Origin of the sequence: Pseudomonas sp. TE3-3-F2023 (assembly GCF_036784815.1) — a bacterium.
Taxonomy (GTDB): Bacteria; Pseudomonadota; Gammaproteobacteria; order Pseudomonadales; family Pseudomonadaceae; genus Aquipseudomonas; species Aquipseudomonas pudica.
Window position 1 is genome coordinate 4775535 of the sequence record NZ_CP145113.1, and the last position, 57671, is coordinate 4833205.

Consider the following 57671-nt stretch of genomic DNA (forward strand, 5'->3'; position numbering starts at 1 on the left):
TGGATACTGCCTACCTGTGCGAGTACCGTGACTAAGCGGTAGCCTGTACCGGCCTCTTCGCGGGCATGCCCGCTCCTACAGGTTCACTACAAGCTGCGGGCCTGTGCAGTACCTGTGGGAGCGGGCAAGCCCGCGAAGAATCCAGCACTAGTCTTTTAGGAAAGCTGCAACCTTCTCAGCCGCGGCCTGCAAGTGCTGCTCATGGCTGAACCCCGAGGCCTTCAGCGGCTTCAGGTCATGGTCCCCTGCCAACAGCCAGCTCACTTCGATCGCCGGCGATAACGCATACCCTGCCACCGCCTCGCGGTTACCCAGCGCATCTCGCTCACCCTGCACGATCAACGTCGGCGTCTTCAATTCGGCCAGGTGCTCGACCCGTGGCTTCTCCGGCTTGCCCACCGCATAGAACGGATAGCCCAGGCACACCAATGCATCCGCCCCCAGCTCATCGGCCAGCAGGCTGGCCATGCGCCCGCCCATGGACTTGCCACCCACCGCCAGCTTGCCCGCGACCAAAGGTCGCACCTGCCGGTACACCTCGCGCCAGCATTCCAGCAATACCTTCTGCGGGTTCGGCGGCCGCTTGCCGCCGGTAACCCTGCGTTCGGCCATGTACGGGAATTCGAAGCGCACTACCGCCACCCCAAGCGCCGCAAGCCTTTGCGCCATTTCGTCCATGAACCCGCTGTCCATCGGCGCACCTGCGCCATGCGCCAGGATCAGGCAGCCCCTGTAGCCGTCCTTGCCCCGAACGTGCGGGGGATTGCAGCGCAAGCCTGGGACATTTCCGACCTTCGCCCATTGATCCCCGTCAATACCGGCACATTGCCCATTAATCATGCTTGCCTCGCTGTAAAGCCTGCCAAATAACCGTGGATGGGAACCCATACATGAACACAACCAGCAGTACCGCCTATAACTACAAGGTGGTCCGCCAATTCACCATCATGACGGTGGTGTGGGGAATCGTCGGGATGGGGCTCGGCGTCTTCATCGCCGCCCAGCTCGCCTGGCCTTCCCTCAACTTCGACCTCCCCTGGACCAGCTTCGGCCGCCTGCGCCCCCTGCATACCAATGCGGTGATCTTCGCCTTCGGCGGCTGTGCGCTGTTCGCCACCTCCTATTATTCGGTGCAACGCACCTGCCAGACCACCCTGTTCGCACCGGGCCTGGCCGCGTTCACCTTCTGGGGCTGGCAACTGGTGATCCTGCTGGCGGCCATCAGCCTGCCGCTGGGCTACACCAGCTCCAAGGAATACGCCGAACTGGAATGGCCGATCGACATCCTTATCACCATCGTCTGGGTGAGCTACGCCATCGTGTTCTTCGGCACGCTGATGAAGCGCAACACCAAGCACATCTACGTCGGTAACTGGTTCTTCGGCGGCTTCATCCTCACCGTGGCGATGCTGCACGTCGTCAACAACCTGGAACTGCCGGTCAGCCTGACCAAGTCCTACTCGGTCTATGCCGGCGCCACCGATGCCATGGTGCAGTGGTGGTACGGCCACAACGCCGTGGGCTTCTTCCTGACCGCGGGCTTCCTGGGGATGATGTACTACTACGTGCCCAAGCAGGCCGAACGCCCGGTGTATTCCTATCGCCTGTCGATCGTGCACTTCTGGGCGCTGATCACCCTGTACATCTGGGCCGGCCCGCACCACCTGCACTACACCGCGCTGCCCGACTGGGCGCAGTCGCTGGGCATGGTGATGTCGCTGATCCTGCTGGCACCAAGCTGGGGCGGCATGATCAACGGCATGATGACCCTGTCCGGCGCCTGGCACAAACTGCGCAGCGACCCGATCCTGCGCTTCCTGGTGGTGTCACTGGCGTTCTACGGCATGTCCACCTTCGAAGGCCCGATGATGGCCATCAAGACGGTCAACGCCCTGTCCCACTACACCGACTGGACCATCGGCCACGTGCACGCCGGCGCTCTCGGCTGGGTGGCGATGATTTCGATTGGTGCGTTGTACCACACCATCCCGAAAGTGTTCGGCAAGGAGCGCATGTACAGCATCGGCCTGATCAACGCCCACTTCTGGCTGGCCACCATCGGCACCGTACTTTACATCGCCTCGATGTGGGTCAATGGCATCGCCCAGGGCCTAATGTGGCGCGCGGTCAACAGCGACGGCACGCTCACTTACTCATTCGTGGAAACCCTGGTGGCCAGCCACCCAGGCTTCATCGTGCGCTTCGTCGGCGGTGCGATCTTCCTCAGCGGCATGTTCCTGATGGCCTGGAACACCTGGCGCACCGTGCGTTCGCCGGCGCTCGATGTCGCCCCTGCGAACGCCCAGCTGGCTTGAGGAGACCTGCCTGATGAAACATGAAGTCATCGAGAAAAACGTCGGCCTGCTGGCCCTGCTGATGGTATTTGCCGTCAGTATCGGCGGCCTGACACAGATCGTCCCGCTGTTCTTCCAGGACGTCACCAACAAGCCGGTGGAGGGCATGAAGCCCTACACCGCGCTGCAACTGGAAGGCCGCGATATCTACATCCGCGAAGGCTGCGTGGGCTGCCATTCGCAGATGATCCGCCCGTTCCGTGCCGAAACCGAGCGCTATGGCCACTACTCGGTGGCAGGTGAAAGCGTATGGGACCACCCGTTCCTGTGGGGCTCCAAGCGCACCGGACCGGACCTGGCCCGGGTCGGTGGCCGCTACTCGGACGACTGGCACCGTGCGCACCTGTACAACCCGCGCAACGTGGTACCGGAGTCGAAGATGCCGTCGTACCCATGGCTGGTCGCCCAGCAGGTCGACAACAGCCATACCGACACCAAGATGCGCACCCTGCGCACCTTGGGCGTGCCGTACACCGACGATGACATCGCCGGCGCCCGCGACGCGGTCAAGGGCAAGACCGAAATGGACGCCCTGGTCGCCTACCTGCAGGTGCTCGGCACCGCGATCAAGAACAAGAGGTGAATGCGATGGGAATGGACATCGGCATGATCCGCGGCCTGGGCACCCTGGTTGTGATGATCGCCTTCATCGGCCTCACCCTGTGGGTATTCAATCGCCGCCGCGACCGTGATTTCGCCGAAGCGCGCCTGCTGCCCTTCGTCGACGACCGCCTGCCCTCTGCCGGACAGGAACCTGCTGCAAAAAGGAGTAACGGGCAATGACCACCTTCTGGAGTACGTACATCTGCGTACTGACCATCGGTAGCCTGATTGGCCTGACCTGGCTGCTGCTCGCCACCCGCAAGGGCCAGAGCAACAACACCACCGACCAGACCATGGGCCACAGCTTCGACGGCATCGAGGAATACGACAACCCGCTGCCCAAGTGGTGGTTCTGGCTGTTCGTCGGCACCCTGGTGTTCTCGGTCGGCTACCTGATCCTCTACCCCGGCCTGGGCAACTGGAAGGGCATCCTGCCGGGCTATGAAAATGGCTGGACCGGTGCCAATGAATGGCAGAAAGAGATGGAAAAGGCCGACGCAAGATTCGGCCCGATCTTCGCCAAGTATGCTGCCATGCCCGTGGAAGAAGTGGCCAAGGACCCGCAGGCGCTGAAAATGGGCAGCCGCCTGTTCGCCTCCAACTGCTCGGTTTGCCATGGCTCGGATGCCAAGGGTGCCTATGGCTTCCCCAACCTCACCGACAAGGACTGGCGCTGGGGCGGCGAGGCGGAAACCATCAAGGCGTCGATCATGAACGGTCGTCACGGCGTGATGCCAGCCTGGGCCGAAGTGATCGGCGAGCAGGGTGTAGCGGATGTGGCCGCGTTCGTGCTCACCAACCTCGATGGCCGCCCCCTGCCGGAAGGGGTCAAGGCCGACGCCGCCAAGGGCAAGGAAATCTTCGCCGGCAATTGCGTGGCCTGCCACGGGCCTGAAGGCAAGGGCACCCCGGCCATGGGCGCGCCAGACCTGACCCACCCGCAGGCGTTCATCTATGGTTCGAGCTTTGCCCAGCTGCAGCAGACCATTCGCTATGGTCGCCAGGGTCAGATGCCGGCGCAGGCGGAGATCCAGGGCAACGACAAGGTGCACCTGCTGGCGGCGTATGTGTATAGCCTGTCGCAGGATGGTGCTGCTGAAACCGTGACTGCCAAGTAATACCGCCCAGGGGCCGCTTTGCGGCCCTATCGCGACACAAGGCCGCTCCTACAAGGGACCGCGTACTCCCTGTAGGAGCGGCCTTGTGTCGCGACGGGCTGCAAAGCAGCCCCAATCCCACCTTGCCCCCGCTCTACCCTCCCTTGCACCCCCTCCGAACACAACTAAGCTTGTTGCCTCAGTGGGCCTCGCTCCGAAAGGACCGAAGCAGACGCGGCGCGTAGCCTGTCGCCGTCCCGATTAATAGCTTGACCGATCGATCAGAAAAAGGCGAAAAACGGTACACATTACAAATATTTATTTGTGTACAATCGCCAAGACCCGATTACTGCGGGACATCAGTGAACGGGCTCGGGCACGGGTCGGCGTACCAAAGTTGCGTTGCGGTAACCTCGGTGGTTATCAATACTGGCGCCGATTTTTCGACCAACAAGAACATCAAAACCGTGGAACCTTAGCAATGAGCACAGCAATCAGTCCGACTGCTTATAACTATAAGGTCGTCCGCCAGTTCGCCATCATGACGGTGGTCTGGGGGATCCTTGGCATGGGCCTCGGCGTCTTCATCGCCTCGCAGCTGGTATGGCCGCAACTGAACCTGGACCTGCCCTGGACCAGCTTCGGCCGCCTGCGCCCGCTGCACACCAACCTGGTGATCTTCGCCTTCGGGGGCTGTGCGCTGTTCGGCACCAGCTACTACGTGGTGCAACGCACCTGCCAGACCCGGCTGATTTCCGACAGCATGGCCGCCTTCACCTTCTGGGGTTGGCAGGCGGTGATCGTCGGGGCGCTGATCACCCTGCCGATGGGCTATACCACCACCAAGGAATACGCCGAGCTCGAGTGGCCGCTGGCGATCCTGCTGGCCATCGTCTGGGTCACCTACGGGCTGGTGTTCTTCGGCACCATCGTCAAGCGCAAGACCAAGCACATCTATGTCGGCAACTGGTTCTACGGCGCCTTCATCGTGGTTACGGCGATGCTGCACATCGTCAACCACATCTCGCTGCCGGTAAGCCTGTTCAAGTCGTACTCGGCCTACTCCGGCGCCACCGACGCTATGATCCAGTGGTGGTACGGCCACAACGCCGTGGGCTTCTTCCTCACCACCGGTTTTCTGGGGATGATGTACTACTTCGTACCCAAGCAGGCCGAACGCCCGATCTACTCGTATCGCCTGTCGATCGTGCACTTCTGGGCACTGATCACCCTGTACATCTGGGCCGGCCCGCACCACCTGCACTACACCGCCCTGCCTGACTGGGCACAGTCGCTGGGCATGGTCATGTCGATCATCCTGCTGGCGCCAAGCTGGGGCGGCATGATCAACGGCATGATGACCCTGTCCGGTGCCTGGCACAAACTGCGCACCGACCCGATCCTGCGCTTCCTGGTGGTATCGCTGGCGTTCTACGGCATGTCCACCTTCGAAGGCCCGATGATGGCCATCAAGACCGTGAACTCGCTGTCTCACTACACCGACTGGACCATCGGCCACGTCCACGCCGGCGCCCTCGGCTGGGTGGCGATGATCTCGATCGGCGCCGTGTACCACATGATCCCGCGCCTGTATGGCCGCGAGCAGATGCACAGCGTAGGCCTGATCAACGCGCACTTCTGGCTGGCTACCATCGGCACAGTGCTGTACATCGCCTCGATGTGGGTAAACGGCATCACCCAGGGCCTGATGTGGCGCGCCATCAACGATGACGGCACCCTCACCTACTCCTTCGTCGAAGCCCTGCAGGCCAGCCATCCTGGCTATATCGTCCGCGCCCTGGGCGGTGCGTTCTTCGCCACCGGCATGCTGCTGATGGCCTACAACGTGTTCCGTACCGTACGTGCCGCCAACCCGGCACAGGCCGAGGAAGCCGCCAAGATCGTCGTAGTGGGAGCGCACTGATGAAGCATGAAGCCGTCGAGAAGAACATAGGCCTGCTGGCCTTCTTCATGGTCATCGCCGTGAGCGTCGGTGGCCTGACCCAGATCGTCCCGCTGTTTTTCCAGGACGTCACCAACAAACCCGTGGAAGGCATGAAGCCGCGCACCGCGCTGGAACTTGAAGGCCGCGATATCTACATCCGCGAAGGCTGCGTGGGCTGCCACTCGCAGATGATCCGCCCGTTCCGTGCCGAAACCGAACGCTACGGCCATTACTCGGTGGCCGGCGAGAGCGTGTGGGACCACCCCTTCCTGTGGGGTTCCAAGCGCACCGGGCCGGACCTGGCGCGGGTCGGTGGCCGCTACTCCGATGACTGGCACCGTGCGCACCTGTACAACCCGCGCAACGTCGTACCGGAATCGAAGATGCCGTCGTACCCGTGGCTGGTCGAGAACAAGCTCGACGGCAAGGACACCGCGAAGAAGATGGAAGTGCTGCGCACCCTCGGCGTGCCGTACACCGACGCCGACATCGCCGGGGCCCGCGAGGCGGTCAAGGGCAAGACCGAAATGGACGCCATCGTCGCGTACCTGCAGGGTCTTGGCACCATCATCAAGAGCAAACGGTGACGCTGATGGATATCGGGATGATTCGCGGCCTGGGCACCGTCGTGGTGATGGTGGCCTTCGTGGGCCTGGCGCTGTGGGTATTCAACCCCCGGCGCAAGAAGGACTTCGACGAAGCGACCCAACTGCCCTTCGCGGATGACCCCGAAGCCAGCCGGCACGTCGAGCAAGCAAAAGCTTCTGGGAGCAAAAAACAATGACAACCTTCTGGAGTCTGTACGTTACCGTCCTGACCCTGGGCACCATCTTCTCGTTGACCTGGCTGCTGCTGTCGACCCGCAAGGGCCAGCGCGAAGAGGTCACCGACGAAACCGTCGGGCATGCCTTCGATGGCATCGAGGAGTACGACAACCCGCTGCCGAAATGGTGGTTCTGGCTGTTCGTCGGCACCATCGTCTTCGCCCTCGGCTACCTGGTGCTGTACCCAGGCCTAGGCAACTGGAAAGGCGTCCTGCCGGGCTACTCGTACCTGGATAACGACAAGCAGACAGAGTTTTCCAACGGCCAGCCGGGCTGGACCGGCGTGCACGAATGGGAAAAGGAAATGGCCAAGGCCGACGCCCGCTTCGGGCCGATCTTCGCCAAGTTCGCCGCCATGCCCATCACCGAGGTGGCCAAGGACCCACAGGCACTGAAGATGGGCGCGCGGCTGTTCGCTTCCAACTGCTCGGTGTGCCACGGCTCCGACGCCAAGGGTGCCTTCGGCTTCCCCAACCTCACCGACAACGACTGGCGCTGGGGCGGCGAGCCAGACACCATCAAGACCACCATCATGGGCGGTCGCCACGGCGTGATGCCGGCCTGGGCCGAAGTGATCGGTGACCAGGGCGTGGCCGATGTGGCCGCATTCGTGGTCAGCAAGCTCGATGGCCGCACCCTGCCAGAGGGCGTGAAGGCCGATGCCGAGAACGGGCAAAAGATCTTCGCCGCCAACTGCGTGGCCTGCCACGGGCCAGAGGGCAAGGGTACGCCAGCCATGGGCGCGCCGAACCTGACCCATCCGCAGGCGTTCATCTACGGTTCGAGCTTTGCCCAGTTGCAGCAGACCATCCGCTACGGTCGCCAGGGGCAGATGCCGGCCCAGGAGCAGTTGCAGGGGAATGACAAGGTGCACTTGCTGGCGGCGTATGTTTACAGCCTGTCGCAGCAGGCCGAACCGGCCAAGGCCGAGTAAGGCAGGCCCGGCCTCTTCGCGGGTGAACCCGCGAAGAGGCCGGTACTGAAAACACATTTGTTGCAGGCTCCATGACCTGGATCAATTGACACCCGCCATAACACGATTCGTGCCACGAACCCAACGCGACTAAAGGTCGCAGTGCAGCCCCATACTGCCATCAGCGGCGTATCATGGGCCGCAGAGCGCTAGCAGATTGCGCGAGACTGCGGCCGGCACGCACTGGCTGCGGCGTTTCTCCACTGCCGTGGGACTTGATGATGAGCAAGCAAATTCCGGTACATGACGTGACCCCGCCTGCCAACAAAGGGAAGGATTCCGTCGACCTCTACGCCTCCCGGGAAAAGATCTACACCCGTGCCTTCACCGGCCTGTTCCGACGCCTGCGCATGGTCGGTGGGGCTGTGTTGTTTTTGTTGTACTTCGGCACCGTGTGGTTGAACTGGGGTGGCCACCAGGCCGTGTGGTGGAACCTGCCCGAGCGCAAGTTCTACATCTTCGGCGCTACCATCTGGCCGCAAGACTTCATCCTGCTTTCGGGCATTCTCATCGTGGCCGCATTCGGCCTGTTCTTCATCACCGTGTTCGCCGGCCGGGTGTGGTGCGGCTACACCTGCCCGCAAAGCGTGTGGACCTGGATTTTCATGTGGTGCGAAAAGGTCACCGAAGGCGACCGCAACCAGCGCATGAAGCTCGACAAGGCCCCCATGAGCGGCAACAAGTTCCTGCGCAAGTTCGCCAAGCACAGCCTGTGGCTGCTGATTGGTTTCGTCACTGGCATGACCTTCGTCGGCTACTTCTCGCCGATCCGTGAACTGGCCACCGAATTCTTTACCGGCCAGGCCGACGGCTGGGCCTACTTCTGGGTCGGCTTCTTCACGCTCGCCACCTACGGCAACGCCGGCTGGCTGCGCGAGCAGGTGTGCGTGTACATGTGCCCCTACGCGCGCTTCCAGAGCGTGATGTTCGACAAGGACACGCTGATCGTTTCCTACGACCCGCGCCGTGGCGAAACCCGCGGCCCGCGCAAAAAGGACCTGGACTACAAGGCCGCGGGCCTGGGCGACTGCATCGACTGCACCATGTGCGTGCAGGTCTGCCCCACCGGCATCGACATCCGTGACGGCCTGCAGATCGAGTGCATCGGCTGCGCTGCGTGCATCGACGCCTGCGACAACATCATGGACAAGATGAACTACCCCAGGGGGCTGATCAGCTACACCACCGAACACAACCTTTCCGGGCAGAAGACCCACCTGCTGCGCCCGCGCCTGATCGGCTATGCCGTGGTACTGCTGGTGATGATGGTCGGCTTGGCCACCGCTTTTGCCACCCGCTCGCTGGTCGGTTTCGATGTGAGCAAGGACCGCGTGCTGTACCGCGAGAACGCCCAGGGCCGGATCGAGAACGTGTACAGCCTGAAGGTGATGAACAAGGACCAGCGTGACCACGTCTATGTGCTGGACGCCACCGGCCTGCCGGACCTGAAGCTTGAAGGCCAGCGCGAAATCCGCGTGGACGCTGGTGACATCGTCAGCCTGCCGGTGCAACTGTCGATCGCGCCCGAGAAACTGCCGTCGACCACCAACGAAATCACCTTCATCCTCAAGAGCGCCGATGACAGCGACGCCCAGGTTGAAGCCAAGAGCCGCTTCATCGGCCCACAGATCCGCTGAGAGAGATAACCCACAATGCCTGCCACCGCCGCCAGCCCCTGGTACAAGCACCTCTGGCCCTGGATCATCATCGGCATCCTCGCCACCTCGGTGTGCCTGAGCCTGACCATGGTCAGCATCGCCGTGCACAACCCGGACAACCTGGTGAACGACAACTACTACGAAGCTGGCAAGGGCATCAACCGCTCGCTGGACCGGGAACTGCTGGCGCAGACGCTGGGCCTGAAGGCCGGCGTGCACCTGGACGAACTGACCGGCGAAGTGGATGTGCGCCTGGCCGGCGACAGCGACCCGCAGAGCCTGGAGCTGAACCTGATCTCGCCAACCCAGCCGGAGAAAGACCGCAAGGTGCTGCTGAGCCGGGTCGAGGCTGGCCGCTATGTGGGGCAGCTGGAGGACAAGGTTGACGGGCGGCGCTTCGTCGAGCTGCTGGGTAGCGAAGGCGGCCAGGTTTGGCGCCTGTTCGAGGAAGAAAAGGTGGAGCATGGTGTGACCTTGCAGCTGGGTGATGAAGCGCTCCAGGGGGCCGAGCACCAATAAACGCACCTCCGCCGCTTCTTGTGGGAGCGGGTTTGCCCGCGAAGGCGTCAGGCCTGAAAACATCATCGCCGGATCTGACGCGTTCGCCGGTGAACCCGCTCCCACAGGCCCCGTGCCCAACCAGCCGATTTGTGTAAGGCAAATGATGTGATGACCCAGCCCACCCCCTGCTACCACTGCGCCCTGCCCGTCCCCGCCGGCAGCCGCTTCACCGCCGTGGTCCTCGGCCAGCCCCGGCAGTTCTGCTGCCCCGGCTGCCAGGCGGTAGCCGAGTCGATCGTCGCCGGGGGCCTGGAGCACTACTACCAGCACCGCAGCGACAACAGCGCCAACCCCGAGGCCCTGCCCAGGCAGCTACAGGACGAACTGGCCCTCTACGACCGCAGCGACGTACAGCAAACCTTCGTCCGCCATGCTGGCGACCTGGCCGAAACCACCCTGCTGGTCGAAGGCATCAGCTGCGCCGCCTGCGGCTGGCTGATCGAAAAGCACCTGCGCAACCTGCCCGGCGTCGCCGAGGCGCGCCTGAACCTGTCCAACCACCGCCTGCTGCTGAACTGGCACGACAAGCAACTGCCGCTCTCGCGCCTGCTCGCCGAGCTGCGCCAGATCGGCTACGCCGCCCACCCTTATCAGCCCGATCAGGCCGCCGAGCAGCTGGCCAGCGAGAACCGCAGCGCCCTGCGCCGCCTGGGCGTGGCCGGGCTGCTGTGGTTCCAGGCGATGATGGCAACCATGGCCACCTGGCCGGAATTCAATATCGACCTGTCGCCCGAACTGCACACCATCCTGCGCTGGGTGGCGCTGTTCCTCACCATCCCCATCGTGTTCTACAGCTGCGCACCGTTCTTCAAGGGCGCGGCACGCGACCTGCGTACCCGCCACCTGACCATGGACGTTTCGGTATCGCTGGCCATTGGCCTGGCCTTCGGCGCCGGAATCTGGACCGCCATCACCGGCAGCGGCGAGCTGTATTTCGACACCGTGGGCATGTTCGCGCTGTTCCTGCTCACCGGCCGATACCTGGAGCGCCGCGCCCGCGAACGTACCGCTGCGGCCACTGCGCAACTGGTCAACCTGCTGCCGGCCTCGTGCCTGCGCCTGGACGCCGCCGGCCGCAGCGAGCGTATCCTGCTCAGCGAACTGCAGTGCGGTGACACGGTGCAGGTGCTGCCAGGTGCGGTAATCCCCGCCGACGGGCGCATCGTCGAAGGCCGCTCCAGCGTCGATGAATCGTTGCTGACCGGTGAATACCTGCCGCAACCACGGCGGGTCGGCGAGCGGGTCACCGGCGGTACCCTGAACGTCGAAAGCACCCTGAACGTGGAAGTCGAAGCCCTCGGCCACGACTCGCGGTTGTCAGCCATCGTCCGCCTGCTGGAACGCGCCCAGACCGAAAAACCTCGCCTGGCCGAAATCGCCGACCGGGCCTCGCAGTGGTTCCTGCTGTTCTCGCTGCTGGCCGCCGCGGCCATCGGCCTGTGGTGGTGGCACCTGGACCCGGCGCGGGCGTTCTGGATCGTGCTGGCAATGCTGGTAGCGACCTGCCCCTGCGCACTGTCCCTGGCAACGCCAACCGCGCTTACTGCGGCCACCGGCACCTTGCACAAGCTCGGCCTGCTGGTGACCCGTGGCCATGTGCTGGAAGGCCTGAACCAGATCGACACGGTGATTTTCGACAAGACCGGCACGCTGACCGAGGGCCGCCTGACCTTGCGCAGCATTCGCCCGCTCGGCAGCCTGCCCGCCGACCGCTGCCTGGCCCTGGCCGCGGCGCTGGAGAACCGCTCCGAACACCCCATCGCCCGCGCCTTCGGCCGCACCGCAACGCCTGCTGAAGACGTGCAGAGCGTACCGGGCCTGGGCCTGGAAGGGCTGGTCGAAGGCCAGCGCCTGCGCATTGGCCAGGCCACCTTCGTCTGCGCCCTGAGCGGCGCGGAAATCCCCGCCGTGCCAGAGCCGCGCGGCCAGTGGCTGCTGCTGGGCGACCGCCTGGGCCCACTGGCCTGGTTCGGCCTGGACGACCGCCTGCGCGACGATGCCCCTGCCCTGCTGGCGGCCTGCAAGGCCCGTGGCTGGCGCACGGTACTGCTGTCGGGCGACAACTCGCCGATGGTTGCCGAAGTGGCCGCGCAGCTAGGCATCGACCAGGCCATCGGCGGCCTGCGTCCGGACGACAAACTGGACCGGCTGAAGGCGCTGCAGGCGGCCGGGCGCAAGGTGCTGATGCTGGGTGACGGGGTCAACGACGTGCCGGTACTGGCTGCCGCCGACATCAGCATCGCCATGGGCAGCGCCACCGACCTGGCCAAGACCAGCGCCGATGCCGTGCTGCTGTCCAACCGCCTGCAGGCGCTGGTACAGGCCTTCGAGCTGGCCCGCCGCACCCGCCGCAACATCCTCGAGAACCTGCTGTGGGCGACTTTGTATAATGGCCTGATGTTACCGTTCGCCGCGCTTGGCTGGATCACCCCGGTTTGGGCAGCCATCGGCATGTCGGTCAGTTCACTGATCGTGGTACTCAACGCCCTGCGCCTGACCCGCCTGCACCTGGCATCGGGCCTGCCAGCGAACGAAGCGCCCTTGCCCGGGAGGAAGTCGTCATGCCCGCACTCTATGTCATGATCCCCGCAGCCCTGCTGCTGGTCGGCGTGGCCGTGTACATCTTCTTCTGGGCGGTGGACAGCGGCCAGTACGACGACCTGGAAAGCCCTGCCCACAGCATCCTGTTCGACGACCAGGACCCGCGCCACCAGGCGGCGGTGAAGCCTGACGAGGCCGACACCGACAAGGAACCCCCACCTCGTGCCTGACCTGCTGCCCCTGCTGGGCTCGGCGTTGATCCTCGGGCTGCTCGGTGGCGGCCACTGCCTGGGCATGTGCGGCGGCCTGATGGGTGCGCTGACCCTTGCCATACCGCCCGAACAACGTGGCCGGCGCTTGCGCCTGCTGCTGGCGTACAACCTTGGGCGCATTCTCAGTTATGCCTGTGCCGGCCTGCTGCTGGGCCTGGCCGGCTGGGCCGTGGCCAGCAGCCCGGCGGCGCTGGCATTGCGGGTGGTGGCGGCGCTGCTTTTGATCGCCATGGGGTTGTACCTGGCCGGCTGGTGGAGCGGGCTGACCCGCATCGAGGCGCTGGGCCGGGGGCTGTGGCGGCATATCCAGCCAGTGGCGTCGCGCTTGCTGCCAGTGTCCAGCGTGCCGCGGGCGTTGTTGCTGGGGGCCTTGTGGGGGTGGTTGCCGTGCGGGTTGGTGTACAGCACCTTGCTGTGGGCGGCCAGCCAAGGCAATGCCGGGTACAGCGCGGCGCTGATGCTGGCGTTCGGCGTGGGGACCTGGCCGGTATTGCTGGCTACCGGATTAGCCGCGGAGCGGGTAAACATTTTGTTGAAAAGACGCAGTGTGCGGGTGGCTGGCGGGGTGCTGGTGATGCTGTTTGGTATCTGGACCATGCCGGGGCCGCACCAGCACTGGTTGATGGGGCATTGAGGGGGGCCGCTTTGCGACCCTTCGCGGGCATGCCCGCTCCTACAGGATCATGTGTACCCCTGTGGGAGCGGGCAAGCCCGCGAAGGGCTGCAGAGCAGCCCCAATGCCCTTGATACAAATCAACACAGATTCCTACAGACGGCCATAGACTCCGGGGCACTGCTGCTCTTTCCGGGGACCGCCCTCATGCTCGACGACCTTCGTTGGGATACCGACCTGATCCGCCGCTACGACTTGGCCGGACCACGCTACACCTCTTACCCGACTGCCGTGCAACTGCACAGCGAAGTGGGCTCGTTCGACCTGCTCCACGCCCTGCGCGAAAGCCGTCGGGCCGCGCGCCCGCTGTCGCTGTACGTGCATGTGCCGTTCTGCGCCAACATCTGCTACTACTGCGCCTGCAACAAGGTGATCACCAAGGACCGCGGCCGCGCCGCGCCCTACCTGCAGCGCCTGGAGCAGGAAATCCAGCTGATCGCCTGCCACCTTGACCCTAAACAGCGTGTCGAACAGCTGCATTTTGGCGGCGGCACGCCAACCTTCCTCAGCCATGTGGAACTGCGCCAGCTGATGGCCACCCTGCGCCAGCACTTCCACCTGCTGGACGACGACTCCGGCGACTATGGCATCGAGATCGACCCGCGCGAAGCCGACTGGTCGACCATGGGCCTGCTCCGCGAACTGGGCTTCAACCGCGTCAGCCTGGGCGTGCAGGACCTCGACCCGGCCGTGCAGCGCGCAGTCAACCGCCTGCAGAGCCTCGAGCAGACCCGCACCCTGATCGAAGCCGCACGCACCCTGCAGTTCCGCTCGATCAACCTCGACCTGATCTACGGCCTGCCCAAACAAACCCCGGAAGGCTTTGCCCGCACCGTCGAAGAAGTGATCCGCCTGCAACCCGACCGCCTCTCGGTGTTCAATTACGCGCACCTGCCCGAGCGCTTCATGCCGCAACGGCGCATCGACAGCAATGACCTGCCCAGCGCGGCCGCCAAGCTGGAGATGCTGCACGCCACCATCGACCAGCTGACCGCTGCAGGCTACCGTTACATCGGCATGGATCACTTCGCCCTGCCCGACGACGAGCTGGCCATCGCCCAGGAAGAAGGCACCCTGCAGCGCAACTTCCAGGGCTACACCACCCATGGGCACTGCGACCTGATCGGTCTGGGCGTGTCGGCCATCAGCCAGATCGGCGACCTGTACTGCCAGAACAGCAGCGACCTAAACACCTATCAGGACAGCCTGTCGAACGCCCAGCTGGCCACCCAGCGCGGCCTGCTGTGCAACCACGACGACCGCATCCGCCGGGCAGTGATCCAGCAACTGATCTGCCATTTCGAGCTGGATTTCGAGCCGATCGAACAGGCCTTCACCATCGATTTTCGCGGCTACTTCAACGACCTCTGGCCAGAACTGCTGACCTTGCAGCGCGACGGGCTGATCCGCCTGGACGACAAAGGCATCCGCATCCTGCCGGCCGGCCGCCTGCTGGCGCGCTCGGTGTGCATGGTGTTCGACGCCTACCTGGCGATGCACAACCGCCAGCGCTTCTCGCGGGTGATCTGAAACCGAGTCGTTCAACCGCATGGACAAAGTTCCTTGCCAGGCACACCATGGGCACAGCGAAGGCCCCGGCGTACACCCGCCGGGGCCTGGCCAGGTCGCACCACAACAGCGCACGCTGGCCTACAACCTACGCCGTGAGTTACCCTTACGTCTTATGTGTGCTTTCCCACAAGGATCGAATGAAAATGTCCGAGCCAGTCAAACTGCGCCCACACAACCAGGCCCATTGCAAGGACTGCAGCCTGGCCCCCCTGTGCCTGCCTCTGTCGCTCAACCTGGAAGACATGGATGCACTGGATGAAATCGTCAAGCGTGGGCGGCCGTTGAAAAAAGGCGAGTTCCTGTTCCGCCAGGGCGACAATTTCGGCTCGGTCTACGCGGTACGTTCCGGCGCGCTGAAAACCTTCAGCCTCAGCGACAGCGGCGAAGAGCAGATCACCGGCTTCCACCTGCCCAGTGAGCTGGTCGGCCTGTCGGGCATGGACACCGAAGCCTACCCGGTGTCGGCCCAGGCCCAGGAGACGACTTCGGTGTGTGAAATCCCGTTCGAACGCCTCGACGAGCTGTCGGTGCAGCTGCCGCAGCTACGCCGCCAGCTGATGCGGGTAATGAGCCGGGAAATCCGCGACGATCAGCAGATGATGCTGCTGCTGTCGAAAAAGACCGCTGACGAGCGCATTGCCACCTTCCTGGTCAACCTGTCGGCACGCTTCCGCGCCCGCGGCTATTCGGCCAACCAGTTCCGCCTGAGCATGTCGCGCAACGAAATCGGCAACTACCTGGGCCTGGCAGTTGAAACCGTGTCGCGGGTGTTCACCCGCTTCCAGCAGAATGGCCTGATCCGTGCCGAAGGCAAGGAAGTGCACATTCTCGACCCGATCCAGCTGTGCGCGCTGGCCGGTGGCGCAATGGAGGCCTGAGGCCGGCGTTTAGCGGGTATACTTGGGCATTCGTTTTCCCAGGATACCCGCAACAATGCACAGCGACGCCTTCGACCTCAAAGCCCTGATCCGCCCGGTAGTGGACTTCCCCAAACCGGGCGTGATCTTCCGCGATATCACCCCGCTGTTCCAGTCGCCGCGCGGGCTGCGCTATGTGGCCGACCAGTTCATCGAACGCTATGTCGAAGCCGAGTTCAGCCACATCGGCGCAATGGACGCCCGAGGCTTCCTGATCGGCTCGATCATCGCCCACCAGCTGAACAAGCCCCTGATCCTGTTCCGCAAGCAGGGCAAGCTGCCGGCTGACGTGCTGAGCGAGGGTTACCAGACCGAGTACGGCGAAGCCTTCCTGGAAGTGCATGCCGACAGCCTGTGCGAAGGGGATTCGGTGTTGATCTTCGATGACCTGATTGCTACTGGCGGTACGCTGCTGGCAGCGGCCAACCTGGTGCGCCGGACCGGTGCCCAAGTGTTCGAGGCGGCGGCGATCATCGATCTGCCGGAGCTGGACGGATCGCGCCGGCTGCAGGCGGCCGGGGTACCGACTTTCTGCCTGACCGAGTTTTCGCTCAGCGAATACTGAGTATTCGAGGGCGCTTTGCGCCCTATCGCCGGCAAGCCAGCTCCCACAAGTACGGCGCTGCCATCAGCCCTGCGGCAACCCTGTGGGAGCTGGCTTGCCGGCGATAGGCCGCAAAGCGGCCCCAACAATTCTCGATCAGAGCGAAATCGGCCGACGCCCCGCAAACGCATGGGCCAAGGTCCCACCATCCACCAGCTCCAGCTCGCCGCCCAATGGCACGCCATGGGCAATCCGCGACGCCACCAGGCCCTTCTCGCTCAGCAACTGGGCAATGTAATGCGCCGTGGCCTCGCCTTCCACCGTCGGGTTGGTCGCCAGGATCACCTCGGTGAAGGTGCCCTGCTCCTCGATCCGCGCCATCAGCTGCGGAATCCCGATCGCCTCCGGCCCCAGCCCGTCCAGCGGCGACAAGTGGCCCTTGAGCACGAAGTAGCGGCCACGATAGCCGGTCTGCTCCACTGCATACACATCGGTCGGCCCTTCGACCACACACAACTGGGTATCGTCACGGCGCGTGTCGGCGCATTGCGGGCACAGCTCCTGCTCGGTCAGGGTGCGGCACTGACGGCAATGCCCAACCCCCTCCATGGCCTGGGTCAAGGCCTGGGCCAGGCGCAGGCCGCCGCTGCGGTCACGTTCGAGCAGTTGCAGGGCCATGCGCTGGGCGGTTTTCTGGCCGACACCCGGCAGAATACGCAGGGCATCGATCAGTTGGCGGATGAGAGGGCTGAAGCTCATGGGAAAGGCCTGACAAACAAATAAGAGGCGGTTTATACCCAGCGGGGGCAGTGGCGTCAAATCAGCCATGCGCACATCGCATGGCTTGCGCGGTCCCTGTATGACCGGCCTTGTGTCGCGATGGGGCGCGAAGCGGCCTCAGGTTGTCAGCTTCGCAGCATGGATTGCCGGGGCTGCTGCGCAGCCCTTTCGCGACACAAGGCCGCTCCTACAAAGACCGTGCAGGCTGCAGAAACGCACAAAAAACCGCCGCTGTCATCAGCGGCGGTTTTCGGTAACGCAAATGCCCTTAGAACGGCATCTTGAAGCCCGGCGGCAGCTGCATGCCGGCGGTCATGCTGCCCATCTTGTCCTGGCTGTTCTGCTCGACCTTGCGCACGGCGTCGTTCAGCGCGGCGGCGATCAGGTCTTCCAGCACTTCCTTGTCGTCTTCATCAGTCGACATCAGGCTCTGGTCGATGCTGACACGCTTGACGTCGTGACGACCGGTCATCACCACGCTAACCAGGCCACCACCGGACTGGCCGGTGACTTCGGCGTTGGCCAGCTCTTCCTGCATCTTCTGCATCTTTTCCTGCATCTGCTGGGCCTGCTTCATCAGGCCGGCCATGCCACCTTTCATCATGGGGGTATACCTCGATTGGGTCATGTGATGCGGCCCGGCACCGGGCCGGCCGCATGGTTATCCGTTACTGGCCCTGGTCAACCAGGGCTTCTACAGGCTCAATAGTATCCTGCCGCACCTTGGCGCCGAACAACTTGATCATCTGCTGGATCAACGGATCCTGCTCGATCGAGGTGACTGCGTCCTGCTGGCGCTCGGCGCGTTTGCGCGCCGCTGCCTGGGCCGGGGTTTCCTGCTCAGGCAGGATCAGCTCGATGCGCAGGTTCAGCGTGCGCCCCAGGTGCTGGTTGAGCGCTTCGTTAAGGCGCCGCTGCTGGGTGGCGTTGAACAGCGCACCCTGGCCAGGGTCCAGGTGCAGCAGCCAGTCGTCACCATCGGCTGCAATCAACGTACAGTTCGCCGCGATGTTGCCTGTCATACCGGACACAGGCAACTGTGGGAATAATTCCAGCCATTGCAGGGCCAGGCCGGTAGCCGGCTTGGCTGCGGGCAGCGGTTCGGCTGCCGGCTTGGGTGCTTCTTCCTGGACGTGTTCGGCCAGTTCGTCCAGGTAGCTGAAGCCGACCGGGTCGCTTTCGCCGCCGTAATAGTCTTCGTCCAGGGGCGGTTCATCGTCGCGGTCCATGCCCACGGCGGCATAGGCGGACGGGTCGAAGGGCGGCTCCTCGTCGTGTGCCGGGGCGGCAGGTGCCGGCGTGGGTGCAGCGGGCGGAGCTGGAGCCGGCACAGGCTCGGCAACTACTGGCGCGGGCTCTTCCCACGGCAGGTCAACCACCTCTGCCACGGGTTCTAGTCCTGGCTCAGGTTCGCTGACCGGGGCAGGCTCAGCTGCCACCACTGGCTCGACAACCGGCTGCGGCGCTGGCTCGGCCGCTGCGGGCGCCTGCACTTGTGGCGCGGCAGCCGGAGCAACAGGCTCCACGACAGCAGCGACCGGCGGCGCCACGGCAACCGCCGGCGCTGCCACCGGTGTTGCAGGATCAGCTGTGGCCTGGCTGATCCCCACTGGCTTTAGTACCGGTTTCGGCGCGTCGTCGGTGTCGGCCGGGCGGAACGCCAGCATGCGCAGCAGGACCATTTCGAAACCACCGCGCGGGTCCGGCGCCAAGGGCAGGTCACGGCGGCCGATCAGGCCCATCTGGTAATAGAACTGCACGTCCTCGGCTGGCAATGCCGAGGCCAGCGCCAGCACCCGCTCGCGGTCGCCCTGGCCGTTGTCCACCGCCTCCGGCAGCGCCTGGGCAATGGCCACGCGGTGCAGCACATTGAGCATCTCGGCCAGCACGCCAGCCCAGTCCGGCCCCTGCTCGGCCAGGTTGCGCACGGCCTCGAGCAAGGCCCGGGCATCGCCTTCGAGCAACGCCTGCAGCACCCCGTAGACCTGACCATGATCGAGGCTGCCGAGCATGGCCCGCACATCGGCGGCCAGCACCTTGCCTTCGCCAAAGGCGATGGCCTGGTCAGTCAGGCTCATGGCGTCGCGCATCGAACCATCGGCCGCGCGCCCCAGCAGCCACAGGGCATCCGGCTCGAATGGCACGTTTTCGGCGGACAGAACATGGCTGAGGTGCTCGACCACCCGCTCCGGGCTCATGTTCTTCAGCGAGAACTGCAGGCAGCGCGACAGGATGGTGGCCGGCAGTTTCTGCGGGTCGGTGGTGGCGAGGATGAACTTGACGTAGGGCGGCGGCTCTTCCAGCGTCTTGAGCAAGGCGTTGAACGAGTGGGTCGAGAGCATGTGCACTTCGTCGATCAGGTAGACCTTGAAGCGCCCACGGCTCGGGGCGTACTGCACGTTATCGAGCAGTTCGCGGGTGTCCTCGACCTTGGTGCGGCTGGCGGCGTCGATCTCGATCAGGTCGACGAAACGGCCTTCGTCGATCTCCCGGCATACCGAACAGGTGCCGCAGGGCGTGGAGGTGATGCCGGTTTCGCAGTTCAGGCACTTGGCGATGATACGGGCAATGGTGGTCTTGCCCACGCCCCGGGTACCGGTGAACAGGTAGGCGTGGTGCAGGCGCTGGTTGTCCAAGGCATTGATCAAGGCCTTGAGCACATGGGTCTGGCCGACCATTTCGCGGAACGAGCGCGGACGCCATTTACGTGCAAGAACCTGATAACTCATCGAAAAACCATCGTAGCCTGATCGAGCGGAAGATCGCTAATGCTAGCGGAGCGGGGGCAAAATTGCACCCTGCGCAAGTCGGCTAAGCTTTGAAACTGGCGCGCCATCCAGGGAGGATTGCCTTTGCGAAGACTGCTGGCCCTGTTGCTGCTGTGGAACACCTACAGCCAGGCTGAACAGCCCGTGTTGCGTTTTTCTGTCGCCGAGAGCTGGAGCATGCCGCTGGTGCGCATCGAAAGCGACCAGCCGGTGGAAGGTTTGCTGTACGACCTGATGCAGGCCTTGGCCAAGGAGGTGGGCGTACGCCCCGAATACCATGTCATGGCCCGCCTGCGCCTGCAGGAGGCGATGAATAACGGTGACATAGATGTGCGCTGCTATGTCAGCACCCAGTGGTTCAACGACCGGCCGGGGAATTTTGTCTGGAGCATCCCGCTGCTGCACCAGCGAGACCTGCTGGTAGGCCGCGCGGGTGACAGTACCCCGCTGCCGCCGGAACAACTGCCTGTCCAGGCCATCGGCACAGTGCTTGGCTATACCTATTCGACCTTGCAACCGCTGCTGGACCAGGGCCGTCTGCACCGCGAGGACAGCCGCAGCCAGTTGCTGGTGCTGCAGAAGCTGCAAGCCGGGCGCTATCGGCATGCGGTAAGCAACCAGCTGTCGTTGCAGTGGTTCAATCAGGGGCTACCCGCCGAGCAGCAATTGCAGGCGCTGGCGGTGCTGGAGGACCAGGACCTGGGGTGCATGGTACGCAATGACCCGGCGATACCGACCCAAGGGCTGCTGCGGGCACTGGTGAAGATGAAGCAGTCGGGGGAGATCGAGCGGATTGTGCAGCGGTATGGGGGGATGGGCAACCAAGAACCCATGTCTGTGGCTCGCCCCTGAGCCACGCATACCCGATGCCCCCCCCGCCCCTTGTACGCCCGTTGTGGGAGCGGGTTCACCCGTGAACACCGGCAAAGCCGGTGCCATCCACCGAGTTGCCCTCTTCGCGGGCATGCCCGCTCCCACAGGATTGTGCGCTCGCGTTAACCAAGCACCCTGCCCTCACGCCAAAGCCAGCAAACCCGCACTCAAGAACATCCCCACGCCAAACACAGAATGCGTGGCCAGGCTCTTCAGGCAGTTGCGCGCAGGCGTCGGCGTCCTCGACGCAAAGAACCCCGCGCCCATCGCCGGCTGCATGAAGCACAAAGGCGCCACGACCGTCACCACACCAACAACCAGCGCAGGCAACAATGTAGGTGCCAGCAACCAGCCCTCCCCCACGATCACGACCAGCAGCATCGCGAACAGCACGCCGATGGCGTAATGAATCCCCCACCCCAACGCCAGCTCATGCCGCACCGGTTCCGCCTTGGCAATCGCCTGGTGCCGCACACGCCCGTGCAGCAAATGCCCCGCCCAACGCCCGACCATGGCGAAGTTCAGCGTGGCGACACCCATCCGCCTCAGCAGCAGCCCCCACAAGTCCATCACCATCGTGGCCCCGATACCAATTGGCAAGGCGGCGGAAAACATCGCAGTAAACGTCATTGAACAAGCCCTCGAAGATTGACGGTCATCACCATGCCGCGCAGCATAGAAGTTGAAGTCAACTTCAAGTCAAGGGCCCGAAATGGACATTGCCGACGTCGCCAAACGCACAGGCGTACCCGCCTCGACGCTGCGCTACTACGAGAAGAAAGGCCTGCTCAAGTCACTTGCCGGGCCTGGCAAGCGGCGGCAGTTCGCAGCCGATGTTGCAGAACGGCTGGCGCTGATCGCCCTGGGCCAGGCTGCGGGGTTTTCGCTGGAGGAAGTGGGGGCGATGCTGGTGGACCTGCAGGTCGACCGCCAGATGCTGATCGCCAAGGCCGACGAACTGGATGCACGAATCAGGCGCTTGCAGGCGATGAGCAAAGGCTTGCGGCATGCGGCGCAGTGCCCTGAGGAAGATCACCTGGCATGCCCGAAATTCCAGCGGCTGATGAAGCTGTCGGCGGCGGGGCATGGGAAAAAAAAGGGCAGTTCAACAGTTGCCTTTAAGTGACCAGGATAAAACCACCACCTGAATGCATCATCGCCTGAATAGAGTAGTGGCAATACGATATCAATAAGCCACTACTCAGTGTAGAGTTACGCGCCTCCGCGCCCAGCCGTGCGCCGAGAACAGTACTCACACTCAGGAAATGTTGCATGTCCACAATTCGAAATCTCACCGCTGCCGCACTGATAGCGCTGACCACTGGTTGTGCTACCGGCCTCAATTCGGCCCAAGAGTCGGAACTTGCCAGCTATCGCGCCAGAAACCTCGCAGTTGAAGAGAAAAGCCCAGGGCTTGCTGCCGGCCTTGGCCTGCTTCCAGGTGGCGGTTCGTTCTACGGTCGCGCATATGGCTTTGGTGTGGTGAACCTGCTGTTCTGGCCGCTTTCCATTCTGTGGGACCCGGTGAGTGGGCATGACGCTGCAGAGATGATCAACTACCAAGCCACCAAAGCCCATGTTGCAACGCTGAAAAAGCACGACATGGACGAACTCGATGCCAAGCTGGAATCTGACTCGATCGACCTCAAACGCTACACGCTCGACAAACGCAGAATCGATGAGAAGTACAACCTGTAAAGGCATCTGCCGCACAGCGCAACGATCGGCCTGAGGTCTGTACGTTCCCAACGATAACGCGGCGCGCCTTTCAATAGTTGAAGCCATACACGATGTAAGGCTTTCGTCTTGCTTTACCGGCATATCACTCAAGGATTATTCAAGTGACCTACTTCCGTGTGCTTCTAGTCTCGGTATTTATTGCCCTTTGCACAGGGTGCGCTTCGCCTGCTCAAATTTCCGGAATGTCCGTGGCATCCGACCAGGCCGATGCGCAGTTTTATGATCAACGGCTGCATCGCAACATTCAGGTAACCGAAGTAAATGGCGGAGACGCCACCAACCCGCTCTGGACTTCGGAAATCGACGGCCCTGACTTCGGTGCCGCACTCAAACAATCACTTGCCAGTGCTGACCTGCTTGGCGAAGCACCTGCTGCCTACACTCTGCGCGCCAACCTGCTGCGCGTCGACCAACCCATTTTTGGCTTGGATTTCGAAGTTACCTGCGAGGCTGAATATACGTTGACCGAGTCTGCTTCAAATACCGTTATTTTCCGAGAGATCATTCGGACGCCCTTTACCGCCGGCGTTGGCGACTCCGTTATCGCGATCAAGCGCCTGCGGCTGGCCAATGAAGGTTCGGCACGCACAAATATCAGCACGCTGCTGAAGCGCCTCAAGGCGCTCAAACTTGAGGCCGGACAGGTTTCTCTAAAGTAACGGATACCTGCTGATACCGGGCTTTCGATGCGGGTAGGACAACAGCGCCTACTCCGCTGCATCGGCGCGGTCGCGGCAGGAATGGAAGTCAGATGGCACCTACCGGCGCCGGGCACATGCCTGCGTCTTGCAGCCCCGAAGGATTGCTTCCTGGAAGGTGCCGAGCCTGTTGCCCGTAGATCGAACACCAACACCTGCGACTCACCTTGTGAGAAGTTGCCCGCATAGATTTTCGTATCCTGGAGGATTTTCAGCGATCCGGCTTGCCGCGTTTTCGAGGCGATCAGCTGGAGCTTTCCATGCCGTTCTACGGCCGGAAAGTGCTTCTGTTGGTATGAAGGCTTGGTGGGAGCGAATGGGGGATCAGCCAGAATGTAGCAGGTGCTCGGACGCTCGTTACTCATCAAGATCGATGATAGATAACATCGACATTTACTTGTTTTCTATCAACCGAATGAAATGGAGAATGGCGCCTGAACTCAAATCTGGAACTGTCTGATGCGCTTTATGCCTCTTGCTGCTGCCTCCTTCACTCTCACGCTGCTGGCGGGGTGCGCATCCGCGCCTAACCAGCCGACAAAGGAGCTGGTGACCGCTAAATCTCCGGAAGTTTTTTCCGCCTGCGTCATGCAGAAGCTGCAAGAGAATCAGCAATCGCCGAACGTTACCCATACGAGCCGAAGCTATCGCGTGATCCTGAGCAGCCCTGTTGCCGCGGACAATGTGATCGAGACGTTCAAAGGGGACACGGGCGGGAAAGTCTACGTTTATCAGCGAGGGCTCTTTTCTGAAAACCTCGTTCGCGTAGCTTCCCAATGCGCTTGAGGAGAGGGAGGCTCTCACCAGGCCGAAGTTGTCGAGCTGGGTAAAGCGAGAAATCCTCGAGAATTCAAGGACCTGAAATGGAGGCGGCCCCACCAGCCACACCCCGGCACTCGATGTTCCCGCTATGGCTGCTCCCTTCCGGGCCTGACCAGGTTAACGGGTAATCAATGCGGGGGGACCGATGGGGCCACCACTACAAGGCTCGCTGAACAGCGAGTGGCGCCATTGTACCGGTCTTGGGGGCAGATACAACCTCTGGAGGAGAAAAAGTCATCATTTCTCAATGACTTGTCCGGGCTGGGGTGGCCTGGAGCTGCCAACTCGCGGGTGAACCCGCTCCTACAGGGTTGGCGCTGACAGCAAGATCAGCGCAGGACCTGTGGGAGCAGGCGCCGCGGTGGATGGCACGGGCTTCGCCCGTGTTCGCGGGCACGCCCGCCCCCACAAGGACCGTGCAAGCAGCAAGATCTGCCATTGGCCTGCTAGACAGCGATGCCCTGCTCACCCAGGAAGGTGACGAAGGCATCTTCATCAAGTACCTTCACGCCCAACTCGCTGGCCTTGGCCAGCTTGGACCCCGCCCCCGGCCCCGCCACCACGCAGTGGGTCTTGCCAGAAACCGAACCCGCCACCTTGGCCCCCAGGCTTTCCAGCTTTTCCTTGGCGATATCACGGCTCATGCGCTCCAGGGTGCCGGTCAGCACCCAGGTCTGGCCGGCCAGCGGCAGGCCTTCGGCGACTTTCTTCTCGCTGCTCCAGTGCATGCCGAACGCCAGCAACTGTGCCTCGATGTCCCGGGCCAGCTTCTGGTTGGCTTCATCCTTGAAGAACTCGCGCACGGCTTCGGCCTGCTTGGTCGCCAGGGCCTGGCGCAGGTCGATGCCGTCGGCGGCGATGATCTTGTCCAGGCTGTCGAGCTTGGCCACCAGCTTCTCGGCACCGGTCGGGCCAACCGAGGCGATATCGAGCTTGGCTATCATGCCGGCCAGGGTGGTGCTGGCGGCGAATTCGGCAGCCAACTCGCCTTCGTCCTGCAGTTGCATGCCACTGTCGAGCAACTGTTTGATGACCTTGCGGTTGTGCTCGTCCTCGAAGAAGTTGTGAATCTCGTAGGCCACCTCCAAGCCGATGTCTGGCAAGTAGGTGAGCACTTGCGGCAGCGCTTGCTGCACGCGCGCCAGGCTGCCCAGCGAGCGGGCCAGCACCTTGGCGGTCTCCTCGCCTACGTCCGGTATGCCCAGGGCGTAGATGAAGCGCGCCAGGCTCGGGCGCTTGCTGGCTTCGATGGCATCCAGCAGCTTCTTGCTGGACACTTCGGCAAAACCTTCCAGGCCAACGATCTGGTCAAATTCCAGCTTGTACAGGTCGGCCGGCGAGCCGATCAGGCCTTCGTCCACCAGTTGCTCGACGCTCTTCTCGCCCAGGCCGTCGATGTCCATGGCGCGGCGCGACACATAGTGGATGATTGCCTGCTTGAGCTGGGCACCACAGGCCAGGCGACCGACGCAGCGGTACACCGCGCCCTCGCTGGTGGTTTCCTTGCCCTTGCTACGCTTGACCAGCTGGGTACGCTCGACCTGCGAGCCGCATACCGGGCATTCGCTCGGCACCTGCACCGGGCGCGCATCTTCCGGGCGACGCTCCAGTACCACCTGCATTACCTGAGGGATCACGTCACCGGCACGGCGGATGATCACCGTGTCGCCAATGCGCAGGCCCAAGCGGGCGATTTCGTCCATGTTGTGCAGGGTGGCGTTGGATACGGTCACACCTGCGACCTTGACCGGCCTCAAGCGTGCCACGGGCGTTACCGCGCCGGTGCGGCCGACCTGGAACTCGACATCCAGTACCTCGGTCAGCTCTTCCATGGCCGGGAACTTGTGGGCAATCGCCCAGCGCGGCTCACGGGCGCGGAAGCCCAGTTCGCGCTGGGCGGCCAGGCTGTTGACCTTGAACACCACGCCGTCGATTTCGTATGGCAGGCTGTTGCGTCGCTCGCCGATGTCGCGGTAGTAGGCCAGGCATTCTTCGATGCCGGCGGCATGCTTGAGTTCGCGGCTGATCGGCAGCCCCCAGGCCTTGAGCTGCTCGAGGATACCGATGTGGCTGTCGCCAATGCTCGCGGACACCTGGCCGACGCCATAGCAGCAGAATTCCAGCGGGCGGCTGGCGGTGATTTTCGAATCCAGCTGACGCAGGCTGCCGGCGGCGGCGTTGCGCGGGTTGGCGAAGGTCTTGCCACCGGCTTCGGCCTGGGCGGCGTTGAGCCGATCGAAACCGGCCTTGCTCATGTACACCTCGCCGCGCACCTCCAGCACCGCCGGCCATCCCTCGCCTTGCAGCTTGAGCGGGATGTTGCGCACGGTACGCACGTTGGCACTGATGTCTTCGCCAGTGGTGCCGTCGCCACGGGTGGCGCCCTGCACCAGCTGGCCGTCGCGGTACAACAAGCTTACGGCCAGGCCGTCGAGCTTGGGCTCGCAGCTGTAGTCGACCGCACCGGGCTGGTCGAGGCCGTCTACCACGCGACGGCCGAACTCACGCAAGTCGGCTTCTTCGAAGGCGTTGCCCAGGCTGAGCATGGGCACTTCGTGGCGTACCTGGCTGAACGCGGCCAGGGCTTCGCCCCCAACGCGCTGGGTGGGCGAGTCGGGGGTTACCAGGTGCGGGTGTTCGGCTTCAAGCGCCTTGAGCTCGTTGAACAGGCGGTCGTATTCGGCATCGGGCACGCTTGGCTCATCGAGCACGTAGTAGCGGTAGTTGTGCTGGTCGAGCTCGGCACGCAGTTCGTGGATACGGGTTTCGGCGGTCATGGGATTTGTCTTCTCTTGCAAAGCAAAAGAGCAGCCTGAGGTGGTGCATGGGGCCTGGATTGGTGTTGCCTGCCCCGGCCCTATCGCCGGCAAGCCAGCTCCCACAGGTAAACCACAGGCCTGGAGGGCAGTGATACACCTGTGGGAGCTGGCTTGCCGGCGATAGGGCCAGTGCAGGCAACAGCATTACCCGAACCGACCAGCACGCCCTCAGGCTGCTCTTTCGTCTGGATCTGTCAGCGCTTCTGGGTCAGCGCACGGCGCTCGAACTCGACGATGCGCTGGCGATAGTGCTCGATGGTCTGGGCGGTCAGCACGCTGCGCTGGTCGTCCTTGAGCTCACCGTTCAGTTCGTGCGCCAGCTTGCGCGCCGCAGCCACCATCACATCGAAGGCCTGCTTCGGATGGCGCGGCCCCGGCAGGCCGAGGAAGAAGCTCACCGCGCGGGTGCTGAAGTGGTCGATGTCGTCCAGGTCGAACACACCGGGCTTGACGGCGTTGGCCATGGAGAACAGCACCTCGCCGTGACCGGCCATGCTCTCGTGACGGTGGAATATGTCCATTTCGCCGAAGCGCAGGCCGCTTTCCAGAATGTTCTGCAGCAACGCCGGGCCCTTGAAGCCACCCTCGTCGCGGGAGATGACGCTGATCACCAGCACTTCCTCGGCCGGCGGCAGCTCCTTGACGCTGCTGCTGGCAGGTGCGGCACCGTTGCTGCGGGTATTTTCCGCGGCAAAGTCATCATCGCTGTCGGCAAACAGGTCAGGCTCGCGCGGCTCGGCGCTCAGGTTCAGGTCGCCCTGCTGCGCATCCGCAGCAGCGGTGGCGCGCTTGCCGCGCTTGGCAGCCTTGGCCGGCTTGGGTTCGCGCTCACGATCACGCGCAGAAGCGCTGAGCGACGGCAGGTCGCTTTCGTCCAGCTCAGGCTCCTTGTGGGTATCCAGCACCCGCGACGGGCCAAGCACTTCGGCATTGCCCTCTTCGTCCGGCAGGTTGGAATAACTGCGATCCAGACGGAATTTCAACTTGCCTTTCCCGCCGCGCATGCGGCGCCAGCCGTCGAAAAGAATCCCGGCAATGACAATGATGCCGATGACGATCAGCCACTCGCGCAGACCGATTTCCATGTAATCCCGTGCCTCTATAAAAATATGCTTGAAAACAAAGGGTTCAAAGCCCTTTAACACGTGGCGCCAACTCTATGTTCTGACAGGCGTTTTACCCACGCAAAAAACGAGTGACATTAAGCTAGCACGACCAAAGACAACTTTACACCGTCTGTGGCACATGGCGGGGGCATTTCGCCACAGAATATGCCCTTATCGTCGAGCATCAGGCGTCGACCATGGCCATGGCCTCCTCCACATCGACGGCAACCAGACGTGAACAGCCCGGCTCATGCATGGTCACCCCCATCAATTGGTCCGCCATCTCCATGGCAATCTTGTTATGGGTGATGTAGATGAACTGCACGCTTTCACTCATTTCCTTGACCAGGCGGGCGTAACGCCCGACGTTGGCATCGTCCAGCGGCGCATCGACTTCGTCGAGCATGCAGAACGGTGCGGGGTTCAACTTGAAGATGGCAAACACCAGCGCCAATGCGGTCAGTGCCTTCTCGCCGCCGGACAGCAGATGGATGGTGCTGTTCTTCTTGCCCGGTGGTCGCGCCATGATCGTTACCCCTGTATCGAGTAGATCTTCGCCCGTCAGTTCCAGATAAGCGCTGCCACCACCGAAAACTTTTGGGAAAAGTGCCTGTAATCCGGCATTTATCTGATCAAAGGTATCCTTGAAGCGGTTGCGGGTTTCCTTGTCGATCTTGCGGATGACGTTTTCCAAGGTCTCCAGGGCTTCGACCAGGTCGGCGTCCTGGGCGTCCAGGTAACGCTTGCGCTCGGACTGCTGCTCGTACTCTTCGATGGCCGCCAGGTTGATCGCCCCCAGGCGCTGGATACGCGCCTCGAGCTGCTCCAGCTCCTGTTCGGTGCCCTGCTCGCTGGCCTCGGCCTCCAGGGTGGCGAGCACGCCTTGCAGGTCGTAGCCATCGGCCAGCAACTGCTCCTGCAGGGTCTTGCGTCGCACATCCAGGCCCTGGCACTCCAGGCGCAACTGCTCCAGCTGGCCACGCAGCAACTGGGCCTGCTGCTCGGCCTGGGTACGGCGCTTTTCGGCGTCGCGCAGTTCGCGGTCGGCTTCGTCCATGTGCAGGCGGGCCTGGCGCATTTCTTCGTCGACGCTCATGCGCCGCTCCAGCAGTTCCTCCAGCTTCAGGCGCAGCTCTTCCTGTGGGGCCTCGCCCTCTTCCAGGTTCAGGCTCAGTTGCTCCTGGCGCTCGATCAGGCGCGCGGCCTGCTGCTCCAGGCGCTCCAGGGCCTGCCGGGTGGAATCATGCTGTGCGCGCAGCGAGCCCAGGCGGACAGCCAGCTGGTGGGCGTGATCCTTGTGCTGGCGGGCCTCCTGGCGCACGCGATCGAGGCTTTCGCGCAGGGTGTCGCGGCGGGCCATCAACTGCTCGCGCTGCTCGGTGTCCTGGGCCATCAGCTCCAGGGCCTCCTGCAGCAGCAGGCGGGCTTCGCCCAGCTGCTCATGTTCCAGGGCGCGTTGTTCTTCCAGCTCGGTCAGCTCGTCGTGCAGGCGCCGGCGGCGCAGCTCGACCTGCTCGGCACGTGCGCGGCCAGCCGACAGGTTGGCTTTCAGCTCGCCATGCAGGCGGTTTTCTTCCTGGGTGCGGCGGCGCAGTTGTTCACGCTGCTCTTCAAGGTCCAGCTGCTGCTCGCGCAGGGCCTGCAGTTGCTGCTCCAACTGCTCCAGCGCCGCTTCCTGCTCCAGTTGCTCCTGGCCCAGGCGCTCGATCTCCTGGCCGCGTGCCAGCACGCCGCCTTCGGCTTCGCCGCCACGGCGCACCCGCAGGAAGTGTCGGCCAACCCAGTAGCCATCGCGGCTGACCAGGCTCTGGCCTTCGCCGAGCGAGGCGCGCTGCGCCAGTGCCTGAGCAAGGTCCTCCACGGGTTTGACGTGGCCCAGCCAGGGCGCCAGGTCGACACAGCCTTCGACCTTTTCCAGCAGGCTGCCGGGCAGCGACGAGCCGGTACCGCTGGCCAGCAGCAAGCGTAACTCGCCCTGTTCCAGGCCGGCAAAATCCAGGTTACCGAGGTCGTCCACCAGCACAGCTTGCAGGTCGGCGCCGAGCACGGTCTCTACCGCAAGCTCCCAGCCCGATTCGACCCGCAACCCTTCAGCCAGCCGCGGTTGTTGCTCCAGGCCTTGGCCCTGCAGCCAGTCCGCAGCACCTGCACCCGGCTCCAGGGCGGCCTGTTGCAAGGCTTCGAGCGAGGCCAGGCGCCCGCCCAGGCGTTGCAGGTCGCCCTGCGCCTGCTGCTGGGCCTGGATGGCCTGTTGCAGCTGCTCACGTGCGCCTTCCAGACGTTCGACCACCTGCTCTTCCGACAACTGCAACTCTTCCAGCAACATCTCGCTACTGGCCAGTTGCTCGGCCAGTTCGAGCAGGGCTGCATCCTGTGGGTCGCTGCCCAGCAGCTCGCGCTCTTCGCCCAACTTGCGCTGGCGCTCGGCGTGGCGTTCCAGGCTGGCTTCCAGCTGCTGCAGGCGGGCCTGCTGCACTTCGGCCTGGCGGCGCGGCTCAGCGGAACGGTTGTTGAAGCTGTCCCACTGTTCCTGCCAGCCGTGCATGCCCAGTTCGGCTTCTTCAAGGGCAGCGGCAGCTTGTTCGGCAGCGGCCAGGGTAATCTCCTGCTCGGGCTCGAGCATGGCCAGCTCTTCGCCCAAGGTCGCCAGCAGGGTGCGGTCGTGGCCCAGGTGCGACTCGGTCTCCAGGCGCGTACGCTCGGCCTCCTTGAAGTCATCCTGCAACTGGCGCAGGCGCTGCTGGCCGTGCTGGATGCTCTGCTCGACCCGGGCTATGTCACCAGCGACCGAGTAAAAGCGGCCCTGCACCTGGTTGAAGCGCTCGGACAATTCGTGATGGCCATCACGCAGGCGCTCGATGCTGGCATCGGCATTGCGCTGCTCGGCCACCAGCGCCTCATGGGACACATCCTGGTCGCCGATCACCGCCTCGCGCTGGCGCACCCGTTCGTCCAGGTCACGCCAGCGCAAGGCCGACAGGCGCGCCTTCAGCTGGCGTTCCTGGGCCTTGTATTCGCGGTACTTCTCGGCTGCCTGAGCCTGGCGGTGCAGGCGCTCCAGCTGGCGCTCCAGCTCTTCGCGCAGGTCGGTCAGACGCGCCAGGTTTTCCTGGGTGCGGCGGATGCGGCTCTCGGTTTCCCGGCGGCGTTCCTTGTACTTGGAAATGCCGGCGGCTTCCTCGATGAAGTTACGCAGCTCCTCGGGCTTGGCCTCGATCAGCTTGGAGATCATGCCCTGTTCGATGATCGAGTAGCTGCGTGGCCCCAGGCCGGTACCGAGAAAGATGTCAGTGATATCGCGCCGACGGCACTTGGTACCGTTGAGGTAGTAGCTGTTCTGCCCGTCGCGGGTGACCTTGCGGCGGATCGAGATCTCGGCATAGGCGGCATATTCGCCGACCAGGGTGGTTTCGCTGTTGTCGAACACCAGCTCGATGCTGGCCTGGCTGACCGGCTTGCGGCCACTGGAGCCGTTGAAGATGACATCGGTCATCGACTCGCCGCGCAGGTTCTTCGCCGAACTCTCGCCCATCACCCAGCGCACGGCGTCGATGATGTTGGACTTGCCACAGCCGTTCGGGCCGACCACGGCCGCCATGTTGCTGGGGAAGTTGACCGTGGTCGGGTCGACAAACGACTTGAACCCGGCCAGGCGAATGCACTTCAGGCGCATCGGTCAGCCTCGGGCCAACGCCGCCAGCACCAGTTCGCAACTGCGCTGGCCATAGGCGGTGAGTACCTCGCGAATGCGCGGCAGGTCACGGGCGATCACGGCGTCGAGCAGGCGGGCGAACAGGTCCAGGTAATCGATCATGTTGGCCTGGCGCTGGTCCAGCGACAGGTAGTACGCACGGCTCATCGCCGGCTGCAGGTTTTCCACGGTTTCCTGCAGGAACGGGTTGTCGGCGAACGGATAGGCCGCCCGCATGACCGCGAAGCTGTCGGCGACGAAGGTCTTGATGTCCAGCTGGTCATGGGCCCGCTGCAGGCGCTGCTGGATCTCCAGGAACGGGCGCAGGTCGGCATCGGTGCGCCATTTTTGCGCAACCGCGTTACCCAGCAGGATGTAGAACTCGCCCATCAGTGCGCACAGGCTGCGCACGCTGCGCTCGTCGAGCTCGGTCACGTGTGCACCCCGGCGCGGCAGGATCGCCACCAGGTGGCGACGTTCAAGGATCAGCAGTGCCTCGCGCACCGAGCCGCGGCTGACGTTGAGTGCCTGGGTGACCTTCTGCTCCTGGATACGCTCGCCTGGCGCCAGCTCGCCACGGATGATGCGTTCGGCCAGGTAATCGGCAATCTGCTCGGAGAGGCTGTCCGGGGCCTTGAACGTCATGGTTTTCCTTCAAAATCATTGAACTGGGCACAAGGAACCGATTGTAGCGTAATTGGCCGGTAATCGCGCAGAGGGGCCTGGCGGTTTATTTGAGCTGCAAGGCAACCCGATGCCCGGCGCGATCTATGCTTGGGATATGGGCAATGTGTGCGGCCGGGCCTGGACATGAGCAATTTCTTGACCTTTGAGTCAGAAAAATATTGACCAGCTGGACAGCTCTTGCTTAGAGTCCGCCCAACAACAATAAAACCATTGCGAGGCCATCCCCGTGATCCAGTTTCTCGTCAACCAGGAGCTGCGTAGTGAGCATGCCCTGGACCCAAACATGACGGTGCTGCAGTACCTGCGCGAGCACCTGGGCAAACCTGGCACCAAGGAGGGCTGCGCCAGTGGTGACTGCGGCGCCTGCACCGTGGTGGTCGGCGAACTGACCCAGGACGACCAGGGCAACGACAGCCTGCGCTACCGCAGCCTGAACTCGTGCCTGACCTTCGTTTCGTCGCTGCACGGCAAGCAACTGATCAGCGTCGAGGGTCTCAAGCACCAGGGCCAGCTGCACAGCGTGCAACAGGCCATGGCCGATTGCCATGGCTCGCAGTGCGGCTTCTGCACCCCCGGCTTCGTCATGTCGCTGTTCGCCCTGCAGAAGAACAGCAGCGGCCCCGACCTGCACCAGGCCCAGGAGGCCCTGGCCGGCAACCTGTGCCGCTGCACCGGCTACCGGCCGATCCTCGATGCTGCCGAGCAGAGTTGCCGCCAACCCTGCCGCGACCAGTTCGATGCCCAGCAAGCGCAGACAATCAGCCGCCTCAAGGCCATCGCGCCAACCCAGACTGGCGAGCTGAACAGCGGCGACAAACGCTGCCTGGTGCCGCTGACCGTCGCCGACCTGGCCGACCTGTACAGCTCGCACCCCGAGGCGCGGCTGCTGGCCGGCGGTACCGACCTGGCCCTGGAAGTCACCCAGTTCCACAAGACCTTGCCGGTGATGATCTACGTCGGCCATGTGGCCGAGCTCAAGCGCATCGAGAAGACCGCCAGCCACCTGGAAATCGGCGCCGCCACCCCGCTCACCGACTGCTACGGCGCGCTGAACGAGGAATACCCGGACTTCGGCGCCCTGCTGCACCGGTTCGCTTCGCTGCAGATCCGCAACCAGGGCACCCTGGGCGGCAATATCGGCAACGCTTCGCCAATCGGCGACTCGCCACCCTTGCTGATTGCCCTGGATGCACAGATCGTCCTGCGCCAGGGCGAGCGCCAGCGGGTGATGCCACTGGAGGACTACTTCATCGACTACCGCATCACTGCCCGCCAGGACAGCGAGTTCATCGAGAAGATCATCGTGCCGCGCGCCACCACCGACTGGGCATTCCGCGCCTATAAAGTGTCCAAGCGCCTGGACGATGACATTTCCGCCGTGTGCGGCGCCTTCAACCTGAGCATCGAAGACGGCGTGGTCAGCGGTGTGCGCATCGCCTTCGGCGGCATGGCGGCGATCCCCAAACGGGCCCGTGCCTGCGAAGCGGCTCTACGCGGCAAGCCGTGGAACCAGGCCGCCATCGAGCGTGCGTGCCAGGCCCTGGCGGAAGATTTCACCCCGCTCAGCGACTTCCGCGCCAGCAAGGAATACCGCTTGCTGACCGCGCAGAACCTGCTGCGCAAGTACTTCATCGAACAGCAAACGCCGTACATCGAAACCCGGGTGACCGCTTATGTCTAACCATCACGTAGCCAAGAGCCAGGCCGAGATGGCCAAACTGTTCAGCCAGGACCTGACCACCGGGGTCGGCCGCAGCGTCAAGCATGACAGCGCCGACAAGCATGTGTCCGGCGAGGCGGTATATATCGACGACCGCCTGGAATTCCCCAACCAGTTGCATGTCTATGCACGCACCGCCGACCGCGCCCACGCGCGCATCCTGCGCATCGACACCACGCCGTGCTATGCCTTCGAGGGCGTGCGCATAGCCATCACCCACGAAGACATCCCCGGCCTCAAGGACATCGGCCCGGTAGTGGCCGGCGACCCGCTGCTGGCCATCGACAAGGTCGAGTTCTTCGGCCAGCCGGTGCTCGCCGTGGCCGCCCGCGACCTTGACACCGCACGCCGTGCGGCCATGGCCGCCATCGTCGAGTATGAAGACCTGGAGCCGGTGTTGGATGTGGTCGAAGCATTGCGCAAGAAACATTTCGTGCTCGACAGCCACACCCACCAGCGTGGCGATTCCGCTGCTGCCCTGGCCAGTGCCCCGCACCGCATCCAGGGCACCCTGCACATCGGTGGCCAGGAACACTTCTACCTGGAAACACAGATTTCCTCGGTGATGCCCACCGAAGACGGCGGCATGATCGTCTACTGCTCCACGCAAAACCCCACCGAAGTGCAAAAGCTGGTCGCCGAAGTACTCGACGTGCCAATGAACAAGGTGGTGCTGGACATGCGCCGCATGGGTGGCGGTTTTGGTGGCAAGGAAACCCAGGCCGCCAGCCCGGCGTGCCTGTGCGCCGTGGTGGCGCGCCTGACCGGCCAGCCGACCAAGATGCGCCTGCCACGGGTCGAAGACATGACCATGACCGGCAAACGCCACCCGTTCTACGTCGAGTATGATGTGGGCTTCGACGACGACGGGCGCCTGCACGGCATCAACTTCGACCTGGCCGGCAACTGCGGCTACTCGCCCGACCTGTCCGGTTCGATCGTCGATCGCGCCATGTTCCACTCCGACAACGCCTACTACCTGGGCGATGCCACCGTGCACGGCCACCGCTGCAAGACCAACACCGCCTCCAACACTGCTTACCGCGGCTTCGGCGGCCCGCAGGGGATGGTCGCCATCGAGCAGGTGATGGACCACATCGCCCGCCACCTGGGCCGTGACCCGCTGGCGGTGCGCAAGGCCAACTACTACGGCAAGACCGAGCGCAACGTCACCCACTACTACCAGACCGTCGAGCACAACATTGTCGAAGAGATGACCGCCGAACTGGAAGCCAGCAGTGACTACGCCGAGCGCCGCGAGTCTATCCGCCGCTTCAACGCCAACAGCCCGGTCCTGAAGAAGGGCCTGGCGCTGACCCCGGTCAAGTTCGGTATTTCGTTCACCGCCACCTTCCTCAACCAGGCCGGTGCGCTGATCCATATCTACACCGACGGCAGCATTCACCTGAACCACGGTGGCACCGAGATGGGCCAAGGCCTGAACACCAAGGTGGCACAGGTGGTGGCTCAGATCTTCCAGGTCGACTTCAGCCGCATCCAGATCACCGCCACCAATACCGACAAGGTGCCCAACACCTCGCCGACCGCTGCCTCCAGTGGTGCCGACCTGAACGGCAAGGCGGCGCAGAACGCTGCCGAAATCCTCAAGAAGCGCCTGACCGAGTTCGCCGCGCGGCACTACCAGGTGACCGAAGAAGACGTCGAGTTCCGCAACGGCCATGTACGCGTGCGTGACCAGATCGTCAGCTTCGAGCAACTGGTGCAGCAGGCCTACTTCGCCCAGGTGTCGCTGTCCAGCACCGGCTTCTACCGCACGCCGAAAATCTACTACGACCGCAGCCAGGCACGTGGCCGGCCGTTCTACTACTTCGCCTTCGGCGCCGCCTGCGTGGAGGTGGTGGTCGACACCCTGACCGGCGAATACAAGATGCTGCGCGCCGACATCCTGCACGATGTGGGTGACTCGCTGAACCCGGCCATCGACATCGGCCAGGTGGAAGGCGGCTTCATTCAGGGCATGGGCTGGCTGACCACCGAAGAACTGGTGTGGAACGCCAAGGGCAAGCTGATGACCAACGGCCCGGCCAGCTACAAGATCCCTGCAGTGGCCGACATGCCGCTGGATTTGCGGGTGAAGCTGGTGGAGAACCGCAAGAACCCGGAAGACACCGTGTTCCACTCCAAGGCCGTGGGCGAGCCGCCGTTCATGCTCGGCATCGCCGCCTGGTGCGCGATCAAGGACGCCGTGGCCAGCATCGCCGATTACCGCGTGCAGCCACAGGTGGATGCGCCGGCGACGCCGGAGCGGGTGTTGTGGGGGTGCGAGCAGATGCGCAAGGCGGTGGCTGCAGCGCAACCTGCCGAGCCGGAGCTGGAAACCGTCACTCACTGAGGTTGGGTGGGCGCCTGTTCGGGCCCTATCGCCGGCAAGCCGGCTCCCACAGGTACTGCGCCGCTGGCAAGCCCTGTGTTGTACCTGTGGGAGCCCGGCTTGCCGGCGATAGGGCCAGTACAGGCCACCTGAAATGAGGATCTGCATCATGCACCAATGGATCAACGCCCTCGCCGACCACCAGTCCCGTGGCGAAGCCTGCGTGCTGGTCACCATCATCGAGGAGCGCGGCTCGACCCCGCGCAATGCCGGCTCGAAAATGGTCGTCAGCGCCAGCGGCCTGTTCGACACCATCGGCGGCGGCCACCTGGAATACAAAGCCCTGCACATCGCCCGGCAGATGCTCGAAGAGCACCGCACCACCCCGCACCTGGAGCGCTTCAGCCTCGGTGCCAGCCTTGGCCAGTGCTGCGGCGGCGTCACTGTGCTGCTGTTCGAACCCATGGCCGCGGTGCAGGCGCAGATCGCGGTGTTCGGCGCGGGCCATGTCGGCCGGGCTCTGGTACCCTTGCTCGCCGCGCTGCCCTGCCGGGTGCGCTGGATCGATTCGCGCGAGCAGGAATTCCCTGCCCTGATCCCCGACGGGGTGACCAAGGTGGTCAGCGAGGAGCCGGTCGACGAGGTAGCAGAGCTGCCGCCAGGCTGCTATTGCATCGTCATGACTCACAACCACCAGCTCGACCTGGAACTGACCGCCGCCATTCTCAAGCGCAACGACTTCACCTGGTTCGGCCTGATCGGCTCGAAGACCAAACGGGTCAAGTTCGAGCACCGCCTGCGCGAACGCGGCTACGACGATGCCGTGATGGCGCGCATGCGCTGCCCGATGGGCCTGGCCGAGGTCAAGGGCAAGCTGCCCATCGAGATCGCCGTGTCCATCGCCGGTGAAATCATCGCCACCTACAACGCCTGCTTCGGCCAGCACGATGCTGCCGCCAATGCCGGCCCCATTGCCCAGTTGCTGCCGCCTTCCCGGCGCAGCCAAGCCATTTGACGAGTGTGTTATGACCGTTACCCGCAAAGCCTACCGTGCCGCCATCCTGCACAGCATCGCCGACCCGGCCGAGGTGGGCCTGGAGGCTTCCCATGAATACTTCGAGGACGGCCTGCTGGTGGTCGACGATGGCCGTATCCGTGCCGTTGGCCACGCCGCCGAACTGCTGCCGACCCTGGATGCCGATATCCCGGTCGAGCACTACCAAGACGCGCTGATCACCCCGGGGTTCATCGACACCCATATCCACTTCCCGCAGACCGGCATGATCGGCTCCTACGGCGAACAGCTGCTGGACTGGCTGAACACCTACACCTTCCCTTGCGAAAAGCAGTTCGCCGACAAGGGCCACGCCGACCAGGTGGCGAAGATTTTCCTCAAGGAACTGCTGCGCAACGGCACCACCACCGCCCTGGTGTTCGGCAGCGTGCACCCGGAATCGGTCAATGCTTTGTTCGAGGAAGCCGAGCGCCTGGACCTGCGCCTGATTGCCGGCAAGGTGATGATGGACCGCAACGCTCCGGACTACCTGACCGACACCGCCGAGTCCGGCTATGCCGAAAGCAAGGCACTGATCGAGCGCTGGCACGGCAAGGGCCGCCTGCACTATGCAGTCACCCCGCGCTTCGCCCCGACCAGTACGCCTGAACAGCTGGCGCTGGCCGGCCAATTGCTGAAGGAGCACCCGGGCGTGTACATGCACACGCACCTGTCGGAAAACCTCAAGGAGATCGATTGGGTCAAGTCGCTGTTCCCCGAGCAGAAGGGTTATCTCGACGTATACGACCACTTCGAGCTGCTGGGCGAACGCTCGGTATTCGCCCATGGCGTGCACCTGTGCGATGACGAATGCCAGCGCCTGGCCGAAACCGGCTCGGCCGTGGCCTTCTGCCCCACCTCCAACCTGTTCCTGGGCAGCGGCCTGTTCAACCTGCCCCAGGCCGAGCGTTTCAAGGTCAATGTAGGCTTGGGCACCGACGTTGGCGCCGGCACCAGCTTCTCGCTGCTCAACACCCTGAACGAAGCGTACAAGGTGATGCAGCTGCAGGGCGCGCGCCTGCACCCGTACAAGTCACTGTACCTGGCCACCCTTGGCGGCGCCCGCGCGCTGCGCCTGGACGACCGCATCGGCAGCCTGCGCCCGGGCAACGATGCCGACTTTGTGGTACTGGACTACAAGGCCACGCCACTGCTGGACTACCGCATCCAACAGTCCAACAGCATCGAGGAAACCCTGTTCGTGCTAACCACCCTCGGCGACGACCGCACTGTGCGTGAAACCTACGCCGCCGGGCGTTGCGTGCACCAGCGCTAAGGTTCTTTTGCCAAGCCCCGGTACAGTGCGCCGCCGATCGCAGCACCGATCAGCGGCGCCACCCAGAACAGCCAAAGCTGTTGCAGGGCCCAGCCACCGACGAACAAGGCCGGCCCCGTGCTACGCGCGGGGTTGACCGAGGTATTGGTCACCGGGATCGAGATCAGGTGGATCAGGGTCAGGGCCAGGCCGATGGCGATCGGTGCAAAACCCGCAGGCGCCCGGGCATCGGTGGCACCCATGATCACCACCAGGAACATCGCCGTCATCACCACCTCACTGGCAAAGCCCGCCCCGAGCGTGTAGCCGCCGGGCGAGTGGTCGGCGTAGCCGTTCGAAGCCAACCCCGCAGACAGCTCGAAACCTGCCTTGCCGCTGGCGATGAGGTAGATCACACCTGCCGCCAGGGTGGCGCCGATCACCTGGGCGATCACGTAGGGCAACAGCTCTTTGGCCGGGAAGCGCCCGCCCACCACCAGCCCGAACGACACGGCGGGGTTGAGGTGACAGCCGGAGATATGACCGATGGCAAAGGCCATGGTCAGCACGGTAAGGCCGAAGGCGAAGGCGACGCCAAGTACACCGATGCCGACGGGGGAACTGGCGGCGAGTACCGCACTGCCACAGCCACCAAGTACCAGCCAGAAGGTGCCGACCAGTTCGGCCCCCATGCGTTTACCGAGGGACATGCTCATGAATCCTTTCCTCAAGAAGTTGAACGCAACGGACGCGCAAGCCCAACTGCTTGATGAAGGTTTGCTCACAAGAATTTAGCAGACGTTTGGTCAACTGCGAGAGATGGCCGTACTGCTTGTGGGAGCGGGTTTACCCGCGAACAAGGCGACACGGTGTATGGCACCGGCTGCGCCGGTGTTCGCGGGTGAACCCGCTCCCACAACGGCGCACTACTTTCACTTCAGCAAACGATCAACCCTTGGCAGAAACCTTGGGCTTTTTCAGCAGATGCGAGAACACCGCATGCAGATCGTCCGAGGCACTCTCCTCGTCCAGGTTCAGCTTGCTGTCGATGTGGTCCATGTGGTGCATCATCAGGCTCACCGCCTGCTCGGCATCGCGCGCCTCGATGGCATCGATCAGCTGCATGTGTTCGTCATACGAGCAATGCGAACGGTTGCCGCTTTCGTACTGGGCAATGATCAGCGAAGTCTGCGACACCAGGCTGCGCTGGAAGCTGACCAGCGGCGCATTACCCGCGGCCTCGGCCAGCTTGAGGTGGAATTCGCCGGAAAGACGAATGCCGGCACCGCGGTCACCACGGGAAAAGCTGTCGCGCTCCTCACGCACCATCTGCCGCAGCTCGTTGAGCTGCTCGAGGGTAGCGTGCTGCACGGCCAGTTCGGTAATGGCCCTTTCGACCATGCGCCGGGAGAAGAACACCTGGCGGGCCTCTTCCACCGTAGGGCTGGCAACCACCGCGCCGCGGTTCGGCCGCAACAGCACCACGCTTTCGTGGGCCAGACGCGACAAGGCGCGGCGGATGATGGTGCGGCTGACGCCGAAGATCTCGCCCAGCGCTTCCTCGCTCAACTTGGTGCCCGGTGCCAGACGCTGCTCGAGGATCGCCTCGAAAATATGCGCGTAGACGATGTCGTCCTGGGTACCACTGCGGCCGGCCTTGCCGGTACGCGCAGGTTTCTTCAGAGGTTGCAGCTGTTCGTTCATGGGCTCTCGAGGCACGAAGGAAAGTATGGCGCCATTGTACACAGGCTGAGCCGTTTCTGCAGGTGGCCTTTTACCTATATAGCCGTTGTACGACGCATTGCGCACACAAAAGATAAAACATTATTTGCATTCTTTGTACACAAAAGGATAATCCACCGAGCAACTTCTTGACCCGCAAGTCAACAAACCGGTCAGACGTCTGCCTTCCCTCGCGGAGCCGCCAAGTGCATTGCGCAGGCCCCTGGCTCCATAACAACAAGAAAGACTTGAGGAGTACTCGCTGTGGAAAGCCGCAAATCCGAAGCCCCTACGCTGGATCTTGCCCCACCGCTCGAAACGAGCTGGCTGGAGCGGATTTTCAAACTCAAGCAACACGGCAGCACCGTCAGAACCGAAATGATCGCCGGGGTGACCACCTTCATCACCATGGCCTACATCATCTTCGTCAACCCCAACATCATGGCCGACGCCGGCATCGACCACGGTGCCGCTTTCGTCGCCACCTGCATCGCCGCCGCGCTGGGCTGCCTGCTGATGGGGCTGTACGCCAACTGGCCGGTAGGCCTGGCACCAGGCATGGGGCTTAACGCCTTCTTCACCTACACCGTGGTCGGAACCATGGGCTACAACTGGGAAACGGCACTGGGGGCGGTGTTCGTCTCGGGCGTGCTGTTCATGTTCCTGACCTTGTCGAAAGTGCGCGAATGGTTGCTCAACAGCATCCCGGTCAGCCTGCGCCATGCCATGGGGGCCGGCGTCGGATTGTTTCTCGGGCTGATCGGCCTGAAGACGGCAGGCATCATCGTCGACAGCCCCGCTACCCTGATCAAGCTGGGTTCGCTGCATGAGCCAGGGCCACTGCTGGCAGCCGTGTGCTTCCTGCTGATTGCCATCCTCAGCTACAAGCGGGTGTTTGGGGCGATCCTGATCAGCATCATTGGTGTCACCCTGGCGGGTTGGGGGCTGGGCCTGGTCAAGTTCGGCGGGGTGATGTCGATGCCGCCGAGCCTGGCACCGACCTGGATGGCGATGGATGTGGCTGGCGTGTTCAACGTCAGCATGATCAGCGTGGTGCTGGCGTTTCTGTTCGTGCATATGTTCGACACCGCCGGCACGCTGATGGGCGTGGCGCAGCGTGCCAACCTGGTGGCGCCGGACGGGCGCATCGAGAACCTGTCCAAAGCGCTGAAGGCAGACAGTGCTTCGAGCGTGTTCGGCGCAGTGGTCGGTGTGCCGCCGGTGACCAGCTATGTGGAGAGTGCTGCGGGTGTCGCAGCGGGTGGCCGCACTGGCCTGACCGCCGTGGTGGTCGGCCTGCTGTTCATTGCCGCAATGTTCTTCGCGCCGCTGGCCGGGATGATTCCCGCCTATGCCACTGCCGGCGCACTGATCTACGTGGCGATGCTGATGATGGGCAGCATGGCGCATATCCACTGGGACGAAGCTACCGACAGCATTCCGGCAATCGTCACGGTCATCATGATGCCGCTGACCTTCTCGGTCGCCGATGGTATTGCGTTGGGCTTCATCAGCTACGTCGCGTTGAAGGCGGGTACCGGCAAGTACAAGGAAATCTCGGCCAGCCTGTGGGTGCTGTGCGCAATCTTCATTGCCAAGTTCGTGTTCCTCTGACCCCTGCTGCACCAACCAAGGGCGCCTCGGCGCCCTTTCTTTATTTGGCCGGCATCAATCTGCTGACCTGCACCGGCTTTTGTAGGAGCGGCCTTGTGTCGCGAAAGGGCTGCAAAGCAGCCCCAGGGTTTCAGCGCAGATGCACAAATTGCCGGGGCTGCTCCGCAGCCCTTTCGCGACACAAGGCCGCTCCTACAAGGGCCCGCGCTACCTATCAGATGGCAGCTGGCTTGCCGGCGACAAACAGCAGACGAAAAAAAGCCCGCCAGTGTGAGAGCGGGCCAAAGGACCTACGAAGATTCTTCTAGCGACCAACTAGCTTCCACGATAGGTCGAATAGCTGTACGGCGAGATCAGCAGCGGCACGTGGTAGTGCTCCTGCTGCTCGTCGATGCCAAAGCGCAGCACGACAACATCCAGGAACGCCTGGGCTGGCAGCTGTACACCGCGAGCGCGGTAGTAGTCGCCAGCGCTGAACTGCAGCTGGTAGACGCCGGTACGGTAGTCGTCACCCTGCAGCAGCGGCGCGTCGACGCGGCCATCGCTGTTGGTCAGGGCAGTGTTCACCAGCTCCAGCTGCTGGCCTTCGACACGGTACAGCTCGACCTTGATCGAGCTGCCCGGGCAGCCATGCGCGGCATCCAGTACGTGTGTGGTCAAACGTCCCATTGCTTGTCGCCTCTTGTTCAATCTGTGGGCAAAAAATACACGGCCATCATCACGCCAAAGGGCCTGCGATGTGCGGGAATGACGCCATTAAGACATTCCATCGAAAAATTGTACACAATTTTTTGAACCCATGCGTCGCACCCGCCGTTTCTTGCCAATAAACGACCCATCGGTCGCAAATACAGGCGCCGCAAAGACGCCAACGTCATTAGCTGACCAATCAGGCAGGTTTCTTGCACTGTTTTTCCAGGTCGCTTCGAGGCGACAAAAGGGAAGAAATGCGGAAAAACAGGCTTACAAAAGATTTCAGAAGTTGTATACAATCAGCCCATCCGGTGGTGCGACATACCGACGCGGCCCGCCCACCACCCGCACTAACGCACAAGAAGGAAGACTGCAGTGAGCGCTGACTACCCTCGCGACCTGATCGGTTACGGCAACAACCCTCCTCACCCGCAATGGCCGGGCAACGCTCGCATCGCGCTGTCTTTCGTCCTCAACTACGAGGAAGGTGGCGAACGCAACATCCTGCACGGTGACAAGGAGTCCGAAGCTTTCCTCTCGGAAATGGTCGCCGCCCAGCCATTGCAGGGCGTGCGCAACATGAGCATGGAATCGCTGTACGAGTACGGCAGCCGTGCCGGCGTGTGGCGCCTGCTGAAACTGTTCAAGGACAGTGGCGTGCCGCTGACCATCTTCGCCGTGGCCATGGCCGCCCAGCGCCACCCCGACGTGATCCGCGCCATGGCCGAGGCCGGCCATGAAATCTGCAGCCACGGCTACCGCTGGATCGACTACCAGTACATGGACGAGGCCCAGGAGCGCGAGCACATGCTCGAAGCGATCCGCATCCTCACCGAAATCACCGGCGAGCGCCCGCTGGGCTGGTACACCGGCCGCACCGGCCCGAACACCCGCCGCCTGGTGATGGAAGAAGGTGGCTTCCTGTACGACAGCGACACCTATGACGACGACCTGCCCTACTGGGAGCCGAACAACCCTACCGGCAAGCCGCACCTGGTGATCCCCTACACCCTCGACACCAACGACATGCGCTTTACCCAGGTACAGGGCTTCAACTGCGGCGAGCAGTTCTTCCAGTACCTGAAGGACGCATTCGATGTGCTGTACGCCGAAGGCGCCGAGGCCCCGAAGATGCTGTCCATCGGCCTGCATTGCCGCCTGGTCGGCCGTCCGGCACGCCTGGCCGCACTGAAGCGCTTCGTCGATTACGCAAAAAGCCATGACCAGGTCTGGTTCGCCCGTCGCGTGGACATCGCCCGCCACTGGCACGCCACCCACCCGTACAAGAAAGAGAACGCCTGATGACAGCCTTCAAAACCCTCAAGCCATCCGCCCTGAGCCGTGACGCCTTCGTCGAGGCATTCGCCGACATCTACGAGCACTCGCCGTGGGTAGCCGAAAAAGCCTATGACCTGGGCCAACTGGGCGAGCTGGACGAGATCGAGGCGCTGCACCAGCGCATGAGCGACATCCTGCTCAGCGCCAACCACGCCGACCAGCTGGCGCTGATCAACGCTCACCCGGACCTGGCCGGCAAGGCCGCCATCCAGGGCGAGCTGACCGAATCGAGCACCAACGAGCAGGCCGGCGCCGGTATTCACCAGTGCACCGCCGAAGAGTTCGCCCGTTTCACCGAGCTGAACGACGCCTACAAGGCCAAGTTCCAGTTCCCGTTCATCATGGCGGTAAAAGGCAGCAACCGGCACCAGATCCTCGCCTCCTTCGAAAAACGCATTCACAACGATGCCGATGCCGAATTCAAGGAAGCCCTGGCGCAGATCAACCTGATCGCCCTGTTCCGCCTGCTGCAGCTGTAAAGCCGCCGCAACGCTTGAGCCTTATCCAGAACAACGAACATAGAAGAGATATCCGCATGCGCACCCTGATGATCGAGCCCCTGACCAAAGAAGCCTTCGCCCCCTTCGGAGACGTGATCGAAACCGACGGCAGCGACCACTTCATGATCAACAACGGCTCGACCATGCGCTTCCACAAGCTCGCCACGGTCGAAACCGCCGAGCCTGAAGACAAGGCGATCATCAGCATCTTCCGCGCCGACGCGCTGGACATGCCGCTGACCGTGCGCATGCTGGAACGCCATCCGCTGGGCAGCCAGGCTTTCATTCCGCTGCTCGGCAACCCCTTTCTGATCGTGGTCGCGCCAGTTGGCGATGCACCTGTATCAGGCTTGGTCCGAGCCTTCCGCAGTAATGGCAGGCAGGGCGTTAATTACCATCGCGGCGTCTGGCACCACCCGGTGCTGACGATCGAAAAGCGGGATGACTTCCTGGTGGTTGATCGCAGTGGTTCCGGCAACAACTGCGACGAGCATTACTTCACCGAGGAACAGATGCTGGTCCTCAATCCCCACCAATAAGAAAAGGTCGGTCATTCAAGGGCTTTGCCCGAGCGGGTGACCGGCAAGAGGTACATACTGTGGAAGCACACCTTCACGAATGGCTGAACCTGAGCATTCGCTGGGTTCACATGATCACCGGTGTCGCCTGGATCGGTGCATCGTTCTACTTCGTCTGGCTGGAGAACCACCTGAACCGAAGCAACCCGCGCGATGGGTTGTCGGGTGATCTCTGGGCAATTCACGGCGGTGGTATCTACCACCTGGAGAAATACAAGCTCGCCCCCCCGAAAATGCCCGAGAACCTGCACTGGTTCAAATGGGAAGCCTATTTCACCTGGATGTCCGGTATCGCCCTGTTGTGCGTGGTGTTCTACTGGAACCCGGCCCTGTACCTGCTGGCCCCTGGCAGCACCCTCAGCGGTACCGAAGGCGTGGCCATCGGTATCGGCTCGCTGATCGCCGGCTGGTTCATCTACGACTTCCTGTGCGATTCGCCCCTGGGCAAGAAACCAGCGCTGCTCGGTGCCGTACTGTTCGTGCTGATCATCGCCGCGTGCTGGGGCTTCAGCCTGGTGTTCAGCGGCCGTGGTGCATACCTGCACACCGGCGCGATCATCGGCACCATCATGGTCGGCAACGTGTTCCGCATCATCATGCCGGCCCAGCGCCAGCTGGTGGCTGCGATCGAGAACAACCAGACCCCGGACCCGGTACTGCCGGCCAAGGGCCTGCTGCGCTCGCGCCACAACAACTACTTCACCTTGCCGGTGCTGTTCATCATGATCAGCAACCACTTCCCGAGCACCTACGGTAGCCAGTACAACTGGCTGATCCTGGCCGGTATCGCAGTAGCCGCGGTCCTGATCCGCCACTACTTCAACACCCGCCACGACAGCAACAAGTACGCCTGGACCCTGCCGGTCGGCGCCCTGGCGATGATCTGCCTGGCCTACGTCACCGGTCCGAAACCGATGGCCGTCAGCCCTGAGCAAGCCGCGGCGAAGGTCGAGTACCAGCCACTGCCTGCGACCGCTGTAGGTGGCAAGACCGCTGCCGAGCAACGCGCCGAGGAGGCCGCCAAGGCTGCCGCAGCGCCTGCCGCACCGGCAGAAGCCCCTGCCCAGGCCACGGCCCAGGCTGGCGGCGAGAGCTTCGACAAGATCCACAATGTCATCCAGGAACGCTGCACCGTGTGCCACTCGTCCAAGCCGACCAGCCCACTGTTCAGCGCCGCCCCTGCCGGCGTGATGTTCGACACCCCGCAGCAGATCCAGGCCCAGGCCGCGCGCATCCAGGCGCAAGCGGTCGCCAGCCAGATCATGCCGCTGGGCAACATCACCCAGATGACCACCGAAGAGCGCAAGCTGGTCGGTGACTGGATCGCCAAAGGCGCCCCGGTCAACTGAAACACAATTGTCGGGATAACACCGCCCCTGTAGGAGCGGGTTCACCCGCGAAGAGGCCGGCACTCCCGGCCTCTGTTTCAAGACATACGCAACAAGCAAGCATCGAGCGTTCAGCCTCAAGCGGGAACCTCAGGCTTTCTTAACCGGAAGCCTGCCGCCTGAGGCCGGCGCTTGGATCCGAGAATAAAAACAAAACTCGAGGTGCTGCATGTCCGAGTCACGCAAGGCGTATATCCCTGTTGCGCCGCCGCGCGAGCCCTTGCCCCTGTTCCAACTGATCCTGGTTGGCCTGCAACACGTTCTGCTGATGTACGGCGGCGCCATCGCCGTGCCATTGATCATCGGCCAGGCCGCCGGGCTGTCCCGTGAAGAAGTCGCTTTTCTGATCAACGCCGACCTGCTGGTCGCTGGCGTCGCCACCATCATCCAGTCCTTCGGTATCGGCCCGGTGGGCATCCGCATGCCGGTGATGATGGGTGCCAGTTTCGCTGCCGTCGGCAGCATGGTGGCCATGGCCGGCATGCCCGGCGTAGGCCTGCAGGGGATCTTCGGTGCCACCATCGCCGCCGGCTTCTTCGGCATGCTGATCGCGCCGTTCATGTCCAAGGTCGTACGCTTCTTCCCGCCACTGGTCACCGGCACGGTGATCACCTCGATTGGCCTGTCGCTGTTCCCGGTGGCAGTCAACTGGGCCGGTGGCGGTCAGGAAGCAGGGACCTTCGGTTCGCCGATCTACCTGCTGGTGGCCGGCCTGGTGCTGGCAGTAATCCTGCTGATCAACCGTTTCATGCGCGGTTTCTGGGTCAACGTGTCGGTGCTGGTGGGAATGGGCCTGGGCTACATCCTGGCCGGCTCCATCGGCATGGTCGACCTGTCGGGCCTGAACGACGCACCGTGGCTGCAAGTGGTGACCCCACTGCACTTCGGCATGCCGACCTTCAGCCTGGCGCCGATCCTGTCGATGTGCCTGGTGGTGGTGATCATCTTCGTCGAGTCCACGGGCATGTTCCTGGCCCTGGGCAAGGTGACCGATCGTGAAGTTACCCCGGGGATGCTGCGCCGCGGCTTGCTGTGCGATGCTGGCGCGTCGTTCATCGCCGGCTTCTTCAACACCTTTACCCACTCCTCGTTCGCCCAGAACATCGGCCTGGTGCAGATGACCGGGGTGCGCTGCCGCTATGTCACCATCGTGGCCGGTGCCCTGCTGATCCTGCTCAGCCTGCTGCCCAAGGCGGCCTTCCTGATTGCCTCGATCCCGCCTGCAGTACTAGGCGGCGCGTCCATCGCCATGTTCGGCATGGTCACCGCCACCGGGATCAAGATTCTCCAGGAGGCGGACATCGGCGACCGTCGCAACCAGTTGCTGGTCGCGGTGAGCGTCGGCTTCGGGTTGATCCCCGTGGTACGTCCGGAGTTCTTCGCCCAGATGCCCCAGTGGATGGAACCCATCACCCACAGTGGTATCGCCATGGCCACGGTCAGTGCCCTGGTGTTGAACGTGCTGTTCAACATCCTGGGTGGTGCCGACCGTGCGGTGCACAACGACGCCTGTCACCAGCATTGAGCACAGGGGGGCGGCGCATTGCCGCCCCACCTCGAATTCGCCGTAAACGCTACACCGTCGGCCCGCCGGAATGGGCCGTCCGGGGCGCCTGCGCGCCAAAAAAACCAAACAAAAACAATAAGTCCGGGAACCACAACATGAAACGCATCACCTCGTCCCTCTTGCTGGGCAGCAGCCTGCTGGCCACCGTCCCCGCCCACGCTGGCGAATGGCTGCAGTGGCATGGCGAAAGCCTGACCTACCTGTACGGCAAGGATTTCAAGGTCAACCCACGCATCCAGCAGACAGTGACCTTCGAGCACGCCAACAAATGGAAGTACGGCGATACCTTCATGTTCGTCGACAAGATCTTCTACAACGGCAAGCCCGACCCGGGCAAAGGCGTGACCACCTACTACGGTGAGTTCAGCCCGCGCCTGTCGTTCGGCAAGATCTTCGACCAGAAGCTGGCGTTCGGCCCGATCAAGGATGTACTGCTGGCCATGACCTACGAGCGTGGCGAGGGCGACAACGAGGCCTACCTGATCGGCCCCGGCTTCGACCTGGACATACCCGGCTTCAACTACTTCACCCTCAACTTCTACCTGCGCAACACCGAAGGTAGCCGCCCCGGTGACAATGTCTGGCAGATCACCCCAGCCTTCTCGTACACCATTCCGGTGGGCAAATCCGACATTCTGATCGACGGTTACATGGACTGGGTGGTCGACAACGACCAGACCCGCCGCGGTACCTACCATGCCAACCTGCAGTTCAACCCACAGGTCAAGTACGACCTGGGCAAAGCCCTGAACCTGGGCGCCAAGCAGCTGTACGTGGGCATCGAGTACAGCTACTGGAAGGACAAGTACGGCATCGACAGCCAAGGCAACATCGACAGCAACCAGAGCGTCACCAGTGCCCTGATCAAGGTGCACTTCTAGAAAACTGACCAAACGCACAAGTTTGATCCACCCTGCTCCAGGACGGAGCACTTGAGGCAAGGCGCGCAAGCCAGTAATCTGCGCGCCCCCTCGATCAGGGCAGAAGGGATTCTGCCTGCGTTTACTGACCGCTCAGTCAATGAATACGGGCGGTTGGCCAACGTGTTGCCAGCCTGAAAGACCCTTTTCATCCGTTCAGAACGAAGTCGAGCAGGAAGGTTTTGCCAGCCCAGGAAAGTTGGCTCAACCCTTGCCAAACTGCTGTGGCCTATCGAAAAAAGCTGACTCGCAAGACAAAAAAAGCGCCAACAACGAGCGCTGACAATAGATCAATCAAGGGAGCGACACTCGCAATGCGTACCATCAACAGCCTGATCCTCGCCGGCGGCCTGCTGGCCTGTGGCACCACCTTCGGCGGCGACCTGCTGCAGTGGCAGAACAACAGCCTGACCTACCTGTGGGGCAAGAACTTCAAGGTCAACCCGTCGATCCAGCAAACCGTGACCTTCGAGCACGCTGATGGCTGGAAGTACGGCGACAACTTCATCTTTGTCGACAAGATCTTCTACCAGGGCCAGAAAGATGAGGGCAATGGCCCGAACACCTACTATGGCGAAATCAGCCCGCGCCTGTCGTTCGGCAAGATCTTCGACCAGAAGCTGGCCTTCGGCCCGGTCAAGGACGTGCTGCTGGCGATGACCTACGAGTTCGGCGAAGGTGATACCGAGTCGTACCTGATCGGCCCGGGCTTCGACCTGGACATCCCTGGCTTCGACTACTTCCAGCTTAACTTCTACAACCGCACCACCGACGGCAGCCGCGCCGGCGACAACGTATGGCAGATCACCCCGGTATGGTCGTACACCATTCCGGTCGGTTCGTCCGATGTGCTGATCGACGGTTTCATGGACTGGGTGGTGGACAACGACGAAAACCGCCGCGGCACCTATCAGGCCAACCTGCACTTCAACCCGCAGATCAAGTATGACCTGGGCAAGGCCTTGCACCTGGGCGAGAAGCAGCTGTATGTGGGTGTGGAATACGACTACTGGAAGAACAAGTACGGCATCAAGGACAGCGATGCCTTCACCACTGATCAGAACACCATGAGCTTCTTGGTCAAGGTTCACTTCTGATCTGAGTAAAGGGGCCGCCTTGCGGCCCATTCGCGGGTAAACCCGCTCCCACAGGGTCCGCACCGGGTTCATGGCAGACGTTATACATGTGGGAGCGGGTTCACCCGCGAACCGGGGCGAAGCCCCGGCCAGGCAGCATCAACTGGCCGGCCGAACCGCCCGCCACAATTTCCCCGCAATGCCCACCACGGCCAGCACCACGGCACCGGCCACAACCCCGACACCGCCGTTCAGCAGCGCCACGGTAAACGCCCCACCACGTCCTTCACTGAATGCCTCGATGGCATGATGCAAAGGCTCGATGCCATGCACCAGGATCCCGCCACCGACCAGGAACATGGCCGCCGTGCCGATCACCGACAGGCTCTTCATCATGTACGGCGCGGCCCGCAGAATACCGCTCCCCACCGCCCTGGCCAGGCGTGAAGCCTTCTGGGTCATCCACAGCCCCAGGTCATCGAGCTTGACGATACCGCCCACCAGCCCGTACACGCCGATGGTCATGACCACCGCGATGCCCGACAGCACGACGATCTGCTGGGTCAACGGCGAGTCGGCAACAATGCCCAGAGTGATGGCGATGATTTCCGCCGAAAGGATGAAGTCGGTACGTACCGCCCCCTTGATCTTGGCTTTCTCGAACGCCACCAGGTCGACGTTGGCATCGGCCACCGCCACCTTGCGCGCTTCATGCTCGGCGTCATCCTCGGCCTTGCTGTGCAGGAACTTGTGCGCCAGTTTCTCGAAGCCTTCGAAGCACAGGTATGCACCGCCCAGCATCAACAATGGCGTCACCGCCCACGGGATGAACGCACTGATCAGCAGCGCCGCCGGCACCAGGATGGCCTTGTTCACCAGCGACCCTTTGGCCACCGCCCACACCACAGGCAGCTCGCGCTCGGCACGCACCCCGGTGACCTGCTGGGCATTGAGTGCCAGGTCATCGCCCAACACGCCTGCGGTCTTTTTCGCCGCCACCTTGGTCATCACCGAGACGTCATCGAGTACCGTGGCGATGTCGTCGATCAGTACCAGTAGACTGCTTCCTGCCATGTTTGCCTGCATCCAGAAGAATAAGTGTCGAGGATTCTAGCCCAAAGCCGCTGCCTTGAGCGCCCGTCGAGCCCGGTGCTACCATGCCCGATCCCTCTTAGAGGTGGCCAGACACGAGGAAGATCCCTGACCATGAGCACCATTCGCGAGCGCAACAAGGAACTGATCCTGCGCGCGGCCAGCGAGGAATTCGCCGACAAGGGCTTCGCCGCCACCAAGACCAGCGATATCGCGGCCAAGGCCGGCCTGCCCAAGCCGAACGTGTATTACTACTTCAAATCCAAGGACAACCTCTACCGCGAGGTCCTGGAAAGCATCATCGCGCCGATCATGCAGGCGTCGACCCCGTTCAATGCCGACGGTGACCCCAAGGAAGTGCTGAGCGCGTACATCCGTTCGAAGATCCGCATTTCCCGCGACCTGCCGCATGCGTCCAAGGTGTTCGCCAGCGAGATCATGCACGGCGCCCCGCACCTGTCGCCGAACCAGGTAGCGCAGCTGAACGAGCAGGCGCGGCATAACATCGAGTGCATCCAGCGCTGGATCGACAGCGGGCAGATCGCCCATGTGGATGCGCATCACCTGATGTTCAGCATCTGGGCTGCGACCCAGACCTACGCCGATTTCGACTGGCAGATCTCTGCGGTGACCGGCAAGGCCAAGCTGGCCGACAGCGATTATGACGCCGCGGCGGAGACCATAATCCGCATGGTGCTCAAGGGGTGTGAGCCTGAGCTAGCCTGACAGGGCCAGTGGGGCTGCTTTGCAGCCCATCGCCGGCAAGCCAGCTCCCACAGGTACACCACAGTTTTCAAGGTCTGTGGCGGCTCTGTGGGAGCTGGCTTGCCGGCGATAGGGCCGGAACAGGCAATAGAGAATCAGGCTGCTACACCCGCATCCGCCTTCAACCCCATCTCCTCGATCGCACTGATCGCGCACTGCTCGTCGATATCCGACGTATCGCCGCTAATCCCTACCGCACCCAGCACCTTGCCGTCCTGATCACGCACCAGCACACCACCCGGCGCTGGCACAACCGGCCGCTCGCCCAACCCGTTCAGCGCAGCAAAAAACGCCGGCCGTTGCTGCGCGTCCAGCGCCAGCAGACGCGACCCCTTGCCCAGGGCAATCGCCCCCCAGGCCTTGCCGGTAGCCACCTCCGGCCGGATCAGGCTGGCGCCATCCTCGCGCTGCAGCGCCAGTAAGTGGCCGCCGGCATCCAGCACTGCCACGGTCAGTGGCGCGGCGTTGATCTTGCGGCCCGCCGCCAGCGCGGCATTTACCAGGCTGACCGCGACTTTCAGGTTCAAAGCGTTCATGGAAAGGTCCTCTTCTTGTTGTAGAAGCCCTGAGGGCAGGTGAAAAACCGGTAAGCCAATAGAACACAACTGAATCTATTTTTGTATACAATAAATTGAAACGATCGTATGCGAGATTGCAAACGCCCGTTTTCACGGGCGCTTGAACGAAAGCGACCTTGTCCGACGAAAACCCGTTGACCTGAGCGGCCAGCCGTGAATACACTCTGGCACAAAGCAAGTTGTATACAATTACAAAATCGATGAGGCACAAACCATGAGCAAAATGAGAGCAATCGATGCAGCCGTTCTGGTCATGCGCCGTGAAGGTGTAGATACCGCGTTTGGCATCCCGGGGGCTGCCATCAACCCGTTGTACTCGGCCCTGAAGAAAGTCGGTGGCATCGATCACGTCCTCGCTCGCCACGTCGAAGGCGCCTCGCACATGGCCGAGGGTTACACCCGCGCCAACCCAGGCAACATCGGCGTGTGCATCGGCACCTCCGGCCCAGCCGGCACCGACATGGTCACCGGCCTGTACAGTGCCTCCGCCGACTCCATCCCGATCCTCTGCATCACCGGCCAGGCACCACGTGCCCGCCTGCACAAGGAAGACTTCCAGGCTGTCGACATCACCAACATCGTCAAGCCGGTCACCAAGTGGGCCACCACCGTCCTGGAACCAGGCCAGGTGCCTTACGCCTTCCAGAAGGCCTTCTATGAAATGCGCACCGGCCGCCCAGGCCCGGTACTGATCGACCTGCCGTTCGACGTGCAGATGGCGGAAATCGAATTCGACATCGACGCCTACGAACCACTGCCAGTACACAAGCCATCCGCCACCCGCGTACAGGCCGAAAAAGCCCTGGCCCTGCTCAATGACGCCGAGCGCCCGCTGCTGGTAGCCGGTGGCGGCATCATCAACGCCGACGCCAGCGACAAACTGGTCGAGTTCGCCGAACTGACCGGTGTACCGGTAATCCCGACCCTGATGGGCTGGGGCACCATCCCGGATGACCACGCACAGATGGTCGGCATGGTCGGCCTGCAGACTTCGCACCGCTATGGCAACGCCACCCTGCTGAAATCCGACCTGGTGTTCGGTATCGGTAACCGCTGGGCCAACCGCCACACCGGTTCCGTCGACGTCTACACCGAAGGCCGCAAGTTCGTGCACGTGGACATCGAGCCGACCCAGATCGGCCGCGTGTTCACTCCGGACCTGGGTATCGTTTCCGACGCCGGCAAGGCACTGGACGTGTTCCTCGAAGTGGCCCGCGAGTGGAAAGCCGCCGGCAAGCTGAAATGCCGCAAGGCCTGGCTGCAAGACTGCCAGGAGCGCAAGGCCACCCTGCAGCGCAAGACCCACTTCGACAACGTGCCGGTCAAGCCGCAGCGCGTCTACGAAGAAATGAACCAGGTATTCGGCAAGGACACCTGCTACGTCAGCACCATCGGTCTGTCGCAGATCGCCGGCGCGCAGTTCCTGCACGTGTACAAGCCACGCCACTGGATCAACTGCGGCCAGGCCGGCCCGCTGGGCTGGACCATCCCTGCCGCCCTCGGTGTGGTCAAGGCCGATCCGAAGCGCAAGGTGGTCGCGCTGTCGGGTGACTACGACTTCCAGTTCATGATCGAAGAGCTGGCGGTGGGCGCACAGTTCAACCTGCCATACGTGCACGTACTGGTGAACAACGCCTACCTGGGCCTGATCCGTCAGGCGCAACGTGGCTTCGACATGGATTACTGTGTTCAACTGGCGTTCGAGAACATCAACTCGACCGACGCCGCCACGTACGGTGTCGACCATGTCGCCGTGGTCGAAGGCCTGGGCTGCAAGGCCATTCGTGTGTTCGAGCCGGCCGAGATCGCCCCTGCCCTGCTCAAGGCACAGAAGATGGCCGAAGAGTTCCGTGTACCGGTGGTGGTCGAAGTGATTCTCGAACGTGTGACCAACATTTCCATGGGCACCGAGATCAACGCGGTCAACGAGTTCGAAGACCTGGCCCTGGTCGGCAACGACGCGCCAACCGCCATCTCGCTGCTGGACTGATCGCCTGACGCCCCCGTGCCGGCCCCTACCTGAGGGCGCCGGGGGCCTTCATCGCAAGGAGACACAACATGCCTCGCTTCGCTGCCAACCTGTCCATGCTGTTCACCGAACAGGACTTCCTGGCCCGCTTCAAGGCTGCTGCCGATGCTGGTTTCAGCGGCGTCGAATACCTCTTCCCTTACGACTTCAGCGCTGCCGAGATCAAGCAGCAGCTGGACGCCAACGGCCTGACCCAGGTGCTGTTCAACCTGCCGGCGGGCGATTGGGCCAAGGGTGAGCGCGGTATCACCTGCCACCCTGACCGTGTCGAGGAGTTCCGCGCCGGTGTCGACAAGGCCATCGAATACGCCAAGGTGCTGGGTAACACCCAGGTCAACGCCTTGGCCGGCATTCGCCCACAAGGCCCGGACTGCGCCACCGTGCGCAAGACCTTCGTGGAAAACCTGCGCTACGCCGCGGACAAGCTGAAAGCCGCCGGGATCCGTCTGGTCATGGAAATGATCAACACCCGCGACATCCCCGGCTTCTACCTGAACACCACCAAACAGGCCCTGGAAATCCAGGCCGAGGTTGGCAGCGACAACCTGTTCCTGCAGTACGACATCTACCACATGCAGATCATGGAAGGTGACCTGGCTCGTACCATGGAAGCCAACCTGAAACTGATCAACCACATCCAGCTGGCCGACAACCCCGGCCGCAACGAGCCAGGCACCGGCGAGATCAACTACCGCTTCCTGTTCGAGCACCTGGACCGCATCGGCTACCAGGGCTGGGTGGGCGCGGAGTACAAGCCGCTGACCACCACCGAAGCGGGCCTGGGCTGGCTGAAGACCCATAACGCTATTTAAGGACCACACGCACCTTGTAGGAGCGGCCTTGTGTCGCGAAAGGGGTGCGCAGCGCCCCCAGGATTTCAGCTACGGCATAGATTGCCGGGGCTGCTGCGCAGCCCATCGCGACGCAAGGCCGCTCCTACACGGGGCCGTGTTGTCTGCTCCATCGAGATTCAACAAATACAACGAGGTAATCTCTCATGGCTAAAATCGGTTTCATCGGCACCGGCATCATGGGCAAGCCCATGGCTCAGAACCTGCAGAAAGCAGGTCACAGCATCTTCGTTTCCACTCACCACGACGCTGCCCCGGCCGACCTGATCGCCGCCGGTGCCGTGGCCCTGGCCAACCCGAAGGAAGTTGCCCAGGAAGCCGAGTTCATCATTGTCATGGTCCCCGACACCCCGCAGGTCGAAAGCGTCCTGTTCGGTGACAACGGCGTGGCCGAAGGCGTGGGCCCGAACAAGGTCGTGATCGACATGAGCTCGATCTCCCCTACCGCTACCAAAGCCTTCGCCGAGAAGATCAAGGCCACTGGCGCTGCCTACCTGGACGCCCCGGTGTCCGGCGGCGAAGTCGGTGCCAAGGCCGCGACCCTGAGCATCATGGTCGGCGGCTGCCCGAAAGCCTTCGAACGCACCCTGCCGCTGTTCGAAGCCATGGGCAAGAACATCACCCGCGTCGGTGGCAATGGCGACGGCCAGACCGCCAAGGTGGCCAACCAGATCATCGTTGCCCTGAACATCCAGGCCGTTGCCGAAGCCCTGCTGTTCGCCGCAAAGAACGGCGCCGACCCGGCCAAGGTACGTGAAGCACTGATGGGCGGCTTCGCCTCGTCGAAGATCCTCGAAGTGCACGCCGAGCGCATGATCAAGGGCACCTTCGACCCAGGCTTCCGCATCAACCTGCACCAGAAGGACCTGAACCTGGCCCTGCAGGGTGCCAAGGAACTGGGCATCAACCTGCCCAACACCTCCAATGCCCAGCAAGTGTTCAACACCTGCCAGGCCCTGGGCGGCGGCAACTGGGACCACTCGGCGCTGATCAAAGGCCTGGAGCACATGGCCAACTTCTCGATCCGCGACGAAAAGTAATTCGAATTCGGGGGCTGCTGCGCAGCCCAATCGCCGGCAAGCCAGCTCCCACAGGGACCGCACAATCCCTCAATCCTGTGGTGTACCTGTGGGAGCTGGCTTGCCGGCGATGAATTCAACACCGCTGAACCTGCGACCACAGGTTCAAAGGTGGCACCGAGCAACACCCGCCCCTGGTTCAGCCTGCACGGAGGCAGTTCCAGGGGCGTTTTTGATTTTGCAGAACAACAATAATTGGGAGCCTGCCATGTCGGTCGATCCGCAAAAACTTCTCCGCGAGCTGTTCGACACAGCCATCGCCGCCGCCCACCCCCGTCAAGTCCTCGAACCCTACCTGCCCGCCGACCGCAGCGGCCGGGTCATCGTCATCGGTGCCGGCAAGGCCGCAGCCGCCATGGCCGAAGTGGTCGAGAAAAGCTGGCAGGGCGAAGTCTCCGGGCTTGTTGTCACACGGTACGGTCACGGCGCCAACTGCCAGAAGATCGAGGTGGTCGAAGCCGCCCACCCGGTCCCAGATGCCGCCGGCCTGGCCGTGGCCAAGCGCGTGCTGGAACTGGTCAGCAACCTCACTGAAGACGACCGCGTCATCTTCCTGTTGTCCGGCGGTGGCTCGGCGCTGCTGGCCCTGCCTGCCGAAGGCCTGACCCTGGCCGACAAGCAACAGATCAACAAGGCGCTGCTGAAATCCGGCGCCACCATCGGCGAGATGAACTGCGTGCGCAAGCACCTCTCGGCGATCAAGGGCGGCCGCCTGGCCAAGGCCTGCTGGCCGGCCACGGTGTACACCTATGCCATTTCCGATGTACCGGGCGACCTCGCCACGGTGATCGCCTCCGGCCCTACCGTGGCCGACCCAAGCACCTCGGCCGATGCCCTGGCCATCCTCAAGCGCTACGACATCGAAGCGCCCAAGGCCGTCATCGACTGGCTCAACAACCCAGCCTCGGAAACCGTCAAGGCCGATGACCCGGCCCTGGCCCGCAGCCATTTCCAGCTGATCGCCAAGCCCCAGCAGTCGCTCGAAGCCACCGCGGTCAAAGC

Annotated in this window: 53 protein-coding genes and 1 other RNA gene (2 of these 54 cut by a window edge); 39 read left to right on the forward strand and 15 right to left on the reverse strand. The window is 63.0% G+C overall.

The window, feature by feature from the left end; all coding sequences use genetic code 11:
* A protein-coding gene (locus V3314_RS21945; protein WP_043203870.1) for a pyrimidine/purine nucleoside phosphorylase crosses the window boundary here: on the forward strand, positions 1 to 35 show its final stretch. 250 nt of this gene lie to the left of the window's left edge; the window shows 35 of its 285 coding nt (coding positions 251-285); its start codon lies off the left edge, out of view; its stop codon occupies positions 33 to 35.
* 112 nt (positions 36 to 147) lie between these two features.
* On the opposite strand, the gene V3314_RS21950 is transcribed toward V3314_RS21945, so the two are convergent.
* The gene (locus V3314_RS21950) at positions 148 to 840 is read right to left on the reverse strand and encodes an alpha/beta family hydrolase (RefSeq protein WP_230385085.1); all 693 of its coding nucleotides are present in this window, start codon (positions 838 to 840) and stop codon (positions 148 to 150) included.
* A 50-nt stretch (positions 841 to 890) separates the two neighbouring features.
* On the opposite strand from V3314_RS21950, the gene ccoN (V3314_RS21955) reads away from it, so the two are divergent.
* From ccoN (V3314_RS21955) to V3314_RS22030, 16 genes are all read left to right on the forward strand, one after another.
* The gene (ccoN, locus tag V3314_RS21955; protein ID WP_108479806.1) at positions 891 to 2315 is read left to right on the forward strand and encodes a cytochrome-c oxidase, cbb3-type subunit I; all 1425 of its coding nucleotides are present in this window, start codon (positions 891 to 893) and stop codon (positions 2313 to 2315) included.
* A 13-nt stretch (positions 2316 to 2328) separates the two neighbouring features.
* The gene (gene ccoO / locus V3314_RS21960; RefSeq protein ID WP_013973492.1) at positions 2329 to 2937 is read left to right on the forward strand and encodes a cytochrome-c oxidase, cbb3-type subunit II; all 609 of its coding nucleotides are present in this window, start codon (positions 2329 to 2331) and stop codon (positions 2935 to 2937) included.
* Between the two features lie 5 nt (positions 2938 to 2942).
* On the forward strand, positions 2943 to 3137 hold the full coding sequence (locus V3314_RS21965; RefSeq protein ID WP_023661030.1) for a cbb3-type cytochrome c oxidase subunit 3: 195 nt from the start codon (positions 2943 to 2945) through the stop codon (positions 3135 to 3137).
* Positions 3134 to 4075, forward strand: a complete 942-nt coding sequence (ccoP, locus tag V3314_RS21970; protein WP_046615058.1) for a cytochrome-c oxidase, cbb3-type subunit III — start codon at positions 3134 to 3136, stop codon at positions 4073 to 4075. Before V3314_RS21965 ends, ccoP (V3314_RS21970) begins: the two co-directional genes overlap by 4 nt.
* A gap of 460 nt (positions 4076 to 4535) precedes the next feature.
* Positions 4536 to 5978 carry a cytochrome-c oxidase, cbb3-type subunit I gene (ccoN, locus tag V3314_RS21975; RefSeq protein ID WP_015271137.1) on the forward strand — a complete coding sequence of 481 codons (1443 nt, stop codon included), beginning with the start codon at positions 4536 to 4538 and terminating at the stop codon, positions 5976 to 5978.
* Positions 5978 to 6586: a cytochrome-c oxidase, cbb3-type subunit II gene (ccoO, locus tag V3314_RS21980; protein WP_196182899.1), complete on the forward strand. Its 609-nt coding sequence runs from the start codon at positions 5978 to 5980 to the stop codon at positions 6584 to 6586. The genes ccoN (V3314_RS21975) and ccoO (V3314_RS21980) overlap by 1 nt, the downstream gene beginning before the upstream one ends.
* Before the next feature lie 5 nt (positions 6587 to 6591).
* Positions 6592 to 6783, forward strand: coding sequence for a CcoQ/FixQ family Cbb3-type cytochrome c oxidase assembly chaperone (locus V3314_RS21985; protein ID WP_003259925.1), 192 nt, complete (start codon positions 6592 to 6594; stop codon positions 6781 to 6783).
* Positions 6780 to 7757 carry a cytochrome-c oxidase, cbb3-type subunit III gene (gene ccoP / locus V3314_RS21990; RefSeq protein WP_046615057.1) on the forward strand — a complete coding sequence of 326 codons (978 nt, stop codon included), beginning with the start codon at positions 6780 to 6782 and terminating at the stop codon, positions 7755 to 7757. Before V3314_RS21985 ends, ccoP (V3314_RS21990) begins: the two co-directional genes overlap by 4 nt.
* 260 nt (positions 7758 to 8017) lie before the next feature.
* A complete protein-coding gene (gene ccoG, locus V3314_RS21995; protein ID WP_046615056.1) occupies positions 8018 to 9433 on the forward strand; it encodes a cytochrome c oxidase accessory protein CcoG in 1416 nt (471 codons plus the stop codon).
* Positions 9434 to 9448: 15 nt separating this feature from the next.
* The gene (locus V3314_RS22000; protein ID WP_046615055.1) at positions 9449 to 9973 is read left to right on the forward strand and encodes a FixH family protein; all 525 of its coding nucleotides are present in this window, start codon (positions 9449 to 9451) and stop codon (positions 9971 to 9973) included.
* Between the two features lie 150 nt (positions 9974 to 10123).
* Entirely contained in the window at positions 10124 to 12598 is a 2475-nt protein-coding gene (locus V3314_RS22005) for a heavy metal translocating P-type ATPase (RefSeq protein ID WP_338459640.1), read from the forward strand.
* On the forward strand, positions 12577 to 12786 hold the full coding sequence (gene ccoS, locus V3314_RS22010; protein WP_046615053.1) for a cbb3-type cytochrome oxidase assembly protein CcoS: 210 nt from the start codon (positions 12577 to 12579) through the stop codon (positions 12784 to 12786). The genes V3314_RS22005 and ccoS overlap by 22 nt, the downstream gene beginning before the upstream one ends.
* Complete coding sequence (locus V3314_RS22015) at positions 12779 to 13462, forward strand: sulfite exporter TauE/SafE family protein (RefSeq protein ID WP_046615052.1); 684 nt, start codon at positions 12779 to 12781, stop codon at positions 13460 to 13462. The genes ccoS and V3314_RS22015 overlap by 8 nt, the downstream gene beginning before the upstream one ends.
* 186 nt (positions 13463 to 13648) lie before the next feature.
* Positions 13649 to 15031 carry an oxygen-independent coproporphyrinogen III oxidase gene (hemN, locus tag V3314_RS22020; protein WP_025340016.1) on the forward strand — a complete coding sequence of 461 codons (1383 nt, stop codon included), beginning with the start codon at positions 13649 to 13651 and terminating at the stop codon, positions 15029 to 15031.
* Between the two features lie 185 nt (positions 15032 to 15216).
* Positions 15217 to 15951: a Crp/Fnr family transcriptional regulator FnrA gene (fnrA, locus tag V3314_RS22025; protein WP_015271145.1), complete on the forward strand. Its 735-nt coding sequence runs from the start codon at positions 15217 to 15219 to the stop codon at positions 15949 to 15951.
* A 55-nt stretch (positions 15952 to 16006) separates the two neighbouring features.
* Entirely contained in the window at positions 16007 to 16555 is a 549-nt protein-coding gene (locus tag V3314_RS22030) for an adenine phosphoribosyltransferase (RefSeq protein WP_009683910.1), read from the forward strand.
* 135 nt (positions 16556 to 16690) lie between these two features.
* Here V3314_RS22030 and recR read toward each other — a convergent pair whose 3' ends face one another.
* From recR to dnaX, 3 genes are all read right to left on the reverse strand, one after another.
* The gene (gene recR / locus V3314_RS22035) at positions 16691 to 17293 is read right to left on the reverse strand and encodes a recombination mediator RecR (protein ID WP_003259670.1); all 603 of its coding nucleotides are present in this window, start codon (positions 17291 to 17293) and stop codon (positions 16691 to 16693) included.
* Positions 17294 to 17582: 289 nt separating this feature from the next.
* A complete protein-coding gene (locus V3314_RS22040) occupies positions 17583 to 17918 on the reverse strand; it encodes a YbaB/EbfC family nucleoid-associated protein (RefSeq protein ID WP_003259671.1) in 336 nt (111 codons plus the stop codon).
* Between the two features lie 64 nt (positions 17919 to 17982).
* Positions 17983 to 20043, reverse strand: coding sequence for a DNA polymerase III subunit gamma/tau (gene dnaX / locus V3314_RS22045; protein ID WP_338459641.1), 2061 nt, complete (start codon positions 20041 to 20043; stop codon positions 17983 to 17985).
* Positions 20044 to 20166: 123 nt separating this feature from the next.
* Between dnaX and V3314_RS22050 the strand changes: the two genes are divergently transcribed.
* Positions 20167 to 20934 carry a transporter substrate-binding domain-containing protein gene (locus V3314_RS22050; RefSeq protein WP_135002847.1) on the forward strand — a complete coding sequence of 256 codons (768 nt, stop codon included), beginning with the start codon at positions 20167 to 20169 and terminating at the stop codon, positions 20932 to 20934.
* A 162-nt stretch (positions 20935 to 21096) separates the two neighbouring features.
* Here the strand turns inward: V3314_RS22050 and V3314_RS22055 are convergent, their stop codons facing one another.
* The gene (locus tag V3314_RS22055) at positions 21097 to 21585 is read right to left on the reverse strand and encodes a DUF2938 domain-containing protein (protein ID WP_046615049.1); all 489 of its coding nucleotides are present in this window, start codon (positions 21583 to 21585) and stop codon (positions 21097 to 21099) included.
* Between the two features lie 82 nt (positions 21586 to 21667).
* Between V3314_RS22055 and V3314_RS22060 the strand changes: the two genes are divergently transcribed.
* From V3314_RS22060 to V3314_RS22075, 4 genes are all read left to right on the forward strand, one after another.
* Complete coding sequence (locus V3314_RS22060; protein WP_135002848.1) at positions 21668 to 22081, forward strand: helix-turn-helix domain-containing protein; 414 nt, start codon at positions 21668 to 21670, stop codon at positions 22079 to 22081.
* A gap of 146 nt (positions 22082 to 22227) precedes the next feature.
* Positions 22228 to 22653, forward strand: coding sequence for a hypothetical protein (locus V3314_RS22065; protein ID WP_015271150.1), 426 nt, complete (start codon positions 22228 to 22230; stop codon positions 22651 to 22653).
* A 143-nt stretch (positions 22654 to 22796) separates the two neighbouring features.
* On the forward strand, positions 22797 to 23354 hold the full coding sequence (locus V3314_RS22070; protein WP_338459642.1) for a hypothetical protein: 558 nt from the start codon (positions 22797 to 22799) through the stop codon (positions 23352 to 23354).
* Between the two features lie 498 nt (positions 23355 to 23852).
* A complete protein-coding gene (locus V3314_RS22075; RefSeq protein ID WP_046615046.1) occupies positions 23853 to 24179 on the forward strand; it encodes a hypothetical protein in 327 nt (108 codons plus the stop codon).
* Between the two features lie 87 nt (positions 24180 to 24266).
* Here V3314_RS22075 and ffs read toward each other — a convergent pair.
* The 5 genes from ffs to V3314_RS22100 form a co-directional block, all read right to left on the reverse strand.
* Positions 24267 to 24363: signal recognition particle sRNA small type (ffs, locus tag V3314_RS22080), an RNA gene on the reverse strand.
* Between the two features lie 298 nt (positions 24364 to 24661).
* Positions 24662 to 26992: an NAD-dependent DNA ligase LigA gene (gene ligA, locus V3314_RS22085; RefSeq protein ID WP_338459643.1), complete on the reverse strand. Its 2331-nt coding sequence runs from the start codon at positions 26990 to 26992 to the stop codon at positions 24662 to 24664.
* 236 nt (positions 26993 to 27228) lie between these two features.
* Positions 27229 to 28119, reverse strand: coding sequence for a cell division protein ZipA (zipA, locus tag V3314_RS22090; protein ID WP_015271153.1), 891 nt, complete (start codon positions 28117 to 28119; stop codon positions 27229 to 27231).
* Between the two features lie 205 nt (positions 28120 to 28324).
* Entirely contained in the window at positions 28325 to 31813 is a 3489-nt protein-coding gene (gene smc, locus V3314_RS22095) for a chromosome segregation protein SMC (protein WP_338459644.1), read from the reverse strand.
* Positions 31814 to 31816: 3 nt separating this feature from the next.
* On the reverse strand, positions 31817 to 32476 hold the full coding sequence (locus V3314_RS22100) for a GntR family transcriptional regulator (RefSeq protein ID WP_046615036.1): 660 nt from the start codon (positions 32474 to 32476) through the stop codon (positions 31817 to 31819).
* 268 nt (positions 32477 to 32744) lie between these two features.
* Between V3314_RS22100 and xdhA the strand changes: the two genes are divergently transcribed.
* The 4 genes from xdhA to guaD all read left to right on the forward strand — a co-directional run bounded on the left by xdhA (position 32745) and on the right by guaD (position 38900).
* Complete coding sequence (gene xdhA, locus V3314_RS22105; RefSeq protein WP_085601239.1) at positions 32745 to 34199, forward strand: xanthine dehydrogenase small subunit; 1455 nt, start codon at positions 32745 to 32747, stop codon at positions 34197 to 34199.
* Positions 34192 to 36591, forward strand: a complete 2400-nt coding sequence (xdhB, locus tag V3314_RS22110; protein ID WP_338459645.1) for a xanthine dehydrogenase molybdopterin binding subunit — start codon at positions 34192 to 34194, stop codon at positions 36589 to 36591. The genes xdhA and xdhB overlap by 8 nt, the downstream gene beginning before the upstream one ends.
* Before the next feature lie 148 nt (positions 36592 to 36739).
* Entirely contained in the window at positions 36740 to 37585 is an 846-nt protein-coding gene (gene xdhC, locus V3314_RS22115; RefSeq protein ID WP_063912780.1) for a xanthine dehydrogenase accessory protein XdhC, read from the forward strand.
* A 10-nt stretch (positions 37586 to 37595) separates the two neighbouring features.
* On the forward strand, positions 37596 to 38900 hold the full coding sequence (guaD, locus tag V3314_RS22120; protein WP_025340027.1) for a guanine deaminase: 1305 nt from the start codon (positions 37596 to 37598) through the stop codon (positions 38898 to 38900).
* Here guaD and aqpZ read toward each other — a convergent pair.
* Together aqpZ and V3314_RS22130 are read right to left on the reverse strand one after the other, a co-directional pair.
* A complete protein-coding gene (aqpZ, locus tag V3314_RS22125; RefSeq protein WP_338459646.1) occupies positions 38897 to 39595 on the reverse strand; it encodes an aquaporin Z in 699 nt (232 codons plus the stop codon). The two genes, guaD and aqpZ, sit on opposite strands and share 4 nt — an antisense overlap.
* 232 nt (positions 39596 to 39827) lie before the next feature.
* Positions 39828 to 40583 (reverse strand): GntR family transcriptional regulator, encoded by a 756-nt coding sequence (locus tag V3314_RS22130; protein WP_015271161.1) that lies wholly within the window; start codon positions 40581 to 40583, stop codon positions 39828 to 39830.
* A gap of 312 nt (positions 40584 to 40895) precedes the next feature.
* Between V3314_RS22130 and V3314_RS22135 the strand changes: the two genes are divergently transcribed.
* Positions 40896 to 42215, forward strand: a complete 1320-nt coding sequence (locus V3314_RS22135) for an NCS2 family permease (protein WP_153671158.1) — start codon at positions 40896 to 40898, stop codon at positions 42213 to 42215.
* Between the two features lie 315 nt (positions 42216 to 42530).
* On the opposite strand, the gene uraH is transcribed toward V3314_RS22135, so the two are convergent.
* On the reverse strand, positions 42531 to 42884 hold the full coding sequence (gene uraH / locus V3314_RS22140) for a hydroxyisourate hydrolase (RefSeq protein WP_003259496.1): 354 nt from the start codon (positions 42882 to 42884) through the stop codon (positions 42531 to 42533).
* A 399-nt stretch (positions 42885 to 43283) separates the two neighbouring features.
* Here uraH and puuE point away from each other — a divergent pair, with 399 nt between their 5' ends.
* The 7 genes from puuE to V3314_RS22175 all read left to right on the forward strand — a co-directional run bounded on the left by puuE (position 43284) and on the right by V3314_RS22175 (position 50296).
* Complete coding sequence (puuE, locus tag V3314_RS22145) at positions 43284 to 44210, forward strand: allantoinase PuuE (RefSeq protein ID WP_013973531.1); 927 nt, start codon at positions 43284 to 43286, stop codon at positions 44208 to 44210.
* Positions 44210 to 44725, forward strand: a complete 516-nt coding sequence (gene uraD / locus V3314_RS22150; RefSeq protein ID WP_046615032.1) for a 2-oxo-4-hydroxy-4-carboxy-5-ureidoimidazoline decarboxylase — start codon at positions 44210 to 44212, stop codon at positions 44723 to 44725. Before puuE ends, uraD begins: the two co-directional genes overlap by 1 nt.
* A gap of 56 nt (positions 44726 to 44781) precedes the next feature.
* Positions 44782 to 45285 carry an ureidoglycolate lyase gene (locus tag V3314_RS22155; protein ID WP_003259500.1) on the forward strand — a complete coding sequence of 168 codons (504 nt, stop codon included), beginning with the start codon at positions 44782 to 44784 and terminating at the stop codon, positions 45283 to 45285.
* 59 nt (positions 45286 to 45344) lie between these two features.
* Entirely contained in the window at positions 45345 to 46673 is a 1329-nt protein-coding gene (locus V3314_RS22160) for a urate hydroxylase PuuD (protein ID WP_338459647.1), read from the forward strand.
* 208 nt (positions 46674 to 46881) lie between these two features.
* A complete protein-coding gene (locus V3314_RS22165) occupies positions 46882 to 48237 on the forward strand; it encodes a nucleobase:cation symporter-2 family protein (RefSeq protein ID WP_046615030.1) in 1356 nt (451 codons plus the stop codon).
* Between the two features lie 137 nt (positions 48238 to 48374).
* Complete coding sequence (locus V3314_RS22170) at positions 48375 to 49160, forward strand: outer membrane protein OmpK (protein WP_046615029.1); 786 nt, start codon at positions 48375 to 48377, stop codon at positions 49158 to 49160.
* Positions 49161 to 49513: 353 nt separating this feature from the next.
* Entirely contained in the window at positions 49514 to 50296 is a 783-nt protein-coding gene (locus tag V3314_RS22175) for an outer membrane protein OmpK (protein ID WP_046615028.1), read from the forward strand.
* 138 nt (positions 50297 to 50434) lie between these two features.
* Here V3314_RS22175 and V3314_RS22180 read toward each other — a convergent pair whose 3' ends face one another.
* Positions 50435 to 51349 carry a DUF808 domain-containing protein gene (locus V3314_RS22180; protein WP_046615027.1) on the reverse strand — a complete coding sequence of 305 codons (915 nt, stop codon included), beginning with the start codon at positions 51347 to 51349 and terminating at the stop codon, positions 50435 to 50437.
* A gap of 132 nt (positions 51350 to 51481) precedes the next feature.
* On the opposite strand from V3314_RS22180, the gene V3314_RS22185 reads away from it, so the two are divergent.
* Positions 51482 to 52093 carry a TetR/AcrR family transcriptional regulator gene (locus tag V3314_RS22185; RefSeq protein ID WP_338459649.1) on the forward strand — a complete coding sequence of 204 codons (612 nt, stop codon included), beginning with the start codon at positions 51482 to 51484 and terminating at the stop codon, positions 52091 to 52093.
* A gap of 134 nt (positions 52094 to 52227) precedes the next feature.
* On the opposite strand, the gene V3314_RS22190 is transcribed toward V3314_RS22185, so the two are convergent.
* A complete protein-coding gene (locus V3314_RS22190; protein ID WP_046615026.1) occupies positions 52228 to 52668 on the reverse strand; it encodes a heme-binding protein in 441 nt (146 codons plus the stop codon).
* A 256-nt stretch (positions 52669 to 52924) separates the two neighbouring features.
* Here V3314_RS22190 and gcl point away from each other — a divergent pair, with 256 nt between their 5' ends.
* The 4 genes from gcl to V3314_RS22210 all read left to right on the forward strand — a co-directional run.
* Positions 52925 to 54700, forward strand: a complete 1776-nt coding sequence (gcl, locus tag V3314_RS22195) for a glyoxylate carboligase (protein ID WP_085601235.1) — start codon at positions 52925 to 52927, stop codon at positions 54698 to 54700.
* Positions 54701 to 54768: 68 nt separating this feature from the next.
* The gene (gene hyi, locus V3314_RS22200) at positions 54769 to 55551 is read left to right on the forward strand and encodes a hydroxypyruvate isomerase (RefSeq protein ID WP_003259508.1); all 783 of its coding nucleotides are present in this window, start codon (positions 54769 to 54771) and stop codon (positions 55549 to 55551) included.
* 185 nt (positions 55552 to 55736) lie between these two features.
* Positions 55737 to 56630: a 2-hydroxy-3-oxopropionate reductase gene (locus V3314_RS22205; protein WP_046615025.1), complete on the forward strand. Its 894-nt coding sequence runs from the start codon at positions 55737 to 55739 to the stop codon at positions 56628 to 56630.
* Between the two features lie 247 nt (positions 56631 to 56877).
* On the forward strand, positions 56878 to 57671 hold the 5' portion of the coding sequence (locus V3314_RS22210; protein ID WP_338459650.1) for a glycerate kinase. The gene runs 481 nt beyond the window's last position; only the first 794 of its 1275 coding nucleotides appear in the window; it begins with the start codon at positions 56878 to 56880; its stop codon lies off the right edge, out of view.

Coding starts and splice junctions, on each gene's coding strand:
- V3314_RS21950 (WP_230385085.1), bottom strand. CDS start 840: ATGATTAATGGGCAATGTGCCGGTATTGACGGGGATCAATGGGCGAAG.
- ccoN (WP_108479806.1), top strand. CDS start 891: ATGAACACAACCAGCAGTACCGCCTATAACTACAAGGTGGTCCGCCAA.
- ccoO (WP_013973492.1), top strand. CDS start 2,329: ATGAAACATGAAGTCATCGAGAAAAACGTCGGCCTGCTGGCCCTGCTG.
- V3314_RS21965 (WP_023661030.1), top strand. CDS start 2,943: ATGGGAATGGACATCGGCATGATCCGCGGCCTGGGCACCCTGGTTGTG.
- ccoP (WP_046615058.1), top strand. CDS start 3,134: ATGACCACCTTCTGGAGTACGTACATCTGCGTACTGACCATCGGTAGC.
- ccoN (WP_015271137.1), top strand. CDS start 4,536: ATGAGCACAGCAATCAGTCCGACTGCTTATAACTATAAGGTCGTCCGC.
- ccoO (WP_196182899.1), top strand. CDS start 5,978: ATGAAGCATGAAGCCGTCGAGAAGAACATAGGCCTGCTGGCCTTCTTC.
- V3314_RS21985 (WP_003259925.1), top strand. CDS start 6,592: ATGGATATCGGGATGATTCGCGGCCTGGGCACCGTCGTGGTGATGGTG.
- ccoP (WP_046615057.1), top strand. CDS start 6,780: ATGACAACCTTCTGGAGTCTGTACGTTACCGTCCTGACCCTGGGCACC.
- ccoG (WP_046615056.1), top strand. CDS start 8,018: ATGAGCAAGCAAATTCCGGTACATGACGTGACCCCGCCTGCCAACAAA.
- V3314_RS22000 (WP_046615055.1), top strand. CDS start 9,449: ATGCCTGCCACCGCCGCCAGCCCCTGGTACAAGCACCTCTGGCCCTGG.
- V3314_RS22005 (WP_338459640.1), top strand. CDS start 10,124: ATGACCCAGCCCACCCCCTGCTACCACTGCGCCCTGCCCGTCCCCGCC.
- ccoS (WP_046615053.1), top strand. CDS start 12,577: ATGCCCGCACTCTATGTCATGATCCCCGCAGCCCTGCTGCTGGTCGGC.
- hemN (WP_025340016.1), top strand. CDS start 13,649: ATGCTCGACGACCTTCGTTGGGATACCGACCTGATCCGCCGCTACGAC.
- fnrA (WP_015271145.1), top strand. CDS start 15,217: ATGTCCGAGCCAGTCAAACTGCGCCCACACAACCAGGCCCATTGCAAG.
- V3314_RS22030 (WP_009683910.1), top strand. CDS start 16,007: ATGCACAGCGACGCCTTCGACCTCAAAGCCCTGATCCGCCCGGTAGTG.
- recR (WP_003259670.1), bottom strand. CDS start 17,293: ATGAGCTTCAGCCCTCTCATCCGCCAACTGATCGATGCCCTGCGTATT.
- V3314_RS22040 (WP_003259671.1), bottom strand. CDS start 17,918: ATGATGAAAGGTGGCATGGCCGGCCTGATGAAGCAGGCCCAGCAGATG.
- dnaX (WP_338459641.1), bottom strand. CDS start 20,043: ATGAGTTATCAGGTTCTTGCACGTAAATGGCGTCCGCGCTCGTTCCGC.
- V3314_RS22055 (WP_046615049.1), bottom strand. CDS start 21,585: ATGACGTTTACTGCGATGTTTTCCGCCGCCTTGCCAATTGGTATCGGG.
- V3314_RS22060 (WP_135002848.1), top strand. CDS start 21,668: ATGGACATTGCCGACGTCGCCAAACGCACAGGCGTACCCGCCTCGACG.
- V3314_RS22065 (WP_015271150.1), top strand. CDS start 22,228: ATGTCCACAATTCGAAATCTCACCGCTGCCGCACTGATAGCGCTGACC.
- V3314_RS22075 (WP_046615046.1), top strand. CDS start 23,853: ATGCGCTTTATGCCTCTTGCTGCTGCCTCCTTCACTCTCACGCTGCTG.
- ligA (WP_338459643.1), bottom strand. CDS start 26,992: ATGACCGCCGAAACCCGTATCCACGAACTGCGTGCCGAGCTCGACCAG.
- zipA (WP_015271153.1), bottom strand. CDS start 28,119: ATGGAAATCGGTCTGCGCGAGTGGCTGATCGTCATCGGCATCATTGTC.
- smc (WP_338459644.1), bottom strand. CDS start 31,813: ATGCGCCTGAAGTGCATTCGCCTGGCCGGGTTCAAGTCGTTTGTCGAC.
- V3314_RS22100 (WP_046615036.1), bottom strand. CDS start 32,476: ATGACGTTCAAGGCCCCGGACAGCCTCTCCGAGCAGATTGCCGATTAC.
- xdhB (WP_338459645.1), top strand. CDS start 34,192: ATGTCTAACCATCACGTAGCCAAGAGCCAGGCCGAGATGGCCAAACTG.
- xdhC (WP_063912780.1), top strand. CDS start 36,740: ATGCACCAATGGATCAACGCCCTCGCCGACCACCAGTCCCGTGGCGAA.
- guaD (WP_025340027.1), top strand. CDS start 37,596: ATGACCGTTACCCGCAAAGCCTACCGTGCCGCCATCCTGCACAGCATC.
- aqpZ (WP_338459646.1), bottom strand. CDS start 39,595: ATGAGCATGTCCCTCGGTAAACGCATGGGGGCCGAACTGGTCGGCACC.
- V3314_RS22130 (WP_015271161.1), bottom strand. CDS start 40,583: ATGAACGAACAGCTGCAACCTCTGAAGAAACCTGCGCGTACCGGCAAG.
- uraH (WP_003259496.1), bottom strand. CDS start 42,884: ATGGGACGTTTGACCACACACGTACTGGATGCCGCGCATGGCTGCCCG.
- uraD (WP_046615032.1), top strand. CDS start 44,210: ATGACAGCCTTCAAAACCCTCAAGCCATCCGCCCTGAGCCGTGACGCC.
- V3314_RS22155 (WP_003259500.1), top strand. CDS start 44,782: ATGCGCACCCTGATGATCGAGCCCCTGACCAAAGAAGCCTTCGCCCCC.
- V3314_RS22165 (WP_046615030.1), top strand. CDS start 46,882: ATGTCCGAGTCACGCAAGGCGTATATCCCTGTTGCGCCGCCGCGCGAG.
- V3314_RS22170 (WP_046615029.1), top strand. CDS start 48,375: ATGAAACGCATCACCTCGTCCCTCTTGCTGGGCAGCAGCCTGCTGGCC.
- V3314_RS22175 (WP_046615028.1), top strand. CDS start 49,514: ATGCGTACCATCAACAGCCTGATCCTCGCCGGCGGCCTGCTGGCCTGT.
- V3314_RS22180 (WP_046615027.1), bottom strand. CDS start 51,349: ATGGCAGGAAGCAGTCTACTGGTACTGATCGACGACATCGCCACGGTA.
- V3314_RS22185 (WP_338459649.1), top strand. CDS start 51,482: ATGAGCACCATTCGCGAGCGCAACAAGGAACTGATCCTGCGCGCGGCC.
- V3314_RS22190 (WP_046615026.1), bottom strand. CDS start 52,668: ATGAACGCTTTGAACCTGAAAGTCGCGGTCAGCCTGGTAAATGCCGCG.
- gcl (WP_085601235.1), top strand. CDS start 52,925: ATGAGCAAAATGAGAGCAATCGATGCAGCCGTTCTGGTCATGCGCCGT.
- hyi (WP_003259508.1), top strand. CDS start 54,769: ATGCCTCGCTTCGCTGCCAACCTGTCCATGCTGTTCACCGAACAGGAC.
- V3314_RS22205 (WP_046615025.1), top strand. CDS start 55,737: ATGGCTAAAATCGGTTTCATCGGCACCGGCATCATGGGCAAGCCCATG.